Raw genomic sequence first — 57,223 nt, 5'->3', positions numbered from 1 at the left:
GACATTCTTGATTTCGTTCGCCGCCATTTCGCGCGGCGTTTCCATGAAGATGTGAGGTAGGTATGGTCCGGAACACAATCACCCCAGTGCAGAACGCCAGGGCATTGCGTGCAGCCAAGGAGTGGCACTGATGTCCAGTCTGGCAGATGCACTCGTCCAGAGTGATCTGGACATCGCCCCGTTGGTATTGCCAGCACAGGTGCTGCGCAACGATGCGCAAGCCATCAAGGCCGCTCGTGAACTCGCGCAGGTCGCGCGCCTGCAAGCAGCCAGGCGCGACCAGCAGCGCAAGCTGCCTTGGTCGGAAATCGAACAGTTCACCCGTAGCGGCCTGGGCAGTATTTCCATTCCCCGCGAATACGGCGGCCCGCAGGTCTCCTTCGTGACCCTGGCCGAGGTGTTCGCGATTATTTCCGCGGCCGACCCGGCATTGGGTCAAATCCCGCAGAACCAGTTCGGCATCCTTCACCTGCTGCTCGGCAGCGCCACCGATGCGCAAAAAAAGCAGCTGTTCACCAGCGTGCTTCAAGGCTGGCGGATCGGTAATGCCGGTCCAGAGCGCGGCACCAAAAACACTCTGGAACTCAAGGCGCGAATCACCCCGAGCGGCGACGATTTTGTAATCAACGGGCAGAAATTCTATTCAACGGGCGCGCTGTTCGCCCATTGGGTAGCCGTCAAGGCGCTCAACGACGATGGCAAGCAAGTCCTGGCCTTCGTTCGTCGCGGCACGCCGGGTTTGCGCATCGTTGATGACTGGTCGGGTTTTGGCCAGCGCACTACCGCCAGCGGCACCCTCCTGCTGAACAATGTGCAGGTCGAAGCCGAACTGGTGGTGGACAACTGGAAGATCAATGACACGCCCAATATCCAGGGCGCCGTCTCGCAGTTGATTCAGGCCGCGATTGACGCCGGTATCGCCCGGGGCGCCATCGACGACGCCATCGAGTTCGTGAAAACCCGTGCCCGGCCATGGATCGATGCCCAGGTCGAACGAGCCAGTGACGACCTCTATGTGATCGCCGACATCGGCAAGCTGAAAATCGAACTGCACGCAGCCGAAGCGCTGTTGCGCAAAGCCGGCAAAGTCCTCGATCAGGTCAGCGCCACGCCGCTGACTGCCGAGTCTGCGGCCCGAGCCTCGATAGCCGTGGCCGAAGCCAAAGTGCTGACCACCGAGATCTCGCTACAGGCCAGTGAAAAACTCTTCGAACTGGCTGGCAGTCGCGCCACCCTCGCTGAATTCAATCTCGACCGCCACTGGCGTAACGCCCGGGTGCACACGCTGCACGATCCGGTGCGCTGGAAATATCACGCGGTCGGCACTTACCACTTGAACGGCACCCTGCCGGCTCGTCATTCCTGGATTTGACCCCCGGAACACTTTTGACCAGATCTCTGGAGAAGCACATGCCTCTTTCTCACCACGTCGCGGTCATAACCAGCGATGAGCAAGCCTTGGTCGTCGCCAGTGACCTGGCCGATGATTTCAAACGCGACAGCGCCCTGCGCGACCGCGAACGCCGTTTGCCACACCCGGAACTTGAAGTGTTTTCGCGCTCGGGCCTCTGGGGCATCAGCGTGCCTAAAGAATATGGCGGCGCCGGCGTGTCCAACGTCACATTGGCCAAGGTCATCGCCCTGATCGCCCAGGCAGATGGTTCCCTGGGACAAATTCCGCAAAACCATTTCTACGCCCTCGAAGTGCTGCGGGTAAACGGCAGTGAAGAGCAGAAAAAACGCCTGTACGCCGAAGTATTGGCCGGCCAGCGCTTGGGCAATGCGCTCGCCGAACTGGGCACCAAAACCGCCCACGACCGCGTCACTCGCCTGACCAGGGAGGGCGACGGCTATCGCATTAACGGGCGCAAGTTCTACGCCACCGGCGCGATCTATGCCCAGCGCATCCCAACCTCGGTGGTGGATGAGCATGGAGTACAGCAACTGGCGTTCGTGCCGCGCAACAGCAAAGGCCTGACGGTGATCGACGACTGGAGCGGGTTCGGCCAGCGCACCACCGGCAGCGGCTCAGTAGTATTCGAAGATGTGTTCGTCGCGGCCGAGGACGTGATCCCGTTTCAAAGCGCTTTCGAGCGGCCAACGCCAGTCGGCCCCCTGGCGCAGATTCTCCACGCGGCCATCGACACCGGTATCGCCCGCGCCGCCTACGAAGATGCGCTGCACTTCGTGCGCACCAAGACCCGGCCATGGATTGACGCCACCCACGAAAAGGCCACTGAAGACCCTCTGACCATCAAAAGCTTCGGCCACTTGAGCATTCGCCTCCACGCAGCCGAAGCGCTGCTGGAACGCGCCGGTGAATACCTCGACAAGGCCCAGGCCGACACCCACGCCGCAACCGTCGCGGCAGCCTCGATTGCCGTCGCCGAAGCCCGCGCCATCAGCACCGAAATCTCTCTCGCGGCGGGCAGCACGCTGTTCGAATTGGCAGGTAGCCAGGCGACCCTGATCGAACATGGCCTGGATCGCCACTGGCGCAACGCCCGGGTACACACCCTGCATGACCCGGTGCGCTGGAAATACCACGCCGTGGGCAACTACTACCTCAACGATGAAAACCCGCCACTACGGGGGACCATCTGATGACCGTTGCCAAGAAGAAGATCCTGCTTAATGCGTTCAACATGAACTGCATCGGGCACATCAATCACGGGCTGTGGACCCATCCACGGGACAACTCCACCCAATATAAAACCATCGAATACTGGACCGAACTGGCGCAACTGCTCGAGCGCGGCCTGTTCGATGGCTTGTTCATCGCCGACATCGTCGGGGTGTATGACGTCTACCAGAATTCGGTGGACGTGCCGCTCAAAGAATCAATCCAGCTGCCCGTCAACGATCCCCTGCTGCTGGTTTCAGCCATGGCCGCCGTCACCCGCCACCTGGGTTTCGGCCTGACGGCAAACCTTACTTATGAGCCGCCGTACCTGTTCGCCCGGCGCATGTCCACGCTCGACCACCTGAGCCGCGGCCGGGTTGGCTGGAACATCGTCACCGGTTATCTCGACAGCGCGGCCAAGGCCATGGGCTTGCGCGAACAGGTCGAACACGACCGTCGCTACGACCAGGCTGATGAGTACCTGCAAGTGCTCTACAAGCTCTGGGAAGGCAGCTGGGAAGACGGCGCAGTGGTGAACGACCCCGTGCAACGCGTCTATGCGCAACCAGACAAAGTGCACAAGGTCGAGCACAAGGGCGAGTTCTATCAGGTCGAGGGTTATCACCTCTGCGAACCCTCACCGCAACGCACGCCGGTGCTGTTCCAGGCTGGCAGCTCGGATCGCGGATTGCTGTTTGCCGGGCGTCACGCCGAGTGCGTGTTCATCAGCGGCCAGAACAAACCGTCGACCAGAGCCCAGGTGGACAAGGTGCGCGCCAGTGCCGTCGAGGCCGGGCGCAAGCCCGAGGACATCAAGGTGTTCATGGGGTTGAACGTGATCGTCGGCGCCACCGAAGAACTGGCCTGGAACAAGCATGCCGAGTACCTGAGCTACGCCAGTGCGGAAGCCGGCGTGGCGCACTTCTCGGCGTCTACCGGGATCGATTTTGCCGAATACGAAATCGATGAGCCGATCCAGTACGTAAAGAGCAATGCCATCCAGTCAGCGACCAAAAACCTGCAGAACAACGACTGGACCCGACGCAAATTGCTCGAACAACACGCCCTCGGTGGCCGTTACATCACCGTGGTCGGTTCGCCGGCGCAAGTGGCCGATGAACTCGAATCGTGGATCGCTGAGACCGGTCTCGACGGCTTCAACCTGACGCGCATCGTCACACCGGAAAGCTATGTGGACTTCATCGAGCTGGTGATTCCGGAGTTGCAGCGGCGAGGGTCGTACAAGACCGCTTACGACGACGGCAGCCTGCGGGAGAAGCTGTTCCACGCGCAGGCGCATTTGCCAGCGCAACACATCGGCGCCGAGTTCCGCCGCTAAGAGCATCGCGGGCAAGCCTTGCTCGCGATGACATTCGACCAAACACCCCAATTTCATGCACTGACTGGAAAAACCATCATGACCAAAAAACTCATCTCTCACCCAGTCAAAGCACTGGCCCTGGCCCTCGGCCTCTTCAGCTCGGTGACCTTCGCCGCTGACGCCCCACTGAAAATCGGTACCACCGCCGCCTTTGCCATTCCCCTGGAAGCCGCTGTCGAAGAGGCCAACAAGCAGGGCCTGAAAGTCGAACTCGTCGAGTTCAGCGACTGGATCGCCCCCAACGTCAGCCTCGCCGCCGGCGACATTGACGTGAACTATTTCCAGCACATCCCGTTCCTGGAAAATGCCAAGGCCGCCGCAGGGTTTGACCTAGTGCCGTTCGCGCCAGGAATCATCAATAACGTCGGCCTCTACTCGAAAAAATACAAAAGCTTCGATGAATTGCCAGAAGGCGCCACCGTCGCGATCGCCAACGACCCGATCAACAGCGGCCGCGGCCTGCAACTGTTGGCCAAGGCCGGCCTGATCACCCTCAAGCAGGGTGTCGGCTACAAGGCCACCGAAGAAGACATCGTCGCCAATCCGAAGAAAATCAAGATTCTCCAGGTCGAAGCTGTGCAACTGGTACGCGCATACGATGACGCCGACCTGGTACAGGGCTACCCGGCCTACATCCGCCTGTCCAAGACTTTTGATGCTGGCTCTGCCCTGCTGTTCGACGGCCTTGATCACAAGGAATACGTGATCCAATTCGTGATCCAGCCCAAGAGCAAAACCGACCCGCGCCTGATCAAGTTCGTCGACATCTACCAGCATTCGCCAGCCGTTCGCGCCGCCCTGGACCAGGCCCACGGCAAGCTCTATCAAGCTGGCTGGGAAAGCTGAGAATGAGCGCTGCCACCCAGCTGCGACTGGATATTCCAGAGCAACGTAATGCGCAACAAGCCCAACTGCACCCGGAACTGAACCGCGCCCACGTGCGCTTCGTTGGCCTGGGCAAAACCTACAATGGCCAGCAGGGTCCGGTGGCGGCCCTGCACGGCATCGACCTGGCGATCCAGCGCGGCGAAGTGTTCGGCATCATCGGCCGCAGCGGCGCCGGCAAATCGTCGCTGATCCGCACCATCAACCGCCTCGAACAACCGAGTAGCGGGCGGGTGCTGATCGATCAGGTCGACATCGGCGAGTTCGATGAAGACCGCCTGGTGGCGCTGCGGCGACGCATCGGCATGATCTTCCAGCACTTCAACCTGATGTCCGCCAAAACGGTGTGGCAGAACGTCGAGTTGCCGCTGAAAGTGGCGGGTGTACCGAAGGAAAAACGCGAGCGAAAAGTGCGCGAACTGCTGGAGCTGGTCGGCCTGGAAGGCAAGCACAAGGCCTACCCGGCGCAGTTGTCCGGCGGGCAGAAACAGCGAGTCGGCATCGCCCGGGCCCTGGTGCACGACCCGCAGATTCTGCTGTGCGACGAAGCCACCTCGGCACTGGACCCGGAGACCACCCAATCGATCCTCGCCCTGCTGCGCGAGATCAATCAGCGCCTGGGCCTGACCATCGTGCTGATCACCCACGAGATGGCGGTGATCCGCGACATCTGCGACCGCGTCGTGGTGCTGGAACATGGACACATCGTCGAGCAGGGCCCGGTCTGGGAGGTGTTTGGCAACCCGCAGCACGAAGTCAGCAAGACCCTGCTTGCGCCGCTGCAACACGCCTTGCCGCAGGAATTGCAAAGCCGTTTGCAGCCGCAACCCCAGTCGCCAGATGCAGCGGTGGCGCTGCGCCTGCAGTTCACCGGCAGCGCCACCGACGAGCCCGACCTGGCTGCGCTGTTCAGCGCACTCGGCGGTCGCGTGCGCCTGCTGCAAGGTGGTGTTGAGCGGATTCAGGGACATGCCCTGGGGCAACTGCTGCTGGCGGTGTCAGGCTCGTCTCTGGGCACTGAGCAACTGCGCCAACGCGCCGGGCAATGGGCGCAACAGGTAGAGGTGCTTGGCTATGTGGTTTGATCGCTTGCTGCAAGGCTTTATCGACACCTTCCTGATGGTGGGTGTCTCGTCATTGATCGCGCTGCTGGCGGGCATTCCGCTGGCGGTCATTCTGGTCACCAGCGCCAAGGGCGGCATCTACGAAGCCCCGGCGCTCAACCGAGCATTGGGCGCGTTCGTGAACCTGTTTCGCTCGATCCCGTTCCTGATTCTGATGGTGGCCCTGATTCCATTCACCCGACTGATCGTCGGCACCACCTACGGCGTCTGGGCGGCCGTGGTGCCCCTGACGATTGCCGCCACACCATTCTTTGCGCGCATTGCCGAGGTCAGCCTGCGCGAGGTGGATCATGGGCTGATCGAAGCGGCGCAAGCGATGGGCTGCCGGCGCTGGCACATTGTCTGGCACGTGCTGTTGCCTGAAGCGCTGCCGGGGATTGTTGGCGGGTTCACCATCACCCTGGTCACCATGATCAACTCATCGGCCATGGCCGGCGCGATTGGTGCCGGTGGGCTGGGTGACATCGCGTATCGGTACGGCTATCAGCGCTTTGACAGCCAGATCATGTTGACGGTGATTGTGTTGCTGGTGGTCTTGGTGGCGATTATCCAGCTGGGCGGGGATCGCCTGGCGCGGGGCTTGAACAAGCGCTGAATCAAGATCAAAAGATCGTCCGATCGCGGCCCGAGCCTGCGGCAGCTCCTACAGTGATAAATGTTCACCGAGGATGTAGCGGATCACCACGCCCCTGTAGGAGCTGCCGAAGGCTGCGATCTTGGCGATCGGAAAAACGCTACAAACCGGGAACGCGCGGGGCTTGAACAAGCGTTGAATCAAGATCAAAAGATCGTCCGATCGCGGCCCGAGCCTGCGGCAGCTCCTACAGTGATAAATGTTCACCGAGGATGCCGTGCATCACCACGCCCCCTGTAGGAGCTGCCGAAGGCTGCGATCTTGGCGATCGGAAAAACGCTACAAACCGGGAAGTTTTCTGACAGAAAAATCAGCGTTCCTACACGCATGTTCCCTTCCCTTTGCAGGAAATTTCCTAGATTATTTCGCCCGCTTGCGCCTACAGATTTCCGCGTCTAATCTCGGCCCGTCACTGCTCATCAGTGACCGGGTTTAGTAGCCCGAACAATAGGTGCATAGCGTCCCATACTCATGCCCGGCAGTTTTTGCCGGGTAATGAATATGGCGGCTGTGCGTGGGGCACCTCCGGGTGCGCCGGGTTTCCTATTGACCGGTCTACTAACCTGCGCACAGCTGCCACCCTCGTTTTAGTAGGCGAGAAGTGTCGGCTCCCACGTATCAATAGGAGCAACACGGATGAAAAAGCCTGTCCCCGATCCACCCTCCAATGCAACCAGGAACGATGACCTCCAAAGAGACCGCTCCGCACTCTACCGTGCCATCGATTTCTACCTGACCGGCGAACAACCGTCGGCTCCCGATGAGCTCAGGTTCTACAACGTCAGCAACGATGTAAGCTTCGAAGACACCCAACTCTACATCGCCGATTTGTTGCGCTGCGCATCGGTCACGGCCTATCAGTGTGGCGACCACCTCAAGGGGGCCGACCGAGCCATGGTGTATTCGATTTGGCATTTGCTGGAGATCGCCAAGGCCATGGTTGACCGGTCGATTGATTGTCTGGGGATGAAGCAGGCGCAGGACTGACTTGACGGGTTTTCCTTGAGGCCGCCTTCGCGAGCAAGCTCGCTCCTACAGGGTTCTGCGGCGCACACCGAATTTCGGTCCGGCAGAAATTACTGTGGGCCGGGCGGGGAACGCCTGGCGCGTGGCTTGAACAAGCGCTGAATCAAGATCAAAAGATCGTCCGATCGCGGCCCGAGCCTGCGGCAGCTCCTACAGTGATAAATGTTCACCGAGGATGTGCGGATCACCACGCTCCTGTAGGAGCTGCCGAAGGCTGCGATCTTGGCGATCGGAAAAACGCTACAAACCGGGAAGTTTTCTGACAGAAAAATCAGCGTTCCTACACGCATGTTCCCTTCCCTTTACAGGAAATTTCCTAGATTATTTCGCCCGCTTGCGCCTACAGATTTCCGCGTCTAATCTCGGCCCGTCACTGCTCATCAGTGACCGGGTTTAGTCGCCCGGATATCACTTGGCGTACAGCGCTACCTCTTTCAGGTGTTTTTTATCGCCTGAACTTTATGGTGGCTGTGCGCAGGGCACCCTCGGGTGCGCCGGGGTTCCAGGTGACCGGTCGACTAACCTGCGTGCAGCCGCCACCCCTTCTCGTTTAGTCGCGAAATCGGTTGGCTCCTACCACCACCTGGAGTTTACCAATGAAAAAGCCTGTCCCCGATCCACCCTCCAATGCAACCAGGAACGATGACCTCCAAAGAGACCGCTCCGCACTCTACCGTGCCATCGATTTCTACCTGACCGGCGAACAACCGTCGGCTCCCGATGAGCTCAGGTTCTACAACGTCAGCAACGATGTAAGCTTCGAAGACACCCAACTCTACATCGCCGATTTGTTGCGCTGCGCATCGGTCACGGCCTATCAGTGTGGCGACCACCTCAAGGGGGCCGACCGAGCCATGGTGTATTCGATTTGGCATTTGCTGGAGATCGCCAAGGCGATGGTTGACCGGTCGATTGATTGCCTGGGGATGAAGCAGGCGCAGGACTGACTTGACGGGTGTTCCTTGAGGCCGCCTTCGCGAGCAAGCTCGCTCCTACAGGGTTCTGCGGCGCACACAGAATCACTGTAGGAGCGAGCTTGCTCGCGATGGACGTCAACGATTACGCGGGCTTACAGATTGCACGCGTCGTTCTTGAATTTTTCGCGAGCAAGCTCGCTCCTACAGGGAATGCGGCTTGCTCGCGAATGGCTGCGCGGCAGCCACCAGCCTGATGGCGTATATTCGGCGCATCCCCATTGCCGCGCAGCCCACCATGAAGCAGACCCCCGACGACCTGGAAAAAATCACCTCCACCACACTGGGCCATTACAACTCGGTGGCCGAGGAGTTTCGCGAAGGTACTCGCGATCATGATGTCAGCCAGAACATCGACGCTCTGCTGCGGCATATCCAGGGTAGCGCGCCTTTCGACATTCTCGATTTCGGCTGTGGCCCAGGGCGCGATCTGCAGACGTTTTCCCGCATGGGCCACACGGCTGTGGGCCTGGACGGCTCGGAGCAGTTCGCGCAGATGGCGCGTGCAGACAGTGGCTGTGAGGTCTGGCAGCAGGACTTTCTGAAGCTGGATTTGCCCGGTGAACGATTTGACGGGATTTTTGCCAATGCCGTGCTGTTTCACATCCCGCGCCAAGAGCTGCCGAGGGTGCTGAAGGCGTTGCGCGGGGCGTTGAAGCCAGGAGGCGTGTTGTTCAGCTCAAATCCTCGCGGGCAGAACGAGGAAGGTTGGAACGGGCCGCGGTATGGGGCCTATCATGACTGGAAGACGTGGCAGCAATTGCTGGCCGAGGCGGGGTTTGTGGAGTTGGAGCATTACTATCGCCCGGCAGGGCTGCCGCAGGAGCAGCAGCCGTGGTTGGCGAGTGTGTGGCGTAAGCCGGCGTAGTCTCACAGGCCGCCATCGCGGGCAAGCCCGCTCCCACAGTGATTAAGGTCGGACCACAAATTGTGATCCTCCCTGATACCTGTGTATTAAGGCAGGACCACAAATTTTGTGATCCTCCCTGATATCCGTGCATTAAGGCAGGACCACAAATTCTGTGATCCTCCCTGATACCTGTGGGAGCGGGCTTGCCCGCGATGAGCGCGGAGCGCTCGCTTTACTGCGCTTCTGGTTCCGGCTCGCGAATCTTGTACCAGGCCACATACAGTGCCGGCAAAAACAGCAGCGTCAGCAAGGTCGCAATGATGATCCCGCCGATCATCGCGTAGGCCATCGGCCCCCAGAATACTTCCCGGGCAATCGGGATCATCCCAAGGCTCGCTGCTGCTGCCGTGAGCAGAATCGGCCGGCGCCGATGCTCCGTGGCTTGCACTACCGAGTCCCACGGCGAGTAGCCGTCTTTCTCAAAAGCCTCGATCTGCGTCACCAGGATCACCGAGTTACGGATGATGATACCGATCAGCGCAAGAATCCCCAGGATCGCCACGAAACCCATCGGCGTGCCGGTGGGGATCAGCGCCAGTACCACGCCGATCAATCCGAGCGGCGCGACGCTGGCCACCAGGAACAGCTTCTGCACGCTGTGCAACTGGATCATCAGGAACGTCGCCATCAGGAACAGCATCAGCGGCACGACCTTGGCGATCGGGCCCTGGGCCTTGCCGCTTTCCTCGACCGTACCACCGGTGGCCACCTTGTAGCCGACCGGCAATGTCGAGGCGAACTGCTCGATGGCCGGCTTGAGTTGCTTGACCAGGTCGGTGGGCTGAATCTCGTCCCGCACCGCCGCCTTGATGGTGATGGTCGGCTTGCGATCGCGACGCCACACCAGCGGCTGCTCAAGTTCGTAGCGCACGGTGGCGAACGACAGCAGCGGAATCGACGTACCACTGGAAGTCACGATCTGCAGGTTCTGCAGGGTCTCCGGCGTGCCGCGTTCGGCGTCCACTGCGCGTCCCACCACGTTGATCAGATAAATATCGTCATCCACCTGGGTGACGGGGGCGCCCACTACGATGCTGTTCATCAGGTTGGCCACGTCTTCCGAGGACAGCCCCAGCTGCCGTGCCTTGTCCTGGGCGATGTCGATGCGCAGGACTTTACCCGGCTCGTTCCAGTCGTAAATGATCTCGCCAATGTGCGCATTCTTGTCCAGCTCGGTGGCCAGCGCGATCGCATGCTTGCGCACTTGATCGATGTCCTTGCCGCTGACCCGGTACTGGATGGGCCGCCCGACCGGCGGGCCCATTTCCAGGGCCTGGACGTAGCTGCCGATGCCGACGAAATCCTTGCGCAGGCGTTCACGCAAGCGCTGGCTCAGGGCCTCGCGCGACTCCAGGCCCTTGCTGACGATGACCAGTTGCGCGTAGTACGGGTTCTGCAATTGCTGGTCGAGGGGCAGGTAGAAACGGATCGCACCTTCGCCGATATAGGTGCTCCAGCGCACGATATCCGGGTCGCCCTTGAGCGTTTCTTCGAGCTTGTTCACCGCCTTGCGGGTTTCGGCGATGGAAGCGTTTTGCGGCAGGTTCAGGTCGACGAGAATTTCCGGACGGTCCGAGGACGGGAAGAACTGGTTCTGCACGAATTGCATGCAGAACACCGAGGCCGCGAATAGCGCAATGGTGATGCCGATCGCCCACCAGCGATTGCGCATGGCCCACAACATCCCGCCATTGAACGCCCGCCCGATACGGCCGGGTTCGGCGTTGTGCGGCTTCACATTGGCACTGAGAATATGCACGCCGATCACCGGGGCAAACAGCACCGCCACCACCCATGACACCAGCATCGCCACCGCGATCACCGCGAACAGCGTGAAGGTGTACTCGCCCGCCGAACTGGCGTTGAGGCCGATCGGCACGAAGCCGGCTACGGTTACCAGCGTACCGGTGAGCATCGGGAAGGCCGTGGAGGTATAGGCGAAGGTCGCCGCCTGCTCCTTGGTTTCGCCCATCTCCAGGCGCGTGACCATCATCTCCACCGTGATCATGGCGTCGTCCACCAGCAGGCCAAGGGCGATGATCAAGGCGCCGAGAGAGATCCGCTGCATGGTGATGCCGCTGTACTCCATGAAGACGAAGACCATCGCCAGCACCAGCGGAATCGAACACGCCACCACCAGCCCGGCACGCACGCCGAGGCTGATGAAGCTGACGATCAGTACGATCACCACCGCTTCGAACAATGCGCTGGTGAAGCCGCCGACGGCTTTTTCCACCACTTCAGCCTGGTCGGAGACGCTGTGCACGCCCACACCGACCGGCAGGTCAGCGGTCAGTTCTTCCATGCGTTGATGCAGGGCCTTGCCGAACTCCTGGATGTTGCCACCCTTCTTCATGGCGATGGCCAGGCCGATGGCGGTCTGGCCGTTGAAACGGAATTCGGGCGTCGCCGGGTCGACGTAGCCGCGGCTTATGTCCGCGATGTCAGCCAGGCGATAGAAACGATCGTTGAGCTTGAGATTGACGTCCGCCAGGTCTTTTTCCGAATCGAACTGGCCGGACGTGCGCACCGAAATCCGCTCAGGGCCTGCCTCGATCACACCGGCAGGGGTCACCGCGTTCTGCGATTGCAGGCTCCGCACCACCTGGCTCTGATCGATGCCCAGGGCCGCGAGTTTGCGCGTGGAGAAGTTCAGGTAAATCACTTCGTCCTGCTCGCCAACCATTTCGACCTTACCCAACCCTGGCACGTCGCGGATCTGCGCGCGAACCTGCTCAACGTAATCGCGCAGCTGGCGCAGCGACAAACCATCAGAGGTGAAGGCGTACACCGAACCGTACACATCACCGAACTCGTCGTTGAATCCCGGCCCTTGAATACCCTGAGGAAAATCACCGCGGATGTCGTTGATCTTCTTGCGCACCTGGTACCAGATTTCCGGGATGTCTTTGGCACTGGTGGTGTCGCGCAGGTAGACGAACACCGTGGATTCGCCGGGCCGGGTGTAGCTTTTGACGTAGTCGAGGGAATCAAGCTCTTCGAGTTTTTTCTCGATGCGGTCAGTGACCTGCTTGAGGGTTTCCTCCTGGGTCGCCCCCGGCCAGTTGGTCTGGATGACCATGGTCTTGATGGTGAACGAGGGGTCTTCCTCGCGACCCAGGTTCATGTAGGAGAACACGCCCATCAGCAGCGCGACGAACATCAGATACCAGACAAACGACTGATGCTTGAGGGCCCATTCGGATAAATTGAAACTCCCTTTCATTGTGGGCTTTCCTCGTCGATTTTCACTTTTTGCCCGGGTTTCAGGCTGTTCACGCCGGCACTGACCACGCGCTCACCAGATTTCACGCCATCGGCCAGCACCACCGAGTCGTCCGTACGGCTGATCACATTGACGTCTCGCGGGGAAACGGTTTGGCTTTGTGCATCGATCACCCAGATTCGCGTCTTGCCATCGACTTCCTGCAAGGCGGTGACCGGCAATTCGATACGCGGCTTGATCGCCGAACTGAGCGTCACGCTGATGGCCGTACCCAGGCGAAAGCCAGGGGGTGAATCGGCCAGGGTCAGGCGCGCGCGCCGGGTGCGGGTTGCGCTCTGCGCCTGCGGTTCGATTTCGCGAACGATGGCGGTGCTGGTGATGCTCGGGTCCAGCTGCGCGGCCACCTGGAATACCACGTCCGGGGGCAACTGGTCGACCAGGGTGTCCGGCAGGTCAATCACCGCCTCCTTGATATCCGGTTGGGCCAGTGTGACCACTTGCTGACCTGCGGTGACGACCTGGCCGGCTTCGGCATTCCACGCGGTGACGATGGCCTTGTGGTCGGTGCGCAGCTCGACGTAGCCGAGTTGGTCCTTGGCCTGATTGACGGCGGCCTTGGCTTGATCAAGGGACGCCTGAGTGGTTTTCAGGTCGGTCAGGGCAATGTCCAGCTGAGCCTGCGCGCCGACTCCGCGATTGAACAGCTCCTGCTGGCGCCGGGCATTGGCCTGGGCGTTGATGAGCTGGGCCTGGATCTTCGCCAGGTCACCCTGGGCAGCGCGCAACTGGTTCTGCTGATCCGTGGGGTCGAGCGTGGCGAGCAAAGCGCCTTTCTCGACTTCGGCGCCCACATCGACATTACGGCTGGCGATGCGCCCGGGCACGCGGAACCCGACGTTACTCTCGTAGCGCGCCTGGATACTGCCGGCGAAGCGACCAAGGGTTTCCTCGTTGAGCACCTGGACCTTGATCGACAGCACCGGGCGCACCGGCTCCGGCGGTGGTTCTTTCTTCGAGCAGGCTGCCAACATGACCCCGGCCAATACCAGCAACAGGCGCTTCATGGCTGGTTCCCCACTTCCAGATCCTTGTAGGTGTTCTCGGCGATTTCCACTTTTACCCCAGGGTGCAGCAATTGCCCGCCGGCGATGATGACTTTGTCGCCCGCATTCAAGCCGTCGCTGATGATGACTTTACCGGTCAGGTATCGGCCGACAGTGACCGTGTGCAGTTGCGCCTTGCCTTCACCGTCCACTCGCCACACCGCAGGCTCGCTGATGTTTTTGGTCAGCGCCGACCACGGCAGCACCACGGCAGACTTGCCCGGGGTCTTGGCCGTGGCGCTCACCACAGAACCCAGTTGCATGCCATCAGGCAAACCATGAAGGGTGACCTTGACCTGTACGGTGCCGGTTTGTGCAGAGACCGCAGGCGTGACTTCGCGAACGGTGCCGGTGGTCTTGATTGCCGGGTTGTCCAGCAGGCTGACGACCACCGTCTTGTCTTCCGGGGCTTCGGTCAGCAGCGACTCATAGACGTTGAACACCGCATCGCGCTCGCCATCCCGGGCCAGGCTGAAAATCGGCACCGTGGCCTGCACCACCTGGCCGACTTCGGCCTGGCGCGCAGTAATCACGCCCGGTGCGTCAGCGATCAACGAGGTGTAGCTCAGTTGTTCACGGGCATTGGCCAACTGGGCCTGGGCCGCCGTCAACGCGCTCTGGCTGCTGCGTAAGGCGGCCTGGGCGGAATCGTATTCGCTTTGGCTGGTGTAACCCTTGGGCAGGAGTTTTTGCTGGCGCACGAACGCCGCAGCAGTCTGTTTGACCCGCGCCTGTTCGGCGGTGACCTGGGCCTGCGCCGAGTCGACATTGGTCTGCAGGTCCTTGGGGTCCAGCTTGGCCAACACTTGCCTGGCCGTCACGCGGTCCCCGACATCGACCATGCGCTGGATGATCTTGCCGCCGACCCGAAACGAAAGTTCGGTCTGGACCCGTGCCTGGACATCCCCCGTCAGGGTCACCGAGGCCGCGTAATCCGCCGGTTTGACCTCCTGCACGAACACCCGCGGGCGGTCCTTCTCGACCGGTTTTTCGTCACCGCAGGCGGTCAACAAAGCCAACAGGCCCAGCCCAACCACCAGTTTTATTCCAGGACCAGCCATGCAGACTCCTTTGCGTAGTACGGGCGTGCGATTGTCGATACGACTGTGAGCTTAGAACAGGGTTCCAAGGGTGCCTCTGATGGGCGTCAAATAAACCCCTTACGCTACTACCCCCCGGGCTTTTGAACCGTATCATTACCGGGTTGGAGGTCCGATGACCATTGCCCGCACTCAAATCCAGTGGCTGACACCTGTCAGAGATGCTTTTCGGGGGCATAAAAAAACGCCGACGCTCTATCAGCCGTCGGCGTTTGCAACCGTGATGCGGTTAGCGAACAAATCAGAACGCAGGCAGTACCGCGCCGCTGTATTTCTTCGCGATGAAAGCCTTCACTTCAGGACTGGTCAACGCCTTGGCCAGCTTCTGAATGGCAACGCTGTCCTTGTTGTCCGGACGGGCCACCAGGAAGTTCACGTAAGGCGAATCGGCACCTTCGATGACCAGGGCGTCTTTAGCCGGGTTCAGGCCGGCTTCCAGCGCATAGTTGGTGTTGATCATGTCCAGATCGACCTGATCCAGAACCCGCGGCAGCATGGCCGATTCGAGTTCCTTGAACTTGAAGTTATGCGGGTTCTTGGCAATGTCCTTCGGAGTGGCCAGAGCGTTTTTCGGGTCTTTCAACTCGATCAGGCCAGCCTTCTGCAGCAGGATCAGGGCACGGCCGCTGTTGCTGCCTTCGTTCGGGATAGCGATGGTCGCGCCGTCTTTCAGTTCAGCCAGGCTTTTGACCTTCTTGGAGTAGCCACCGAACGGTTCGACGTGCACGCCGATCACGGTCACCAGGTTAGTGCCTTTGCCTTCGTTGAAGCTGTTCAGGTACGGCAGGGTCTGGAAGTAGTTGGCGTCCAGACGCTTCTGATCGACCTGTACGTTGGGTTGGACGTAGTCGGTGAAGACCTTGATTTCCAGGTCCACGCCTTCTTTGGCGAGGGTTGGCTTGATCAGTTCCAGAATCTCGGCGTGTGGAACCGGAGTCGCCGCCACTACCAGTTTTTCGCCGGCCTGGGCCAGGCCCGCGGTCAGGGCAGCCGCCAATGCGGTGAACAACAGAACCTTTTTCATGCAGTGTCCTTATCGAAAATCGCGATCGTCATCGACGACGGCTAAGAGTACGAGTGCCAGTGAAGTGCTATTGCTGGCGTGACGCGGACAATACCGGGATTTTTTATTCCTTAACAATATCTTTTATTTACTTTGATATTCCATTTTGTTCATACACATGTGTGAGCAAAGCTTGCTCTCGATCCGGGCGGCTCGGTCTGCACCAATGAGGCCAATCGCGAGCAAGCTTTACTACTACAGGACGGAGTGGTTCTGGAGCAGCAGTTTCAAGGCAGCCTTGTCGGCATTGGAACCCTTCGCGAGAACATGGCTGAGCTGCCGTTCGATTTGCTCAAGCGCACTCGGCACTGTTGGCAAATTCAAATGCTCCGGCAGAATCTCGTCGCCCGTACTGACCAGCAACGCAAAATGAATGACGTTCTCCAGCTCCCGGGTATTACCCGGCCAACTGTGCTGCTCCAGCACTTGCTGCGCCGCCTCGCTGATCAACGGCACCGGCAAGTCCAGGCGCTGGCTATAGATGCCGAGGAAGTATTCGGACAACGACAGAATATCGCCCACCCGCTCGCGCAGCGCCGGTAGCTCCAACTGGCCTTCGCTGAGGTAGTGATACAAACGTTCGTGGAATTTCCCGGCAGCTACGGCTTGCGCCAGGTCAATGCTGGTGGCGGCCACCAATCGCACGTCCACCGGGCTTGGCTGTTGAGCGCCCACGCGGGTGACTTCGTGATTTTCCAGGGCCGCCAGCAGTTTGATCTGAATCGGCAGCGGCAGGTCGCCGATCTCATCCAGGTACAAGGTGCCGCCGTTGGCCGACCCAAACCAGCCCGCGCGGCTGCTCGCTGCCCCGGTGTAGCTGCCGGCTGCGTAACCGAACAATTCGGCATCCGCATAGGTCGGGCTGATTGCACCGCAATTGACCGACACGAAAAGCCCGCTGCGATCGCTGGCGCGATGGATGTGCCGCGCCAGCAGCTCCTTGCCGCTACCGGTCTCGCCACGAATCAGCACGCAAATCGCACGCGGCGCCAATTGCTCGAGCTCTTGGCGCAACTGCCGCGAGCGTGGATCAACAAACACCAGCGCCTTGGCGCGGATACTTAGCGGGCTTTTTTCTGCGTCGGGGAAGGTCAGCAGCGGCTGACCAAAGGCTTCAAAACTCATGGCAGGCTCCCGCCCAAAACCGCCGGAGGGCGGGGGCGTTTAAAAAAGGAAAAATCAGGCGCGACGCAGGGCGTGATGTTCCATACGGTTTTGCAGGCGATACAGGTAGGCAAAACCCTGCTCCCAGCGCTGGTGGCCGGACTTCACATTGATGTGCCCTGCCCCCGCCAGGATCCCCGCCTCGGCGCCCCAGGTGCGCGCCAGTTCCAGCGCTCGCGGGGCACTGACGGCACTATCATTGTCGGAGCTGACGACCTGACTCGGAAACGGCAGCAGGTCGGTCGGAATCGGTGCGAAGTTGCGCAAGGCGGGCACGCAGGCCGGGCGCTCCACGTCTGCCGGAGCGACGAGCAACGCGCCGCGCACCTGTCGCAAAAACTGCACGGGCGCGGCAGTCGCCCAGTGGGCGACCGTGATGCAGCCCAGGCTGTGAGCAATCAGGATCACCGGCGTACTGTCCGCAGCAATCGCCTCGGCCAGCGCCGCGACCCAGTCCTCACGACGGGGCGTCAGCCAGTCGGCCTGCTCCACCCGTGCGCTGTTCGGCAAACTGTTCTGCCAGTGGCTCTGCCAATGATCATCTGGCGATCCTTGCCAGCCCGGCACAATCAGGTAGCGAATTGATTCGTTGCGCATGGGGGAACTCTCCTGCTGCGTGTCTGTTCCTGAACGAGTATAGGGAGTGGAGTTATATCCGTTAAGGAATAAGAAGCTATTTATTAAGATCACTATCGAATAACACCGTAGGAGCTGCCGCAGGCTGCGATCTTTTGATCTTGCTTTTAAAAGATCAAAAGATCGCAGCCTGCGGCAGCTCCTACGGGCTGGTTATTTCAGGCAAAAAAAAGGGGCCGCACCCTGCCAAGGAGACGGCCCCGGAAAACTTGAAACTGTTAGCGAGCGGTGATCACCGACAGCTTGGTAATCCCTGCACGTTCAATCGACGCCATGGCGCGTGCCACTTCGCCGTAGTTCACGCCGTCATCCGCCTGCAATTGCACGCGCACCTCGGGGTCCTTGGCCTTGGCCGACTTGAGGTTGAATTCCAGCAGGTCCGGCTGGATTTCATCCTTGTTGATAAACAGTTTCCCGGCACCGTCAATGCTCACCACCAGCGGGTCCTTCTGCTCTACCGGCGCCACGGCTTCGGTCTTGGGCAGGTTGATCGGAATGGCGTTGGTGAGCAGCGGGGCGGTGACAATAAACACCACCAGCAACACCAGCATGACGTCTACCAGCGGTGTGACGTTGATCTCGCTCAGCACCTCATCGCTGTCTTGCGTAGAGAAGGCCATATCAGGACGCCTCCTTCACTTTTTGCGCGTTGCCCGGCGCAGCAGCCTTGTGCGCCGTCGGGTGGACCAGCACACGGAACGAACTCTTCTGTGCCAGGCTGTAGAAGTCATGGGCGAAGTCGTCCAGGTCCGCCGCCGTCAGTTTCAGGCGCCGCAAAAAGTAGTTGTAAACCAGTACTGCCGGCACCGCGACGGCGATCCCCACACCGGTCGCAACCAGTGCCGAGCCAATCGGCCCTGCCACGGTTTCGAGGCTGGCCGAGCCTGCCGCGCTGATGCCTTTCAACGCTTCCATGATCCCCCACACCGTGCCGAACAAACCAATGAACGGCGACGTACTGCCAATACTTGCCACCACTGCCAGCCCGGTTTCCAGCGAGCGGCGCTCACGCACGATCTGCTGACGGAGGGCCCGCTCGAGGCGATCCTGATGGTTGATCGCCTGGCTCAGATCCGCCGCGTGTGGCGCTTCACCGACCTGGATCGCCGCGTAGCCAGCCTGGGCTACGCGCGCCGCAGCACCTGGCTGGGTCTCGGCCAACTCCGCCGCTGAATCAAGACTCGACGCGGCCCAGAACTGCTTGTGAAACTTGCGATCCTGAGCTTTCAGGCGGCCGAACTGCACGCCCTTGAGCAAGGCCAGACCCCAGGTGGCCACGGAAAAAACCACCAGCAGCCAGATCACCGCGCTTTCGATGGACTCAAGTGGAGATGCCAATAACGTCATGATGAATTCCTCGTGTAAACGTTTCGCGTGAAATAGGTTTCTGTTTAATGAATCTTGAAATCGATGGGCACGCTGACCCAGCCATCCTGGGCGATATCACCCTGCTTGGCCGGCACGAAACTCCAGCGTTTCACGGCGCTCAGGGCCGCTTCATCGAGGGCCTCGCGACCGCTGCTTTTCTGAATCTGGACCTCACCCGGCTTGCCGCTGGCGAGCACATGGACCCGTAACAACACCGTCCCTTCCCAACCACGCCGCTGGGCCAGCGACGGGTACTGCGGCGCCGGGTTTTTCAGGTACCCGGCGTTGGCCGAGGCCGGCGTCACGGGTGCTGGCGCAGGTGGAGCGGGTGGTGCTGGTGCCGCGACAGGCGCGGCCGGTTGTGGCGGTGCTGGCGGTTGTGGAACCGCTTTGGGCACCGGTTTCGGAATCGGTTTGGCGACCGGTTTCGGCTTGGGAATCGGTTTCGGTGGCGGCGGTTTCACTGCCAGTTCGTCTTCAACCGGCGGTGGTGGCTCGACCACCTCTTGAACAGGTGGCGGTGGTGGTGGCGGCTCGACCACGGGCGGTGCCGGTTGCGAAAACTCGATGGTCATCGGTGGAATTTCCGGCGGCACTACCGGCAACACGGCGGTCGGCTGCTGGTTGACCCAATAGATCACGGCACCGTGCACGAGCAGCGCCAGCACACCCAGCAAAATCGTTTCCCGGCGGCTGAGGATGCCCCTTGGGGCGCGCTGCAAACGCTGCTGCCCCAAAGGCACGCGATGTACCCGGCCGAGGTCGACCAACTCGCCACCTGGCCCCTGGCGCCACAGCACCTCTTGTGCACTGGCGGCGGTCTGGACATTACCCATTGCTTTACTCCTGCGGTCTCTTTGCGAATAACCCGATAGGCCGGACCTGCCATCCCCCGTACGACGTATCGATGGGTGAATCATTGGGCTAGACGCTTATCTCTGAAAGTAATCTTTAAAGTTATGGATAGACCGAAAACGAATATGTGAAATCTTCGATGGCCTGCAGGCCTTGTTCTGCAAGGATTCCCGTCGACAGGCAGGCTCGCCATGCTTTTCAGGCATTAAAAACATTCCCTGCAAGCATGGTTTTTGGCGCCTTTTCCCAGCATTGATCAGCGACTGGCGCTGGTCTGCCGGGTTATCAGAAGTCATAACGGCCGGTCACACCCAAGGTTCGAGGCGTGCCGAGCAGGCCTTCATAACCGCCGTTGCCGCCGGTCCAGAGGGTCGAGTAATAGGTTTTATCAAAGGCGTTTTTCAGCCACAGCGAGACATCCCACTGGCCTTGCTTGAAGTCGCCGCGCAGGCCGGTAGACAGGTTGACCACCGCGTAGCTTGGGATCTGGCCGTAGTCAGAGTCTTCCACCGTGCCCACCGCTTTGGAGCGGAAGGCATAGCTGGCGGTGACATACTCTTCAAAGCCGTTACTCAGGTTCCATTTGTATTCGCCGTTGGCGTTGCCGATCCATTTCGAAGCGCCGACAACCTGGTGTCCCGTGAGGTCGCAAGACGCAGGGGCGCCGGGTGCCAGGCTGACTTCAGGCGGGCACGGCGCATCTTTGTAGGAGAGGTAACTGACATCGTTGTAAGAGCCGTTGATGTTCAGGGTCAGGCCGCGCAAGGGGATCAACGTGCTTTCGACTTCCACGCCGCGCGAGCGCACGGAACCGGCGTTGGTCAGGTACTGAACGCGGTTATCAGCGTCGTAGGCGTTGGTCTGATAGGCGTTGACCTGGGTCCAGAACACGTTGGCATTGAGTTGCAGGCGTCGGTCCCACAGCGTGCTTTTGAAACCGAGTTCGGCGTTGTTGGCGCGCTCGGTACCGATCAGCAACGAGTCGGCACCCGCCGTTGGCGCGGAGCCTACTGCCAGGTTCACACCCCCGGATTTCTCGCCGTGGGACAACGTGGCGTAACCCAGCAGGTCGTCGTTGAAGCGATAGCTGAGGTTCAACAATCCCGAGGGGCTGGAGCTGTACTGATTCAAATCGCCCGAGTCATAGGCCCCGGTGCGGCCGCGCCTTGCCGTTGCCGCGGCTCCCGTCACTGCCGCACCGCCCTCTGGCGCATCGCGGGTCACCCAGGCATTTTTCTGCTCATAGGTACCACGCACGCCGGCGGTGAAGTCCAGGCGTTCGCTCAGGTGCCAGGTACCTTGGGCGAACAGCGCGAAACTGTCGGTCTTGATGTGGCCATTACCGACGCTGTTGACGTTGGCCAGTGCACCGGCTGGCGTGCCGTTCCAGATGTCAGCTTGCGGTCCGTAATTGGCGAAGGATTTATTGTCCAGGTCGTTGCCGAAGTAATACGCACCGAGTACGTAATCGAAGAATTCGCCTTTGGGCGAGGCCAGGCGAAATTCCTGGGAGTACTGTTTGTCTTCCACGGAAACCCCGGCGTTATAAGTCGCCGCGACGTTCAAGCCGTCGTCGTTGCGCGGGGTGAAATTCCACCAGCGATAGGAGCTGATGGACGTCAACGTGAAGTCACTCGGCAGGGTCCAGTTGGCCTCCACTGACGTGCCGCCCTGATGCACTGTGACGTGCTGATCGTTGTCGAGGTTGACCTTGCGGTGGGAGCCGTCGACCAGTGTGGCGCCGGCCGCGTTGGCCCGCGCCTGGTAGACGTTGACGCCGTTGATGGTCGGCCCGGTGTTGTAGAGCACGCGCGTGCCGGCGCTGGAATCCTCTTCGTTGTAGTCACCGATCCAGCGCAGGTTGAACGATTCGTTGGGCTTGAACAGCAGCTGGCCACGGAAGCCTTCGCGCGAACCGCCGTTCAGGTCATGACCATCGAATTCGTTTTTGATGTCGCCATCGCTGCGGGTGCGATAAGCGGAAAAGCGCCCGGCGAGCTGGTCGTTCAATGGGCCGGAAACCGTGCCCTTGGTCTGGAAATATCCGTCCTCGCCCACCGACGTTTCGATGCTGCGCTCCGGCGTGAACGTCGGTGCGCGGGTGCTGATGTTGATGACGCCGGCCGTGGTGTTCTTGCCGAACAGCGTGCCCTGGGGACCGCGCAGCACTTCGAGCTGCTCGATGTCCATCAGGTCGAAGACCGCCATGCCCGGCCGCCCCAGGTAAACGTTGTCGATGTACAGGCCGACGCTGCCTTCCAGGCCATCGCTGGCCGGGTTGTTGCCCAGGCCACGAATCGACACGCTGGACTGGCGCGCATGCATGTAGGCGACGTTGACGCTGGGTACCAATTGCTGCAAATCCTGGATCCGGTAAACCCTTTGCGTCTCCAGCGCCTGGCCGCTGACCACACTCATTGGAGTCGGCACGTCCTGCGAACTTTCCTCGCGACGCCGGGTAGTGACGGTCACGGTTTCCAGCTGTGAACCGTCAGCCGCGACTTTGCTGGCAGGTGCCGATGCAGGTTCCGCTGTTTCGGCGGCGTAACCCTGGGTCCAACTGGCGCTCCCGGCCAGCAACAAGGCCAGGGGCAGGCGTTTGAGCCGTCGGGGGGCAAGGGGTAGAGCGAGGTTCAACGGACTCATGAAGCGGCTCCTGGTCAAAAAATGCGCAATGACATTTCAACGACGCATATTCTTTAAAGTTATTTATTTATGTTTTTACAAACTTTTACTGCATAAGAGATAGCCTTTATAAGGAGTCGACCTAATGCATATCCAATGCATTTACCCGATATTTTTTATGTGAAAAATGCATATCGATTTGCGTCAACTACGTCACTTCATCGCCTTGGCGGATCAGCGCAGTTTTGTCGCCGGCGCGCTGGCCGTGAACCTCTCGCAATCTGCGTTCAGCCGCAGCATCCAGGCCCTGGAACACAGCGTCGGGTGTCAGCTGGTAGATCGCGGACGCAAGGACCTGGCGCCGACCAAGCAGGGGCAGGTGCTGCTTGAGCACGCACGGCGCCTAGTCAGCGGGGCGCAGCAGATGGCTAACGAGATCAACCAGTTCAATGGGCTGGAAGCGGGCGAACTGCGTTTCGGTTGCGGCCCGGCGCCGGCGGCGGGGCTGATACCGAGGGCGATCGGCAGCTTTATTGGCCGCTATCCGAAAGCGCGCGTGCAGTTTCAGGTGGATGACTGGCAGAGCCTGAGCAAACTTCTGTTGAGCGAGGAATTCGAATTTTTTGTGGCTGACACCCGGCAATTCGAGGCCGACCCGGTTTACCTGACCCATCGCCTGCGCCCGCGTAAATGGCATTTCTGCTGCCGCGTTGGACATCCACTGGCGGGCCGCGACAGCGTCAGTGCAACCGAGTTGATGAGTTATCCGATGGCAGTGACTATCCGCCCGCCGAACCTGCGCAAGGTGATCGTCGGCCTCAGCGGCCGCCCTGATTTCACGCCGAATGTGGAGTGCGAAAACAGCTACAGCCTCCTGAGTGTGGTGATGCGTTCGGACGCCATCGGCATTGTCGGCGCCTACGCCGATGCGCTGCATCACGCCAAGCGTGAGCTGGTGTGTTTGAAGGTCGAAGGGCTTGCTGATGACCTGGAGGAGATGTACACGCGCTATGGGATTGTCAGCCGCGCAGGGTATCGGTTATCGCCGCTGGCAGAGGCGATGATTGCGCAGATCAAAGAGGTTGATGAGCAGGATGAAGATGTTTATTCGCTGGAGAATCTTGCCGTTTGAAACATCGAACGGCACGGCCAGCGATGCACCCACTGCATACACCCCATTCCCCAAATGCACTTGCCTCGACCCCACTCGAGCAGCGAAAAACCCCACCTGTCTTCTGATCGGTGAACCCATGTCCAACCCCCAAACTACCGTAAACAACGTGCTGTACATCATGTGCGACCAACTGCGCCGTGATTACCTCTCATGCTACGGCCATCCGCATTTGCACACCCCCAACATCGACCGCCTGGCTGCTGCGGGCGTGCGGTTCAGCCGGGCTTACACCCAAGGGACGATCTGCGGGCCATCGCGAATGTCGGCCTACACCGGGCGTTACGTCAGCAGCCATCAAGTGGCCTGGAACGCCGTGCCACTACCGCTGGAAGAGCTGACTATCGGCGACTACCTGCGCCCCCACGGCATTCGCACCGCGCTGGTCGGCAAAACCCACGCCACGCCTAACGTCGACGCCTTGCAACGGCTGGCCATCGACCCGTCCGGCGAGCAAGCTGCAACGCTGAATGAAGTCGGCTTCGAGCCGTACTTTCGTCACGACGGGATCTTCCCTGATGATCCGTTGTTTGACGACAAGCGCGACTCGGCGCCTTACACCCATTACTTGCGCGGCCTTGGCTACGAAGGCCGTAACCCCTGGCACGACTGGGCCAACGCTGGCGAAGGTGCACACGGCGAAATCCTCAGTGGCTGGAAAATGCGCAACGCCCACCTGCCAGCACGTGTCCCCGAACTGCATTCGGAAACCGTCTACACCACCGACCGCGCCATCGACTTCATCGCCGAGCAGGGCGCGCAGCCGTGGTGCCTGCACCTGTCGTATATCAAACCGCACTGGCCGTACATCGCACCGGCGCCGTACCACGCGCTGTATGGCGCTGACGAGGTGATCGAGCCCGTGCGCGCAGCCACTGGGGAGGCGAGCGATCATCCGGTTTACAACGCGTTTCGCCAGCACGAAGAGAGCCAGAATTTCTCTCGTGACGAGGTGCGCCTGAATGTCATTCCGACGTACATGGGGCTGATTAAGCAGGTCGATGACCAGCTCGGCAGACTGTTCGATTTTCTACAAAGCAACGGGCGCTGGGATGACACGTTGATTGTATTCACCAGTGACCATGGTGACTTTCTCGGTGACCATTACCTGGGCGAAAAAGAGTTTTTACTGGAGCCTGCCGTGGGCATTCCACTGATCGTTCGCGACCCACGAGCCGCGGCCGATGCAACGCGAGGTTCGGTCGATGATCGCTTGGTGGAAACCATTGATGCGTTGCCGACGTTTCTCGATGCACTGGGCTTGCCGAGCGCAGAGCATCGGCTTGAAGGCCGCTCTTTGATTCCCTTGTTGCAGGGCATTGAGATTGAATGGCGCCGCTTTGCGATCAGCGAATACGACTATGCATTCCAGGCCCCGGCGCGAGAACGACTTGAGCAACCGATCGACCGTTGCCGCATGACCATGGTCCGCAGCGAGCGCTGGAAATACCTGGCGTATGACGGCTTTCGGCCGCAGTTGTTTGACCTGCTCAATGACCCGCAGGAGTTGCGGGACCTGGGCGCAGACCCGGCGCTTGCCTCGGTTCGCGAGGAGCATGCGGGGTATTTGTTCGAATGGGTGCGAGGGTTGAAACGCAGGACAACCATCAGTCATCAGGAGATTGATCTGCGCGGGCAGCGGTTTCGCTACGGCGAGCCGGAGACCGAGAAAATGGTGCAGATCGGGGTTTGGTAAAAAGCATCGCGGGCAGGCTCACTACCACAGGGTCTTGCGGACGCTAGAGATCCCCTGTGGGAGTGGGCTTGCCCACGATGGCGTCAGATCAGACCCCGCCGATCTCCGGCCCCTTGGTCGTTTGGCTGCGCTGGCCCTGCACGCCAACCGGCACCTCTCCTTTCAATGTCACGCGACGTACCACACGCTCCTGTGTGCCGTAGTCATCCAACGCGTAATGCTGGGTGGAGCGGTTGTCCCAAATGGCCACGTCACCGGCCGTCCAGCGCCAGCGCACAGTGTTTTCCTGGCGGATCACGTGGCTTTGCAACAACCCGAATAGGTGCGCCGAGTCCGCTTGCGAATAGCCTTTGATGCGCTTGACGAAATGCCCCAGCAGCAGGCTCTTCTCGCCGCTGATCGGGTGCACACGAACCACCGGGTGTTCGGTCTCATAGACGGTCGAGGTGAAGATCTTGCGGTAGCGCTCCAGCTTCTCCTCCGACACGTCGGGCTTGGCGCCGGCGTAGTCATATTCGTTGCTGTGCACAGCCACAAGCTTGTCGGCCAGTTCTTGCAGCTGCGGCGTGAGTTCGTTGTAGGCCGTTGCTGTGTTGGCCCACACCGTATCGCCACCGAATGCCGGGGCAACCACAGAACGCAGGATCGACGCTTTCGGGTAGGCCTCGACAAAGGTCACGTCGGTGTGCCACGAGTTGGCGCGCTGGCCTTGCGCGCCGTCCAGTTCCAGCAAGAAACGGGTGCCGTCGCGCACTGGAACGGTCGGGTGCGCCACCGGCTCGCCGAGCAGGTGTGCAAAGGCTTCCTGAGTCTGGTCGTCCAGATGCGACTGCTCGCGAAAGAAGATCACCTTGTATTGCACCAACGCCTGTTGGATGGCGTCGACGGTGCTGGCGTCAAGTGCGCCGGAGAGTTGCACGCCACGGATCTCGGCACCGATCCGGCCGGCCACCGGATGAATTTCAAGCGCGTGAACATCGGGTTTCACAGCTAAAGCGGCATTGCTCATGGGTAGACCCTCATCGGACTGCTTACGGTTGAGCGGCAGCGAAGCAACGCTCTATCTATATTCAATTTAGATCTAATAGATATGCAAATGCTTCGTTGACGGAATAAGAGCTTGCATTTAAAACCTCAACAACCCTCGTCGCAAATGCCTTCGAGCTATTTTTAGGATGCCGCAAAAGCATATGGATCTCCGCCAGCTACGCTACTTCATCGCCCTCAACGAACACCGCAGTTTCGTCCGCGCGGCCGACGCCATGGGCATCACTCAACCGGCGTTCAGCCGCAGTATTCAAGGGTTGGAGCAGGAATTCGGTTGTGTCCTGGTAGACCGAGGCAACAAGGACTTGCGCCCGACGCCCGAGGGCCAGGTGGTGCTGCAACATGCCCTGACACTGGTGCAGGGCGCCGCGCTACTGAGCGCTGAAGTGACGCAGATGACCAAGCTCGACGCCGGCGAACTGCGCTTCGGCTGCGGCCCGGCCCCGGCGGTGAAACTGGTGCCGGATGCAGTGGCGCAATTCATCAATGCCCACCCGAAAGTGCGCACCTGTTTTCAGGTGGATAACTGGGAAAAACTCAGCCGCGCCCTGAGCCGCGAAGAGATCGAATTCTTCATCGCCGATATTCGCCATTTCGAGGCCGATCCGAACTTCCAGACCCAGGCGCTGACGCCCAAGCGCGGGGTGTTTTTCTGCCGTCCGGGGCATCCATTACTGGCCAAGGAAAGCCTGTCGACCAACGACATGTTCGACTACCCGCTGGCGACCACGCTGATACCGCCGGGCATTCGTAAACTGCTGGCAAACCTCAGTGGAAGGACGGATTTTTCCCCAAGCATCGAAACCGAGCATTTCCCGGCACTGGTAAAGATCGTGCTGCAATCGAACGCCATTGGCGTGGGTACGCAGGAGGCTTTTATCGAGGACGTTGCCAAGGGTTCTCTGGTGCTACTGCATTGGCGAAATCTGCCGCAGAACATCGAGACCCTCAATGCAAGGTGCGGGATTGTGAGTCGTACGGGGTTTCGGTTGTCGCCAGCGGCGCGGGCAATGATCGAGACGTTGGTGGCGGTGGACAAGCAAGAGATGAGTGTCGCGGTTTAGGGCCTCATCGCGGGCGAGCCCGGCTCCCACAGTTGTCCGAGTTCCATCATAAGGAATACGGCCAACTGTGGAGCCGGGCTTGCCCGCGATGAGGCCAGCATGAACACCGTGGATTTAGAGCTGGGCAGCGGCCAGTTGCGGCGCCACCCAGTCACTCACCTTGAACGGCTTACGAATCAGCCTCTGCTGCGAAGCCAGATCCACTGAGTCCTGCAGTTTGCCCAGGAACACCGGGTCCAGCGTCGAGGGGAACACCTCGCTCAACTTCTGATCTTGCAAATCCTGCGTGAGAATAATCGAGGGGTAACTCGCCAGCCGCGACACCAACTGAATGTACGCATCCTTGTTGCTGTCCTGAGTCAGCCACTCCACCGCTTGCTGCTGGGCTTTCAACAGTTTGGCGACCACCTCGGGGTTCTCGTCGACAAATTTACCAGTGCCAACCAAGACACTCTGAATGCTGCCTGCGCCACCCAGGTCCTTGGTATTGAGCGGCAACTCGGCCAAGCCTTTCGCTTGCAACGAGGTCAATCCGGAACTGCCCCAAGAGGCATCGATCTGTTTGGCCGCCAACGCTGCCACGGCGCCGTTGAAGTCCAGGTTGATGACTTTCAGGTCCTTCTCGCTCAAACCCTGGCTGGCCAGCGCCGCGTCGAAAGACAATTGGGTGGCGGTGCCGCGGAAGATCGCCACGCGCTTGCCCTTGAGGTCTTGCAGCGACTTGATCCCCGAGCCGGGGACTACGCCCAGGTACTGTTTCACGCCGCGAGCAGACGCGCTGAGCAGGCGTGTGTCCAGGCCATTTGACTTGCCGATGATTGCCGCCAGGTCCCCGAGGTAAGCAAGGTCCACCTGACCATTTGCAACCGCTTCGTTGATCACGGGCCCAGCGCCCTTGAAGAAATTCCACTGAATCCTGATGCCCTGGTCGGCGAAGGCTTTTTCGAAGATCTGCTGGTCGCGCAGCACGTCCACCACCCCGCCAGCACTGTGTTGCGTACCCGCACTAAGGTCCGGCACTGCAATGCGGATTTCCTTGAGCTCGGCGGCGTTGACGGTGAAGGCCATCAGCCCCGCCAAAGCCGGTGCGGCGAACAGGCTGATGACTCGTTTGAAAGGAATGGTCATGGGTGCGGCTCCTGATGACGACAGCATTGAGGAGCTGAAAGTAGGCTGAATCCAGACCAGCACTTAAATACTATAAATTCACATTTTTAGATCATTTAGACCTAAGCGAGCAATTACGGGCGCCCTGGATCGATATGCATAGAGAGCATCAAAAATATTCTTCGAATGCATTGGATGCGTGGGGGCTGCGAGCCTTAAATGATCTCGCTTATCTCTTAATAGTATTGATTTTATTATTTATATAACAATTTGTACTGGTGTTGCATCGCCAAGATCGCAGCCTTCGGCAGCTCCTACGGATGCATGTCGAGCCCCCCTACGGACGCACGTCGATCCCCTGTAGGAGCTGCCGAAGGCTGCGAGCTTTTGATCTAAATCCACGACTTGATAAAACCGACAACGGAGGTCATCCATGGCCCGTGTTTCCCTGCTGAGCCTGCCGCTGGCCGCTGCGCCACTTAACGGCCGTCTTTGGCCAACACTGGGCAAGCGCGTGTTGCCCTGGATAGTGCCCTTAAGCCTGTTCGCCCTGTGGTGGCTCGCCAGCCGCAATCACTGGATGAGCGAGCAGATTCTGCCGGCGCCTTCGCTGGTCTGGAGCAGTGCCATCGAACTTGCGCAGGGCGAACTGTGGAGCCACTTGTGGATCAGCCTGCAGCGCCTGTTCTGGGGCCTGCTCACCGGCATCACTGCCGGCGCTGCATTGGGTGCGGCGCTGGGATTCAGTCAACGTCTGGAGCGCCTGGTGTTCCCGACTTTCGCAGGTCTGGCACAAGTCCCGACCCTGGCGTGGATCCCGCTGTTCATGGTGTTTTTCGGGATTGGCGAGGTACTGAAACTGGTGGTGCTGATCAAGGCCATCGTGGTGCCGGTGACGCTGCACACGCTGGTGGGTGTGCGTGATGCCCAACCCAAATTACGTGAAGCCGCTGCCGTACTGCGATTACCCCCCCGGCTACTGATCCGTCGTCTGGTGCTGCCTGCCGCACTGCCGGCATTCATGGCGGGCGTACGCCTGGCGCTGGCCGCCGGGTGGACGTCATTGCTGGCGGTTGAATTGCTCGCCTCCAGTGAAGGCATTGGTTACCTGGTGGTGTGGGCGCGGCAGTTGTTCATGCTCGACATCGTGTTTGTCTGCATCGTGGTGATTGGCCTGATTGGCGTGATCATGGATCGCGGGATCGGTCTGTTGGACAAGAAGCTGGTCCACTGGCCGCACCCGGCCACGGCGGAGATCCTCAGGGGTCCGAGGTATCAGGGCTGGCAACGTCTACAACCCTGGTTGCTGCCTTTTGCGCTAGTGGCCTTGTGGCAATTGACCACGGAACAACAGTGGGTCGACGCCAACATCCTGGTCAGTCCGCTGGCAGTTCTAGCCACAACCGTTAAAGGTTTGCTCGACGGTACGCTGATCAGCGGCATGGCCCTGAGCCTGGGTCGAACACTTGGCGGCCTGGTGCTGGGCGGCGGGCTGGGATTTGCGCTCGGTTTGCTGCTGGGCCTGTCGCGCAACAGCGAACGCGTGCTCGGCCCGACCCTCGCCGCGATCCGCCAGATTGCGATTTTCGCCTGGGTGCCGTTGCTCACCGCGTGGTTCGGTCTCGGGGAATTGGCCAAGTGGGTGTTTGTCGCCCTCGCCGCGTTTTTCCCGCTGTTTATCGCCACTCAACGCAGCGTCGCCAATCTCTCGCCGCAACTCAATGAAGCCGCTCAAGTGCTGCGCCTGAACCTGCGCCAACGCTTGCGTCGACTGATATTGCCGGGGGCTGCGCCGGGGATTTTCGCCGGGCTCAGACTGAGCCTGATTTACGCCTGGCTCGGCACCATCGGCGCTGAATACTTCATGCCGTCCAACGGCGGTATCGGCAGCCAGATGATCGGCGCACAGCAACTGCTGCGCATGGACCTGATCATGGCGGGCATGCTGCTGGTCGGCCTGACCGGTGCGCTGCTCAATCTCATTGGCCAACGCCTCGAAATACGCGCTACTCGCTGGAGACACGCATGAACGCACCGATTGTCAGCTTCAACAACGTGGGCAAAACCTTCGATGTCGACGGCGTCGAACTGGAGGCCATTGGCGAATTCAACCTGGACATTGCCGAGGGCGAATTTGTTGCCATCGTCGGCTCCAGCGGCTGCGGCAAATCCACGTTGCTAAGGCTCCTGGTGGGCCTCGATACGCAGTTCCGTGGGCAGATCAGCGTGGACGGAAGAGCCGTGACCGGCATCGGTGGCGAGCGCGGCATTGTCTTCCAGGAACATCGCCTGTTTCCGTGGTTAACGGTGGCAGACAACATCGGCCTCGGCCTGGTCAACGAACCACTGAGCACCGAACAGAAGCAAAAACGCATCAATGACTTTATCGAGCTGGTGGGCCTGACCAATTTCACCCGCGCTTATCCGCATCAGCTGTCAGGCGGCATGGCACAGCGTGTGGCCATCGCCCGCGGACTGGTGGCCAGCCCGCGAATCCTGCTGCTGGACGAACCCTTCGGCGCCCTCGACGCGCTGACCCGCCAGCAGATGCAGGACGAGCTGTTGGCGATCCGCGCACGGGCCAAAATCACCACCATTCTGGTCACCCACGATGTCGAGGAAGCGATCTTCCTCGCTGACCGCGTAGTGGTGATGGAGCCTCGTCCCGGGCGGATCAAGCAAGTGGTCGACATCGCCCTGCCCCATCCGCGTCAGCGCAGCAGTTTCGACTTTCATCAACTGCGCGAAGAACTGCTTCACGAACTGACCAGCGACAGCCATTACCAACCGCCCGTGCCGGTGCAGGTACGTGACCTGCCGCTGTCCTTCATTGCCTGCTGAACAGGAGATTTTCGATGCCGCAACGTCCCAATTTTCTAGTGATCCTGGCCGATGACCTGGGCTTCTCTGACATCGGTGCCTTCGGCGGCGAGATCGCGACGCCGAACCTCGACGCCCTGGCCAACAACGGCCTGCGCCTGACCGACTTTCATACCGCCCCCACCTGTTCGCCGACCCGTTCGATGTTGCTGACCGGCACCGACCATCACATCGCTGGCATTGGCACCATGGCCGAGGCGCTGACCCCGGACCTGATCGGCAAACCGGGCTACGAAGGCTATCTGAATGATCGAGTCGTGGCGCTGCCCGAGCTGCTGCGCGAGGCGGGTTACCAGACCTTGATGAGCGGCAAATGGCACTTGGGCCTGACCGCAGAGCTGGCGCCGCACGCACGGGGTTTCGAGCGCTCGTTTTCGCTGCTGCCCGGCGCCGCCAACCATTATGGCTTTGAACCGACCTACGACGAGCAAACCCCTGGCCTGCTGAAATCCACCCCGGCGTTGTACATCGAGGACGACACGTTCATCGACCAATTGCCGAAGGATTTCTATTCCTCCGATGCCTTCGGCGACAAGCTTCTGCAGTACCTCAAGGAACGTGACCAGACCCGGCCATTCTTTGCTTACCTGCCTTTTTCCGCGCCGCACTGGCCGCTGCAGGCACCGGTCGATGTGGTCGAGAAGTACCGCGGCCGCTATGACGCAGGTCCTGAAGTACTGCGCCTGGAACGTCTGGAAAAACTCAAGGCCCTGGGGTTGATTGAGCCGGATGTCGAGCCCCATCCGTTGATTGAGCTGAGCGCGCAATGGGATGCATTGAGCGATGAGCAACGACAGATCTCCGCACGGGCCATGGAGGTCTACGCGGCGATGGTCGAGCGCATGGACTGGAACATCGGACGCGTCGTCGACTACCTGCGCCAGCAAGGGCAGCTGGACAATACGTTCATCCTGTTCATGTCCGATAACGGTGCCGAAGGCGCGTTGCTGGAAGCGTTTCCAAAATTCGGTCCGGAGTTGCTGACTTATTTGAATCAGCATTACGACAACAGCCTGGACAATATCGGCCGTGCCAACTCCTACGTCTGGTACGGGCCGAATTGGGCGCAGACAGCCACTGCACCCTCGCGGCTGTTCAAGGCCTTCACCACTGAAGGGGGAATTCGAGTGCCGGCGCTGGTGCACTATCCGCAACTGCCACTCAAGGGCCAGATCAGTCATGGGTTTGGCACGGTGATGGACATCACGCCGACCATTCTCGACCTGGCTGGCGTTCGCCATCCCGGCAAGCGCTGGCGTGGCAAGTCAGTGGCAGAGGTTCGCGGCAAATCGTGGCTGGGATTTCTGTCGGGCGAGACCGCGCAGGTGCACGACGAGCACACGGTGACGGGATGGGAGTTGTTCGGGCGCCGGGCTATTCGGCAGGGGCAGTGGAAAGCGGTTTACATTCCGGGGCCAGTCGGGCCGGCGACCTGGCAGCTGTATGATTTGGGCAGTGATCCGGGGGAAATTCATGATTTGGCGTTGCTTCAGCCAGAGAAACTGAACGCCCTGATCGAGCATTGGCAGAAATATGTCGATGAGACCGGGGTGATATTGAGTGAGTCGCCTTTCCAGCCGGACTGATTTGTTGCCTGACGCACCGCTATCGCTGGCAAGCCAGCTCCCACAGTGGATCTCGATCGTTCACCGATTGTGTGTTGACCACCGATTCACTGTGGGAGCTGGCTTGCCAGCGATGAGGGCTTCAGACCCGTAGACCCTCCACGGTTTGCCCCTGAACTTCTTCCTTGCGCACAAACCGGTTAGCCCGTTTGAACGTCCCGAAATCATTGAACCGCACCCCCATTTCGCGCATGACCTTATGCGCCACCGGCACCGTCATCTGGCGAATGTAGAAAGGCTCCTTCACCACAAAATGATGAACCCCGTGACTGCTGCCGAAGTTGAAGCAGAACGCCTGCATCGGCCACATCCACCAGGGATTCAGTACCTGGGTCTGCTGCATCACATTGCCCGGGTCCACATCGCCGTAGTAGTGCATGTTAGAGCTGACGAAGTGCAGGCAAAAAGTACGCAGCACATTCGGGCCGATGATCACCACCACGGCAATATCGATCACCTGCATCACTGACAACGTGGTGGCCGACCATTCAATGGGTGCGCCCATCAGATGGGCGACGCCGTTGGCTGCATGAAACCCGAGAAACACGTACCAGGCGCCCCAGTGCACCAACGCCAGCGGCGCATACACTTTCAGCGTGCGCTTGATGATGCTGAATTTATGCGCCCAGGTTTTGGCCCGCAGCATGCGAATGAACGCCGACATGATGTTGTCGCCGATCATCAGGAATCGCGCGAAACCCCAAGGCTCGCCGTTGGTGATGGCACGCTCTTCCATATCGGTTTCCGTGCCGGACACCTTGTGGTGATTGAGGTGCAGGTGGCGACGGATCCATGGGTTGATCGTGCTCGGCCGCGCCAGCCACACCAGAGCCATCATCAGGTTGTGCGGGATGCGCTTCTTGCGAAAATACATGCTGTGGATCAGATCGTGTTCCAGTTCGTGGGTCAGTGAAGCGAAAAATGCGTTGAGCAGCAGGCACACCCACCAGGCCATATGACCGTTGATGTACAGCGCTGCAGAACCGATCATCCCAGCCAGCGCAAAGGCCAGAATCCCCGCGCCCAAGGCGTCTTGATGATTGAGAAGGGGGTAGCGCTGACGCAATTCAACGCCCTTGGCCAACACCACTTCGCGAATATGCGCTGATCGTTGGGATGCATTCAGTCGTTGGGGACTTGCAGAAGTACGGTCCATGCTTCCATCCTCTGGTTATTGATGTTCGCATCCTGCCTTGCGAACCCTCGCAAGGCGGTAGCCGTGAACGCCAACCTGTTGACCGGAAGCGCCAATCAGCATGACTGAACCGACCTCCCTCGCCAGTTGGACCCGTGCCCTGCGCAAGCAACTGGACGCATTGGGCCTCGACAGCACCGCCCTGTGTCACCAGGCGGGGCTCGACCCGCTGTGGATGGACGACCCTAACGCCCGTTATCCGTTGTCCGGCACCACGCGGCTGTGGGAGCTTGCCGTGCAGGTCAGTGGGGACCCGGCGATCGGCCTGCGGGTTTCACGCTTTGTCAGCCCGACCACCTTTCACGCACTCGGGTACGCGCTGGTGGCCAGCGGTAGCTTGCGCGAAGTCTTCGAACGCATCGTGCGCTATCACCAAGTGGTCAGCGATGCCCTTGAACTCGAATTGACCCGTTGCGAGGATCGTTATCGCTTCCGCCTGAAAGTCCCGCCGGGCAGCCCGGCGCCGGCCTATGAAGCCATTGATGCCTTCACTGCGATTTATGTGCGTACCTGCCGTAACCGGCTGGGCCGCGAATACGCGCCGATGGCGGTGTACCTGCGGCGTCCGGAACCGGCTGATGCGCACCAATGGCACAAGGTTTTCCGCTCACCGGTGCACTTCGCCGCCGACGAGGACCGCCTGGAGTTTTCCCTGGTGGACTTTGAAAGTCATCTGGACGACGCCAACCCGGAGCTGGCCGAGCACAACGAAACCGTGCTCAAGCGCACCCTGGCGCAACTCAAGCCGCTGACCTGGGAACGCAAGGTCCGCGACGCCATAGAAGAACAACTGCCCGAAGGCGAGCCCAGCGCAGAACACATCGCCCACACGCTGCACTTGAGTTTGCGCAGCCTGCAGCGGCACCTGGCAGATGAAGGTTGCCGGTTTGACACGTTGCTCAACGAAAGCCGCGAGAACCTGGCGTTGTTGCACCTGCGGGACCCGCAATGCTCATTGAGCGAGATCAGCTACCTGCTGGGGTTTGCCGACACCAGCAGCTTCAGCCGCGCCTTCAAGCGCTGGACCGGGATGACACCGGGGCAGTTTCGCGATGGATTGCGGTGATGTTAACGCCCACGATCCCGGCGCAACAATTTGCGCACCCGCGCCACCAGGTCACTCACCTTGAAAGGCTTGAGCAAGTAGTCTTCTTCGTGCAGTTCCAGCCCTCGCAGGCGGTCTTCGATGCCGTCCCTGGTGGTGAGGAATAACACCGGCGTGTCGCCGAGTTTGCGGATCTGTTGCTGCAGCTGCCAGCCGTTGAGGCCCGGCAGCATGACGTCGAGGATGATCATCTCGTACGCGCCGGACTCGATGAAACGTCGGCCATCCATCCCGTTCAGCGCTACATCGACCGTATAGCCCGCTTCACCCAGGCCGTTGGCCAGGAGTTTGGCGGTCTCCGGCTCGTCTTCTACTAACAACACACGCATGGCACACCTCATTTGTCGTCGCTACAGGCTATGCGCGTTCGGGGACAAAACCCACTAAAAGATGACCGCCAATGCCCGCAGCCGCTCGGCATCGGTAATTTCTATCTCGCCGTACCTCAAGCTGACGACGCCCTGTCCTTCCAGCTCCTTGAGCAACTGGTTGGTCGTCTGGCGCGAGAGTGACAGCATCGACGCCAATTGCTCCTGTGGCAGGTGCAGCACACGACGTGGCGGATCGATTTCGCCATAGCTGTCGGCGATCATCAGCAAGCGGTGCGCCAGGCGTGCCGGGGCTGGCAGCAGGCTCAGCTGTTCGAGATTGATAAAAGTCAGGCGCAGTTTCTGGCTCATCAGCAATGCCAGTTGCCGCCAATGCAGTGGCTGCTCATCGAGCATCGCCAACAGCGCTGTCTGCGGGATATGCAGCAGGGTGCACTGGCCCAGGCCAAAAGCGTCATGGGTGCGCGCCTGCCCATCGAACAGGCAGATTTCACCGAACCAGTGCGGCGGCTCTACCAGACTCAACAGCGCTTCCTTGCCCTGCTCGTTAACTGCGCCGATGCGCACGGCACCCTCGAGCACCGCGTACAGCCCGCATGGCGGGTCACCACGTTTGAACAATCGCTGCCCCGCAGACAAGCGTCGCAGCCGGGCCGCTGCCAGCAGACTATCCTGTAGAGGAGCAGGCAGATGACTGAACCACTGACCGTTCATCAAGCGCGCACGCCAGACCTGCATGTCCATGAAAACTCCTCAAGATTGTCGCCTGGCTGACAGAGCAAAACATCCAACCGGTGGATGATCACTCACCCTACAGGAGGAATAACAATGAAAAAAAGCCTGGTTGACCACCTCAGTCAATATGCCGCTTATCACCGCGACCCGAGAAACATCGCCAGTCATTTCATCGGAATTCCGCTGATTGTGGTCGCGGTAGCGGTGTTGCTGTCCCGCCCGCAATGGGCTGGAGGCTGGCTTTCGCCGGCGGTGCTGGTGTCGCTGGCGTCGGCTTGGTTTTACCTGCGCCTGGAACTGCGTCTCGGGCTACTGATGACGGTACTCCTGGGTTTGTGCGTCTGGGCCGGTCATGTGTTGGCCCAGCAAAGCACCCCGGTATGGCTGGCCAGCGGCATCGGCATGTTTGTGGTGGGTTGGGCGATCCAGTTCGTGGGGCATCACTATGAAGGACGCAAACCGGCCTTTGTCGATGACGTGACGGGGTTGATTGTCGGGCCGCTGTTTGTGGTGGCGGAGTTGGCATTTTTGCTGGGGCTGCGACATGACCTGAAAGAGCAGATCGAGACGCGTGCGGGGGGTGTGCGTCTGCGTCAGAAAAACGCGGCGGCGTAGATCGCTTTCGCGAGCAAGCCCGCTCCCACAGTGGATGGGTGTTGAACACAAAACTTGTGACCAGCCTCAAACCCTGTGGGAGCGGGCTTGCCCGCGATGCTTTTAGATGTTGGCGAGTTTCTGCCAGACCTTCGGCTTGAAGAACAGCGTCTCCCCCTTCGCCAACCCGGTCAGGCTGTCGTGGTCCTTGACCACTTCCGCTTCGATCAGCTCGCTCTGGCCTTCGACTTTCAGCGTCACCCGGGTCGTCGCACCTAGTGGGCGGATATCGCGCACTTCGGCCGCATGGTGATCCTCCAGCTCATGACGCGACAGCGACACTTCGTGAGGACGGAACAGCACGTGATTGTCTTCGCCCAGGTGCAACCGGTTCGAATCCCCCAGGAAGTGGTAGACGAAATCGCTGGCCGGGTTCTCGTAGACGTCACCCGGTGAGCCGATCTGTTCGATCACGCCCTTGTTCATCACCACGATGCGGTCGGCGACTTCCATGGCCTCTTCCTGGTCGTGGGTCACGAACACCGATGTCAGGTTGATATCTTCGTGCAGGCGCGCCAACCACCGCCGCAGTTCCTTGCGGACCTTGGCATCGAGGGCGCCGAACGGTTCGTCGAGCAGCAGGACTTTAGGCTCTACCGCCAGGGCGCGGGCCAGGGCAATACGCTGGCGCTGACCACCGGAAAGCTGTTCCGGATAACGATCCGAGAGCCAGTCCAGCTGCACCATGTTGAGCAATTCGTGAACCTTGACCGCGATCTGGCTTTCGCTCGGGCGCTGGTTTTTCGGCTTCATACGCAGGCCGAACGCGACGTTGTCGAACACCGTCATGTGGCGGAACAGCGCGTAATGCTGGAACACGAAGCCGACGTTACGATCACGCACGTCGTGGCCGGAAACGTCTTCACCGTGGAACACGATATTGCCCTGATCCGGCGTCTCCAGGCCGGCGATGATCCGCAGCAACGTAGTCTTGCCGCAACCCGAGGGGCCGAGTAGCGCCACGAGCTCACCGCTCTGAATGTCCAGGCTGATGTTGTCCAGCGCCTTGAACGCGTTGAAATTCTTGCTGACGTTACGCACTTCGATCGACATGAATTATTCCTCCGCGGCGCTGGCGCGCAGGCGGTTAATACGATTTTCGCTCCACTGCTTCAGCAGCAGGATGAAGAGCGCCATGATCAGCAACAGGCTCGCTACCGCGAACGCGGCCACGTGGTTGTATTCGTTGTAGAGGATCTCGACGTGCAACGGCAAGGTGTTGGTCACCCCGCGAATGTGCCCGGAGACCACCGACACCGCACCGAACTCACCCATGGCCCGTGCGGTACACAGCACCACGCCGTAGATCAGGCCCCACTTGATGTTGGGCACGGTGACGTGCCAGAACATCTGCCAACCATTGGCCCCCAGCAGCCTGGCGGCTTCTTCTTCCTGGGTGCCCTGTTCCTGCATCAGCGGGATCAGTTCCCGCGCCACGAATGGCACGGTGACGAAGATCGTCGCCAGCACGATGCCCGGCAAGGCGAAGACGATCTGGATGTCATGATCCTGCAGCCACGGCCCGAACAGGCCTTGGGCGCCGAACATCAGCACGTAGACCAGGCCGGCGATCACTGGCGAAACCGAGAAAGGCAGGTCGATCAGGGTCACCAGCATGCTCTTGCCACGGAATGAGTACTTGCTCACGCACCACGCGGCGCTGACACCAAACACGACATTCAGGGGCACGGAGATCAATACGGCAATCAGGGTGAGCTTCAGCGCGGAGAGCGCATCAGGCTCGAAGATCGCGGTGAAGAATGCACCGATACCCATTTTCAAACCCTGGGAGACCACGATGATCAGCGGCAGCAACAGGAACAGGGCGAACACCAGCCAGCCGAGGCCGATCAGCACCCGACGGGAACTGGCACTGCCACGACGGGCAGCGTTCGAGGAAGCAGCAGCAATAGACGATTGGGACATGTGTGCGCCTCCTTATGGGGTTTCGATACGGCGTTGCAGCAGGTTGATCAGCAGCAACAGGACGAAGGAAACCACCAGCATCAACACACCGATGGACGTGGCGCCGGTGTAATCGTACTGGTCTAGCTTGACCATGATCAGCAGCGGCAGGATTTCAGTTTTCATCGGCATGTTGCCGGCGATGAAAATCACCGAGCCGTATTCGCCAACTCCACGGGCAAAGGCCAGGGCAAAGCCGGTCAGCCAGGCTGGCAACAGCGCTGGCACCAGGATATGGCGAAACACCTGCAGGGGTTTGGCACCCAGGCACGCCGCCGCTTCTTCGACTTCACGAGGGATATCGGCCAATACCGGCTGTACCGTACGTACCACGAATGGAAGCGTAACGAATGTCAGCGCGAGGGTGATACCCAGGGGGGTGTAGGCGATCTTGAAGCCCAAATCCGCCGCCAGCTGGCCAACCCAGCCATTAGGCGCGTAGAGGGCAGTCAGCGCGATGCCGGCTACGGCGGTCGGCAAGGCGAAGGGCAAGTCGATCATCGCATCGATGATCTTGCGCCCCGGGAAGGTATAGCGCACCAGCACCCAGGCGAGCAGCGTGCCGATGATGCCGTTGATGATCGCGGCATAGAGCGCAGTGCCGAAGCTCAGCTTCAACGCCGCCAGCACTCGAGGCGCGGAGATGATTGCCCAGAACTGATCCCAGGTGAGTTGAGAGGCGTGCACGAACATCGCTGCCAGTGGAATGAGCACAATCAGGCTGAGGTACACCAAGGTGTAGCCCAGCGTCAGCCCGAAGCCGGGTATGACGGGGGAGATACGACGCGACATAAAAGTCCTTGGTTAAAAACGCATCAATGTGGGAGCGGGCTTGCTCGCGAAGAGGAAGAATCAGTCGACATCCCTGTCACTGAAATACCGCCTTCGCGAGCCAGCTCGCTCCCACATGTTGGGGCTCGTTTCGAGTGAGATTACTGCGCCTGATAGATCTGGTCGAACACCCCGCCATCATTAAAGAATTTCGGTTGGGCAGTTTTCCAGCCGCCGAAGTCTTTGTCGATGGTCACCAGCTCCAGTTTCGGGAACTGCTGGGCATACTTGGCGGCGACTTCCTTGTCACGTGGGCGGTAGAAATTCTTCGCTGCAATTTCCTGGCCGGCCGGGCTGTAAAGGTGCTTGAGATAGGCTTCGGCGATCTGCTGGTTGCCCTTTTTCTCGGCGTTCTTGTCGACTACAGCCACTGGAGGTTCGGCCAGGATCGACAGCGAAGGCACGACGATCTCGAATTTGTCCGCGCCGCCATCTTCCTTCAGAGCCAGGAACGCTTCGTTTTCCCAAGCCAGCAACACGTCGCCCTGACCGTTGTTGACGAAAGTGATGGTCGAACCGCGAGCGCCGGTGTCCAGCACAGGAACGTGCTTGAACAGCGTCTGCACATATTCCTTGGCCTTGGTTTCGTCACCGCCGTTGGCTTTGAGGCCATAAGCCCAGGCCGCGAGGAAGTTCCAGCGTGCGCCGCCGGAGGTCTTCGGGTTCGGGGTGATCACCGACACATCATTTTTAACCAGGTCGCCCCAGTCCTTGATGCCTTTCGGGTTGCCCTTGCGCACCAGGAACACGATGGTCGAAGTGTAAGGGGTGCTCGCCTCCGGCAGACGCTTCTGCCAGTCGGCTGGCAGGGTCTTGCCGAGCTTGGCAATTTCATCGATGTCGCCGGCCAGTGCCAGGGTCACCACGTCGGCACGCAGGCCGTCGATGACCGCACGGCCCTGCTTGCCCGAGCCACCGTGGGACTGCTGGATTTTCACCGAATCGCCGGCGTGGTCTTTCTGCCAGAATTCGACGAATTCTGCGTTGTATTCCTGATACAGCTCGCGAGTCGGGTCGTACGACACGTTAAGAAGCTCGTAGTCCTTGGCAACCGCGGAACCAGCAAAAAGGGCACTGGCCAGGGCGGCCAAAGCGAAATGACGAATCGACGACATGGTGAAAGCTCCTGGAATTCTGATTGTGTTGGCTTTTTTTTGATTTTATGGAATCGCGGTACGGCTCAAAGATCGTTCGGCCAAGTGCGTGATCGTTGATCAGCCCGGCTTGTTGCCCGGCTGCTGCAGACGGAATTTTTCCTTGCGTTCGATCTGGACGACCTGAGCGTTGTGCACAGTGATTTCCACTGCCCCGAACCGCAGGTCGCGCAGTGCGCTCTGGATCTCGCGCAGGATGGTTGCTTCGTCCTGGCCGTCAACGCTACGTAGGGATGCGCTCATGGTGCTGCTCCTTCGACTGAGAGGTTGCCTGGCAGTGGCGGCACTGCTTGCGGCGTGAGACCAATAGTAGATAGGTGCAGATATTCTTAAAAAGACTATTTAAGAATGTTTATATAACCAGAAGTGCTCATGGCGAACACCGCCCATCCTCCGCCCCGTAGGAGCTGTCGAGTGAAACGAGGCTGCGATTGATGCTGCGCAATCTTTCAAGGGGACCACATGAAGGTCTAACCGATAAGCGGCGCCCGCGCCCAATCGAGCTGCGCAGCAGGCATCGGTCGCGCGAACCAGTAGCCCTGGCCAAGATCGCAGTCGTGCTCGAGCAGGAAACTGGCCTGCTCGACCTGCTCGATCCCTTCGGCGTGCACCTGCATGCCCATGCTCTTGGCCAACGCGATAATGACCCGCACGATCGCCACGTCGTCGTCGTCCCACGGCAGCCCGGCAACGAAACCCTGGTCGATCTTGAGTTTCTGTACTGGCAAGCGCTTGAGCCGCAGCAAGGATGAATAGCCGGTGCCAAAATCATCGATCGCCAGGCGCACGCCCAGCTCACGCAAGCGATGCATCTGCTCCAGCGCCACTTCCGGGTCATCCATTACCGCGCTCTCGGTCACCTCCAGCTCCAGAAACGCCGGGTTGAGCCCTGTGTCGCGTAGCACCTGCGCCACCTGCTGGTACAGCTCACGACGGGCAAACAGCCGCGCAGACACATTCACAGCAACAAACGACAACACAACGCCGGACTGCTGCCATTGGCACATTTGCTGACACGCCTGCTGCATGACCCAGGCATCGATTTCGGCGATCAGGCCGGTACGCTCGGCGATGGGAATGAACTCGGCAGGCGAGACCAAACCCCGCAGAGGGTGCTCCCAGCGCACCAGCGCCTCGACGCCGATCAGGCGACTGGTCTTCAGGTCGTGGACCGGCTGGTAATACACCCGCAGCTCATCCTGCTCCAGCGCCCTGCGTAATTCGAACGCGGTCTCGACCCGCTGCTGGGCCTGGGCCGTCAGTTCTTCGGTATAAAGCGCATAGCTGTCGCGGCCTGCATTTTTCGCCTTGAACAAGGCCGCGTCCGCATTACGCAGCAACTGCGCGGCACTCAGGGCGTCGCTGGGAAACAGGCTGATGCCCACGCTGGCGTTGATGAACAGCTGATTGCCGTCGATCACGAAGGCTTCCTTGAAGCCGTCAATGATCCGCTGGGCCAGCGCCGCCGCATGGACCAGTTGCGGGCAACCTTCCGCCAGGACTGCAAATTCATCGCCCCCGAGGCGGGCCAGGGTAATGCCTGGCCCGAACATCGCCAGCAGCCGCTCGGCCACGGCCTTGAGCATCTGATCGCCCACGGTGTGACCGAGGCTGTCGTTGATCATCTTGAAGTGATCCAGGTCTATCACCAGCAGGGCGCAGCCACGCTTGTGCACCTGTGCCGATGCCACGGCCTGTTCGGCGCGGTCGGTGAACAGCAGGCGATTGGGCAAGTCGGTCAATGGGTCGTGATGGGCGAGATGGGTCAGCTCATTCTCGGAGTTCTTGATTGCACTGATGTCGGAAAATACCGCCACGTATTGGCTGACCCGTCCATCATCGTCGCGAACGATACGGATCGTCTGCCACTGCGGGTAGATTTCCCCGCTTTTGCGCCGATTCCAGATTTCACCGCTCCACTCGCCAACACTGTTGAGCGTCTTGAACATGGCCTGGTAGAAGCTCGCCGGATGGCGACCGGATTTGAACAGGCTCGGTTGCTGGCCCATCACTTCTTCGCGCTGATAGCCGGTGATCTGCATAAACGCCCGGTTGACGTGAACGATCAATCCTTTGTCATTTGTGACCAGCACGCCTTCGCGGGTGCAATCGAACACGGCCGCCGCCTGACGCAGCCGCTCTCTATCCGCAGAACGCTCACGCAACTGCGCACCGATCCCAAGGCAGCGGAACAAACGCGTGCGGGCAATGAAAATAATGCCCGCGCTTAGAATCAGCCAGATGTAGCCGTTGATCGTTTGCCAATGCAACGCTTCGGCCGAATCATCGAAGAAACTGTTTAATGCAAAACCGCTGAGCGAAACCCAGAGGACGGAAAGCAGCAGATACAGCAGCGCTGCACGCAGGGCGTCGCGATAGGTGGCAGACATTCGGTCGTCCATGTCCCTCAAATGATTGGAATTATAGGGTAAAGAAACATCCAGCCACTCTTATCTGAAAGGGTGACTGGTTTTATCTGTGCGCTTGGTGATAATGCGAGGGCTGTTTTTTTCTTTATCGAGGGCCCTACAGCCTATGTGGTACGAAGGTTTTCTTGGCTTGTCGCCTTGGTCACTGGTGGCAGTCACCCTGCTGATGACCCACATCACAATCATCGGCGTCACTGTCTATCTGCATCGCTATTCAGCCCATCGCTCCCTTGAGCTCAATGCCGGCCTGAAACATTTCTTCCGCTTCTGGCTGTGGTTGACCACGGCGCAGAACACCCGTGAGTGGACCGCTATCCACCGCAAGCATCACGCCAAATGCGAAACCGTCGATGACCCGCACAGCCCCGTCGTCAAGGGCCTGTCCACCGTTTTGCGCAAAGGTGCGGAGCTGTATCGCGCCGAAGCGGAAAATCCGGAGACCCTGCGCATCTATGGCAAGAACTGCCCGGAAGACTGGATCGAACGTAACCTGTATAGCCGCTTTCCGCTACTGGGCGTGGCAATCATGGGTGTCATCGACGTGTTGCTGTTCGGCACCATCGGCATCACCATCTGGGCCATCCAGATGATGTGGATCCCTGTGTGGGCGGCCGGCGTGGTCAACGGCCTGGGCCATGCCATCGGTTATCGCAACTTCGAATGCCGCGATGCGGCCACCAACCTGGTGCCGTGGGGCATCCTGATTGGCGGCGAAGAACTGCACAACAACCACCACACCTACCCCAACTCGGCAAAACTGTCGGTGAAGAAATGGGAGTTCGACCTCGGCTGGGCCTGGATCCAGGTTTTCAGCTTCCTGCGCCTGGCCAAGGTTCAGCGCGTCGCGCCAATTGCCCATCGGGTTGAAGGCAAAGGCAACCTGGACATGGATACCGCCATGGCGATCCTCAACAATCGTTTCCAGATCATGGCCCAGTACCGCAAATTGGTCATCGCGCCCCTGGTCAAGCAAGAGCTGGAAAAGGTCGATCACTCCGTTCGCCACCAGTTTCACCGGGCCAAGCGTCTGTTGTCGCGTGAAACCAGCCTGCTGGATGACAAGCACCATGTGCGGATCCAGACCATGCTCGAGCACAGTCAGGCCCTGAAAGTCATTTACGAGAAGCGCCTGGCTTTGCAGCAGATCTGGGTCAAGACCAGTTCCAATGGTCACGACATGCTGGCAGCCATCAAGGAATGGATTCACGAGGCCGAAGCCAGCGGGATTCAGTCCCTGCGTGACTTCGCCGACCAGCTGAAAACCTACTCCTTGCGCCCCGCCAACGCCTGACCCCACGCAGAGCACCTCGCCCGAGGTGCTCCGCGACAGCAAGGCGCGCTCCTGTGGCGAGTATGCTTGCTCCCGCTCGCTTTTTGCGCAGCAAACGCCCCCTGAACAACCGCTGCACGCGATAAAACCCTTAGCTTACCGCCCGGCGGGTGCATCCCCCTGCTCTCCCTGCCCCGGGAACTTAGTTTCAAATCCCCTATCTCAAAAGCACTTCGCCACCCTGGCGGTCTTCGTTGCAGCCGCTGCCGAACTCGCGGCACGCTCTTTGAGATTAGTGTCGATGGTCGATAAAAACCCGCAGGATTCTTCCCCGCCGCAATGGCCAGAGACCGCCCAGACCCTGATGGCGCTGATGCAGGCCCGAGGCGAGGTCGCGCGCTTGAGTGAACGCGAACAGCTGTTGAGCTCGCTGCTGGTGAGCGTCAATGCGGTGCTGTGGGCATTCAACTGGGAAACCCGCGAGGTGCTCTATGTCAGCCCGGCCTACGAACGAATTTTTGGGCGCCCCACCGACCCGTTGCTGGCCGACTACAACCAGTGGCGCGACAGCGTTTACCCGGATGACCTGGAAGAAGCCGAGCGCAGCCTGGCCTCCGTGCTGGACAAAGGCTCGGTCGAAGACCGTGAGTATCGAATCGTTACCGCCGACGGCCAGGTACGCTGGCTGAGCGACAAGTGCTTTATCAACCGCCAGGGCGAGCCGGGCCAGCCTTTGATCATCGTCGGCATTGCTGAAGACATCACCGAAAAAAAGCACCTCGAAACCGAACTGCAACGCCTGGCCACTACCGACGAATTGACCGAAAGCAGCAACCGCCGGCATTTTTTTGAATGCGCCAACCACGAGTTCGAGCGGGCGCGAACCCAGGGCACCCCGCTGTCGTTCCTGATGCTGGATATCGATGATTTCAAGACCGTGAACGACACCTATGGCCACCAGGAAGGCGATAACGTGTTGCAACGCATCGCTGAGTGCGGTCGCGCCGCATTGCGTCGTGGTGACGTGTTCGGGCGCATCGGCGGAGAGGAGTTTGCGGCAGTGTTTCCAGGCTGTGAGCCCGGGGTGGCCATGCAGGTGGCCGAGCGCCTGCAACGGGAAATTCAACAACTGAGTTTCAGCCACGACAGCCGGACTTTCACCATCACCATCAGCCAGGGCCTGACCAGCCTCTTGCCTGAGGATGAAAGTGTCGACAGCCTGTTCTCCCGGGCGGATGCCGCGATGTATGAAGCCAAGCGACAGGGCAAGAACCGGATCATCCCCGGCTGATTCGCCCCCCTGTAGGAGCTGCCGAGAGAAACGAGGCTGCGATCTTTTGATTTGGGGCTAACCAAAGATCAGAAGATCAGAAGATCGCAGCCTTCGGCAGCTCCTGCGGGGCGGGGGTGGCTATTTTTTGCGCAACCGCACCAACTCCGGCAGGCCGATCTGCAGCAACCTCGCCGTGCGCCCCTTGGCCAGCGCCTCAAGCCCCTCATCCTCGCCCAGGCCCGCCAGTTGAGCCGCCATGTTCATCACCAGCGCTTCGCGGGAATAAACCCCGCCACCGAGCTGATAGACCGCCGCGATCAGCTCTCGCAGCTCCAGCGGCAGGCGCCAGCGGGTGCGCAGCGCCGAACCGTAAGCGGCCGCAAATCCACTCAGCGCTTCGTCGACCTCAGCCAACTCGTCCAGCTCGCCGCCGGCCTGCTTCCATTCCTGCAAACAACGCAGCAAGGCCAGGTCACCCAGCCGATGCAGCATGCCCGCGCAATAACAGCGCTCCTGGTCCAGGTCGAGAAGACGGGCCAGGGTCCGCGCGTATTCGGCGGTATGCAGCGACAGGTCCCAATAACGCTCGGCGTAGTCAGCCAGGTACGGGTCGCTGAGCCGCGCGGTGCGCTTGAGGGTCAGCCCCAGAATCAGGTTCATGCTCTGCCCGCAGCCCAGGCGATGCAGGGCCTGGGCCAGGGTTTGCACGGCAGCGCCGCGGTGTTGGGCGGCGCTGTTGGCGGCAGCGATCAGCACGGCGGTAATCTGCGGATCGGTACGCGTTCCCTCTTCGAGGACGGTCAGGTCAAGCCCGCCGGGGTTGAGGCTGCGTTTGACCGCTACCTCCGCATCGGTCATCAGTGGTGCACCGTCAGCCAGAGTCCGCCGGCGCTCCAGATACACCGCCAAGGTCATGCCCGCCGCCAGGGCCGGCACTTCACAAAAAACTTCCTGCCCGGCATCAAGCAGCAGATCCTGCAATCGCTGGGTCAGGTTTTCCATGTTCAACGGCTTGGTCAGGTAAGCCGTAGGTGCCAACGGTAAGGCTTCGCGCACGCTGGCGCTGTCATTGCGGCGGCTCATCAGAATGAACGGCAACGGCGGATTGCGCTTGCGCTGGCGAACGCTGCGCAACACATTCAAGCCATCCACACCAGGCAACTCCCAGTCGACGATCACCAGGTCGTAGGCGTTTTCCGCGAGTCGCGACAACGCGTCCTGGCCATCGGCACAGAGATCGATGCGAGCATCGCAGCGCACGTTCAGCAGTACTTGCTGGAGCAAATCCCGCGACCACGGATCCGCCTCGGCAATCAGCACTCGAGGTACAGCGGGTAACTCAACAGCTCTCATGCAAACAGGCTCCCCTCTCAATGCATGCACCATATTCAATGCAGGCCACAGGAAACAGCGCTGCGGGTTTCACGTACAAAAAAAACCCGCCTAGGCGGGTTTTTTTGTCGATCAGCTCACACTTTCATACGAGCACTGTAGATCAAAGCTCCGAGAAGCACTCTTCGATGATTGCCAGACCTTGGTCCAGTTGTTCATCCGGCGAAGTCAGGGGTACCAGTACGCGCAGAACGTTGCCGTAGGTGCCGCACGACAGCAGGATCAGGCCTTTGTCGCGAGCCTTGGCCACAACGGCGGCGACTGCCGGTGCGTTTGGCTTGTGGCTGTCACCGTCTACGAACAGCTCGACCGCGATCATCGCGCCAAGGGCACGTACTTCACCAATCACTGGATACTTGGACTGAATGGCTTTCAGGCCAGTGACCAGACGCTCGCCGACTGCCTTGCAGCGATCCAGCAGGTGCTCTTCTTCGAACACTTCCATCACTGCCAGCGCAGCAGCGCACGCGATCGGGCTACCGGCGTAGGTACCGCCCAGGCCGCCTGGAGCAATGGCGTCCATGTATTCAGCCTTACCGCACACACCCGCCAGCGGGAAGCCGCCAGCGATGGACTTGGCGAAGGTGGTCAGGTCGGCAGACACGCCCATCTGTTCCATGGCGAAGAACGTGCCGGTCCGGCCAGCGCCAGTCTGCACTTCGTCAGCGATCAGCAGGATGCCGTGCTGGTCGCACAGGGCGCGCAGACGCTTCATGAACTCTTTAGGCGCGACGTAGAAACCGCCCTCACCCTGAACCGGCTCGATGATGATCGCAGCGATGTCACGCGGCTCGGCGTCGTTCTTGAAAATGCGTTCGATGCTGGCGATCGAGTCGTCGACGCTCACGCCGTGCAGTTCATTAGGGTACAGCGCGCGGAAGATGCCGCCTGGCATCAGGCCCATGCCGGCCGAGTAAGGCACGACTTTACCGGTCAGGCCCAGGGTCATCATGGTGCGACCGTGGTAAGCGCCAGTGAACGCGATCACGCCGGCACGGCCAGTGGCGGCGCGGGCGATTTTCACGGCGTTCTCTACGGCTTCGGAACCGGTGGTCACCAGCAGGGTTTTCTTGGCGAAATCACCAGGCACCTTGGCGTTGATTTTTTCGCACAGCTCTACGTACGGTTCGTAGGCCAGGACCTGGAAGCAGGTGTGGGTCAGCTTGTTCAGCTGCGCGGTCACGGCGGCGATGATTTTCGGGTGCACGTGACCGGTGTTCAGTACTGCGATACCGCCGGCGAAGTCGATGAACTCGCGACCTTCAACGTCGGTAACGGTAGCGTTCTTCGCGGACTCGGCGAAGATCGGGTGAATCTGGCCAACACCGCGTGGTACAGCGGCTTCGCGGCGTTTCATCAAAGAAGCGTTAGTCTTGCTCATAAAGTCCTCATTCGCCGCTCATCGGGCGGCGTGGTTCAAGGAAAATGCGGCGGGGAGGCAACTACGGCAGCATGCGATGATCGACTGCCATAGCTTTCCCGGCCACAGAGAAAATTCCGGTTGAAACGCAGAAAGGGTCAGCGCTCTCGTGCCCTTTCCGCTTATTGCATTCCCGTCTGCCGCGCTTAGATGCCCAGGCAGAGGTATTTGATTTCCAGGTAATCTTCGATGCCGTACTTGGAGCCTTCACGGCCCAGGCCCGACGCCTTGATGCCACCAAACGGCGCGACTTCGTTGGAGATCAACCCGGTGTTGACGCCGACCATACCGTATTCCAGGGCTTCAGCCACACGGAATACACGGCCCAGGTCACGGGCATAGAAGTACGACGCCAGGCCGAACTCGGTGTCGTTGGACATCGCGATCACTTCGGCTTCGTCTTTGAAGCGGAACAGCGGCGCCAACGGGCCGAAGGTTTCTTCCTTGGCCACGGCTGCGTTGTTCGGCACGTTGGTCAGGATGGTCGGCTCGAAGAAGTTGCCTTCGATGGATTTGCCACCCGACAGCACGGTGGCGCCTTTGGCCACCGCGTCGGCAATGTGTTCCTTGACCTTGGCCACGGCTTTTTCATCGATCAGCGGGCCAGTGGTGGTGCCGTCTTCCAGACCGTTGCCGATCTTGAGTTTGGCCACAGCCACTTTCAGTTTTTCAGCGAACGCATCGTAGACCGAATCCTGAATGTACAGGCGGTTGGCGCAGACGCAGGTCTGGCCGTTGTTGCGGTACTTGGAAATGATCGCGCCTTCGACGGCCTTATCCAGGTCCGCGTCGTCGAACACGATGAACGGCGCGTTGCCACCCAGCTCAAGGGACACTTTCTTGATGTCCTTGGCGCATTCAGCCATCAACTGGCGACCGATTTCAGTCGAGCCGGTGAAGGACAACTTACGCACGATCGGGTTGCTGGTCAGCTCGCTGCCGATGTCGCCGGCGCTGCCGGAAACAACGCTGAACACGCCAGCAGGAATGCCGGCACGCTGGGCCAGCTCAGCCAGGGCGAACGCCGAGAACGGAGTCTGCGAAGCAGGCTTGAGCACCATGGTGCAACCGGCGGCCAGGGCCGGGCCGGCTTTACGGGTGATCATCGCGGCCGGGAAGTTCCACGGGGTAATTGCCGCGGTCACGCCGATGGGCTGCTTGATCACGATCAGGCGCTTATCTGGCTGGTGGCCCGGAATCACGTCACCGTAGACGCGCTTGGCTTCTTCGGCGAACCACTCGATGAAGGAAGCGGCGTAGACGATTTCGCCCTTGGCTTCGGCCAATGGCTTGCCCTGTTCCAGGGTCATCAGGCGAGCCAGGTCGTCCTGGTTTTCGATGATCAGTTCGAACCAGCGACGCAGCTTGTTCGCACGGTCCTTGGCGGTCAGTGCACGCCAAGCCGGCAGCGCCTTGTCTGCGGCTTCGATTGCCCGGCGGGTTTCGGCAGCGCCCATTTTCGGCACGGTGCCCAGAATTTCGCCCGTTGCCGGGTTGTTGACCTTGATCGTCTGACCATTGTCCGCATCGACCCAAGCGCCATCGATGAAGGCTTGCTGGCGGAACAACTGGGTGTCTTTAAGCTGCATGTCGGCTTTCCTTAACAGCACCGCGCCGGGCGCGGAGCAAATTATGATTGTAGAAAGGCGCCTTATAGGCTGCCGTCAGGGAAATCATTCACCGGGCTGAAGCACATAAATAGCGCACGGATTGGACTCGCGCGGTTCAGCACCCAGACAAGAGCGTTTGAAATCTCAAACGAATCCTAGGATCAAAGGGGGTAAAGGACAATAGCCTGTTCGAAAAAAAGAACGAAAACCGCTCTTTTGCCCATTTTTTCTGATCAACGTGACAACCGCCCGCTCGGCGGCCAAAAAACACAGGCGATTCAGCAGCATGGACGCCCGCAGCGCTTATGAGTATCATGGCGCCCGCTTGCACCAGTAGCTCAGCTGGATAGAGTACTGCCCTCCGAAGGCAGTGGTCGTGGGTTCGAATCCCGCCTGGTGCACCATAGTAGAAACGAAAAAGCCCCAGGCCTTAAGGTGTGGGGCTTTTTTTGTGGGTGGTGTCTCGACCTGAATCAGGTTTACTCCGCAGCTCCCTCACTCCGTAGTCCAATCAAACTCATCATATTCATCATCCCCCTCCTCATCCTCGAACACCCCATCATCAAGGTCATCCTCCTCCAAGGCCTGCTCCTTCTCCTGAGCCAACAGGAATTCCTTGCGGCTCTCGGTCACTGCCCGCCTTAGTTCCTCTCCCTTCACCGGGCAGTTAAGCATTTGGGCGATGCGGTCGATTTTTTTCGCCATGGCTTCCTCCAACGCATCGGCTATGGCCCGATAGTGCGCGCTTTCGGGGCTGGTTGCCAAATGGCGGACGGTTATCGGTGCTGGTTTTTCTGCAGTTCCTTGAGCCGGTCGTCGAGGTTTTCGTTGGGGAAACGTTGTTTCAGCGACTCTAACAACTTGTCCGCCGCTGATTTCTGACCGGTTTCCTGCAGGCGTACCACCTCAAGCAACTGCTCATCCAGGCTCTTTGCCGGCGCCGCCATGCGTTTGCTGACTTTGGCTTCGTCGGCCATTTGCGCACGCATGGATTCACGCTGCGCAGGCGCGGCGAGTTCGGCCATCGGCGCTGCAGGTGCCGGGGCGGAGGCTTTGGGGGTTGGCGCGAAGTCGTAGACGGGCTCCTGCTCGGGACCGGGTTGTACCAGCGCCAGCATCAGCGCTACGCCGACCAGGCTGGCGAATGCGACTTGCCAGCGCGGCTTTTGGCAGGCTTGCGACCACCGCTGCCAGAGGCTTGCCTTGGGTGCCGGGGTTTCTCGATGCGCTGCGGCGAGGATGAACGCATCCAGGTGTGCCGGTGGCTCGTCGGTAGACTGTTCACGAAAGTGGTTCACCACTTCCTCTTCAGGTGCTTTACGGGCGTCAGTCATGTCAGTACCTCCTCGGCCAGCAGCCGACGCAATTTTTGCTGGGCGTAACGCAAGCGACTCTTGACGGTTTCCAGCGGTGTTTCAGTGAGGGTGGCGATCTGTGGCAAGTCGAGATCGCCGTGGGCACGCAGCAGGAACACTTCGCGCTGGTCCGCCGGCAGGGTTTGCAGGGCGGTTTCCAGGCGCTGGGTGTCGCGGCTCAAGCTCAGTAATTGCGCGGGGTCGGCGGCGTCATCAGGCAAGGCGTGGACCTGTTCGTCATAGCTGTCGTGCAAAGGGTTACGAATTCCGTGTTTGCGCCAGTGGTCGATCAGTCGATTGCGGGCAATCTGGTACAACCATGTACGAAAATTCGCCCGGCCTTGTGGCTGGATGGTGCTGCGGATCAGGCTCAGCCAGGTGTCCTGGTACACCTCTTCGGCCAGCTCGGCTTTACCGCTGAGGCCAAGAAGGAATCGGTACAGTCCCTGGCGGTGGCGGGCGTACAGGATCTCGAACGCCACGCTGTCGCCTGAGCGGTAGCGGGCCAGCAGAGATTCGTCGCTGCTGGTGGCCGAGCTTGGGGGCGGGGCAGTCATGTCAGTGGGTCTCTTGGATCATTGCCTGATGTTCGGTGGTTTGCAGGCTTTGCGCCAGCTCGACCAACTGCACGAACTCCGCTCGCAGGCCAAACCGGTCTTCGCCCCGGGCGCCACGGGCCAGTGCCTCAGTGTCTTTCAGACTGAAGCTGGCGGTATAGCGCCCGTCCTTCAGCTGCTGGGAAAAAGCTGCCACGGCTGCGGCGAAGCGCAGATCTTCAGAGGCGGCTGCGGCTTGGCCTGCAACGATCGGGCGTTCAATCAAGCGACTATTCCCACCTTCCGGCAGCTGATAACGCACGCGCAGCATGGCCATTTCCGTTGTCATGGTGGCATCAATGCTGGCGGCCTGGCTGTAGCGCAGCGGCTCCAGCCAACCCTTCTCCCCCTTTGGAACAATTTCGTACAGGGCGGTTACCGTATGGCCTGCGCCGATTTCGCCAGCGTCGACCTTGTCGTTGCTGAAATCTTCGCGTTTCAAGGCGCGATTTTCATAGCCCAACAGGCGGTACTCGCTGACCTGGGCCGGATTAAATTCCACTTGCAGCTTTACGTTTTTCGCGACGACCGCGAGGGTTGAACCGAGCTGGTCCACCAGGACCTTGCGCGCCTCGCGCAGGTTGTCGATATAGGCGTAGTTGCCATCGCCCGCGTCGGCCAGTTGCTCCATCAGGTGTTCATTGTAGTTATCCACTCCGAAACCCATTGTGGTCAGGGAAATACCGGTCTTGCGCTTGTCCGCCGCCATTTGCTTGAGGCTGTCGAAGTCGCTGATGCCGACGTTGAAGTCGCCGTCCGTGGCCAGCAGGATGCGGTTGATACCTTTTGCAATGAACGCCTGCCCTGCCAACTGGTAGGCCAGTTCGATGCCTGATGCGCCAGCGGTCGAGCCGCCCGCCGATAACTGATCGATGGCTGTTCGAATTTTCGCTTTTTCCCGTCCGGAAGTTGGCTCCAGCACCACACGAGATTCACCGGCGTATATCACCAGTGACACGCGATCCTGATCGCGCAGTTGATCGACCAGCAGTTTCAGCGTGCTCTTGACCAGCGGCAGGCCTTCGCGGCGGTCCATCGACCCGGAGACGTCGACCAGGAAGACCAGGTTCGCCGGGGCCAGGTCAGCCACTGCGTGGTCCGAGGCCCTAATGCCGATGCGCAGCAACCGGGTGTGCGCATTCCAGGGAGTTGGCGCCAGCTCCGTGGTCACGCCAAAGGGCGAGCCGTCGGTGGGTAAGGCGTAGTCGTAGGGAAAGTAGTTGACCATTTCTTCCAGGCGCACCGCTCCTTCGGGCGGCAGGCGCCCCTGGTTGAGCAAGCGCCGGACATTGGCGTAGGCGCCCGTATCGACGTCGGCACTGAAGGTTGAGACCGGCGTTTGAGCCACGCTGTGGATCGGGTTATCGGCCAGCGCCTGATACTGCTCGCGCTGCTGGTCCTGGTAGCCCGCTGGGGATGCTTCTGGCATTGGCGCAAAAGTCGCCAGCGGCGCTGCTCGCACAGTGCGCTTGGCCGCGGAAGCATCGCCAATGACCAAGGCTTCGGTCTTCAACTCAGCCTGCGCGGGTGCTGAGGCAATCGAAGCGGAGTCTGGCGTGGACGAGACACCGCAACCGGCCATCGCCAGCAGCAGGCCCGCGGCGAAACCATGGGCCGCCGGGCGGAGGAAATGCAGAGGGAGGGACATGGGGGCTGACCTCAAGGAAGATGATCCATTCATCCTTTGAGACGGGCAGCCCGGCAGGTTCGGGTTAACTCACCGGAAAAAATATTCAGCGGTGATAACGGCGCACCACGCTGCTGTTCTTCAGCACATGCCCTTTGATCTTTTCCAGCAACTGAGTACGCGTCAGGCCGGCGGGCAAGGCGTCGGGAGCGAGGTCCAGGGCGTAAAGCTGGATGATGTAGTGGTGGGCGCTGTCGCCGACAGGCGGACAAGGACCGACGTAGGCCTTGGTGCCCTTGCTGTTCAGGCCACCGACTCCGTCGAGCGTGGGCTTGGTGCCCGCACCTTCGGCAATCTGATGGGTAGAGGCCTTGATGCCGTAATGCAGCCAATGATCGACGCCCTGGCCTTTTTGCCCGTCGGGGTCATGCATCACGATCGCGTAGCTCAAGGTACCGGCCGGGCCGGCATTCCAGCTCAGTGCCGGAGAAACGTTGTGGCCGCCGCAGCCTTCGGCGTCGCTGGCGGCCGCGGCAGTGAACAGTCGGTCATCGGAGACGCCCGGAATGTTAACAGTGAAACGCTCATGGGCCTGGGCCGGCAGTTGTACGCAGAAGGCAACTGCAAGGGCCGCCAGCCAAGGGGTCAAAGAGGTCAATCGGGTCATTGCGGAGCACCTGGTGCGGGTGGGGCCAACGTCGGCTTGCGAACTATAGCCGCACCGTTCGCGCCGTGGCAGAGGGATTTGGCTGAACCTCGCGATCGGCCGCCCCGTCTTAATGGAAATGCCTGCCTTGAGAGCGATCATGGCCTTGCAACGCGTCTGGACCTGGCATTTCGGCAAGAACTACGACTACCTCGGGCACGCTGAAACGTGGGACGAGGTGGAGTTCAAGGGCGACCCCTACCCTCCGCCGTTTATTGGGCTGTTTGGTAAAAACGGAGTGGTTTCCGCTGCAGTTGCGCGCGATGAAGAGTGGGCGATGGCGATGCTGGCAGAACGTATGAAACAGCCGTTGTCCGTGGATGAGGCCTGGCGACTGATTCGCGATGCCCGATGAATTCTTGGCTGCAAAATTTCCCGTAGGAGCTGCCGAAGGCTGCGATCTTTTGACTTTAAGGATCAAAAGATCGCAGCCTTCGGCAGCTCCTACAGGGTCAGCGGTTTATCCGCCAGCGCGGGCATTCAAGGGGAGCTTACTCGACGGGCACCGGAGCACTGATTTTGCTCATGATGAAGCCGACAAACTCTTCAACGGTCATCTTCTGGCCATTGAACTCCACCAAGTTGTTGGCGTAGTGCAGCTTGGTGACGATGTTGTTGCCATCGAGTCTGGCAAACTCGCTGCCCACCGCCATGCTGCCGAACATGTCCGCAGTAGCCATGGCCTGATCGGCGATCAGCTTGGCATCGGTCTGGCCATCGATTTGTGACTGCACGCTGAACAGGTCAACCAGCATCGGCTTGGACACTTGCACGTTGAGGTCCAGCAGGGCGATCAGTTGCTGAGTCAACTGATCCGGCGGCAGGTCCATCGATTTCGGCTTGGTCAGGTCGAGCACCAGGTTGGCCTTGCTTTCGCCGTTGGCGGTTTTCAGCGAGAGGTTTTCCAGCGCAACCTGCGGCCCGGCGGCCAGCAGTTTTTCCAGGCCGGTTTTTACCTGGGCCTCTTCGGCAGGGGTCAGCACCAGCTCCGGCGCCGGCAGACCTGCTGCTGCCGCTTCAGCCGCGGCCTTCTCGTAAGGTTGCAGTTTGGTCTGGTAAACCTGCATCAACGACATGGTCGCCGGAATGTCCAGGTTCTTCAGGCTCATGGCCATCTGCGCGGAGCCGATGGTCTTGCCGTTCAGCGACACCTCGCCCACCTTGTAATCGGCACGGCCTGAAGCGCTGGTGCCCGATTCTTCGGTCTGGTTCTTCATTTCAAACTTCTTCAGGCCTAATACTGACTGGCCGGCGCCGAAGGTGGTCTTGTTGTCGGTCAGCTCGACGGTGTTTTCGCCGACGTAATACCCGTAGGTACCCTTGGTCAGGTTGCTGGCGAAGGTCAGGCCGCCGAGTTCGACTTTAACCGGCGTCAGGTCCTCAGCCACGGTCGTGAGGGTCAGGCTGTCCATGTAACCGTTGGCCTTGACCTTTTGCGCCTGGGCGCTGGCATCGACGTCGACATTCAATCCGGAAAACTTCAGCTGGGACTTGTCGTCAAGGGCGACGTCCAGCGGCAGCAACTGGAGGTTACCGTTGGTGGATTTGTCGTAGCCGATGTTGACCACGCCGGTGAGCGGGGACTTGTCCTTGGCAGCGGCGAACCATTTGGCGGTGAGTGGGGTTTTTTCCAGTTCGTAGTGACTGGTGGCCATGACTGGCAGCCACTTCAGCGATACGAGGCGGGAGAATGGCAGAGGGCCGTGCTCGATGTGGTCGACGAACAGTAACTCCACCGGGGCTTCACCGAACATCTCGCCTTCACCCTTGAGGCGGTAATGCGCGGTGCTGCTGAATATGTTGCGCTCCAGCGATACCAGCTCCAGCGACGCGGTGCCGTTGGAACCTACCAGCGCGGCTTGCAGCTCCTTGTTGGCATCGGCGATCGAGGTATTGAGCACGCCTTCAAGCTTGGTGCCGGTGTACCAGGCACCCCCTGCGCTGATTGCACCGATTGCCACGACAATTCCCAGAAGCACGCCTGCTGATTTATTCATGAATTACCCGATCAATGTCCGTTGTTTGAAGGTGTGTCGTCTTCCCTGAACCCGTGACGGGTTACGGACACGACTAAGCTGAAAGTGCGATGGAGATTAGCACCGGGCGCACTGGGTGGCCCAATGATTAAAGGTTTAGGAGCAAAGCTTGCTCGCGATGACTCCGGCTCATCCACCTGCAGCGTGGCTGACGGACCGTTATCGCGAGCAAGCTTTGCTCCTTGTATGTTGACCCAGCACCCAGCGAGAGAGGTCTAAGCTCGTTGGTGCTGACATACAAAGATGTGTTTCTG

At 60.0% G+C, this 57,223-nt stretch carries 49 protein-coding genes, 1 tRNA gene and 1 pseudogene; 21 read left to right on the top strand and 30 right to left on the bottom strand.

Features of this window, described 5'->3' with window-relative positions; all coding sequences use genetic code 11:
- Window positions 1–130: 130 nt before the first annotated feature.
- From AAEZ09_RS01895 to AAEZ09_RS01855, 9 genes are all read left to right on the top strand, one after another.
- A complete protein-coding gene (locus tag AAEZ09_RS01895; RefSeq protein ID WP_205893598.1) occupies window positions 131–1,372 on the top strand; it encodes an SfnB family sulfur acquisition oxidoreductase in 1,242 nt (413 codons plus the stop codon).
- A gap of 38 nt (window positions 1,373–1,410) precedes the next feature.
- Window positions 1,411–2,604, top strand: a complete 1,194-nt coding sequence (locus AAEZ09_RS01890; RefSeq protein ID WP_205893599.1) for an SfnB family sulfur acquisition oxidoreductase — start codon at window positions 1,411–1,413, stop codon at window positions 2,602–2,604.
- Window positions 2,604–3,962: an LLM class flavin-dependent oxidoreductase gene (locus AAEZ09_RS01885; protein WP_350597881.1), complete on the top strand. Its 1,359-nt coding sequence runs from the start codon at window positions 2,604–2,606 to the stop codon at window positions 3,960–3,962. Before AAEZ09_RS01890 ends, AAEZ09_RS01885 begins: the two co-directional genes overlap by 1 nt.
- A gap of 78 nt (window positions 3,963–4,040) precedes the next feature.
- Entirely contained in the window at window positions 4,041–4,850 is an 810-nt protein-coding gene (locus AAEZ09_RS01880; RefSeq protein ID WP_045061297.1) for a MetQ/NlpA family ABC transporter substrate-binding protein, read from the top strand.
- A 2-nt stretch (window positions 4,851–4,852) separates the two neighbouring features.
- Window positions 4,853–5,974, top strand: coding sequence for a methionine ABC transporter ATP-binding protein (locus AAEZ09_RS01875; RefSeq protein ID WP_350597879.1), 1,122 nt, complete (start codon window positions 4,853–4,855; stop codon window positions 5,972–5,974).
- Window positions 5,964–6,608 carry a methionine ABC transporter permease gene (locus tag AAEZ09_RS01870; protein WP_045061295.1) on the top strand — a complete coding sequence of 215 codons (645 nt, stop codon included), beginning with the start codon at window positions 5,964–5,966 and terminating at the stop codon, window positions 6,606–6,608. The genes AAEZ09_RS01875 and AAEZ09_RS01870 overlap by 11 nt, the downstream gene beginning before the upstream one ends.
- A 675-nt stretch (window positions 6,609–7,283) precedes the next feature.
- Window positions 7,284–7,634, top strand: coding sequence for a DUF6124 family protein (locus AAEZ09_RS01865; protein WP_045061294.1), 351 nt, complete (start codon window positions 7,284–7,286; stop codon window positions 7,632–7,634).
- 635 nt (window positions 7,635–8,269) lie between these two features.
- Entirely contained in the window at window positions 8,270–8,620 is a 351-nt protein-coding gene (locus tag AAEZ09_RS01860) for a DUF6124 family protein (protein ID WP_045061294.1), read from the top strand.
- Between the two features lie 265 nt (window positions 8,621–8,885).
- The gene (locus tag AAEZ09_RS01855; protein ID WP_350598113.1) at window positions 8,886–9,515 is read left to right on the top strand and encodes a class I SAM-dependent methyltransferase; all 630 of its coding nucleotides are present in this window, start codon (window positions 8,886–8,888) and stop codon (window positions 9,513–9,515) included.
- Window positions 9,516–9,729: 214 nt separating this feature from the next.
- Here the strand turns inward: AAEZ09_RS01855 and AAEZ09_RS01850 are convergent, their stop codons facing one another.
- The 10 genes from AAEZ09_RS01850 to AAEZ09_RS01805 form a co-directional block, all read right to left on the bottom strand.
- On the bottom strand, window positions 9,730–12,783 hold the full coding sequence (locus AAEZ09_RS01850; RefSeq protein ID WP_350597877.1) for an efflux RND transporter permease subunit: 3,054 nt from the start codon (window positions 12,781–12,783) through the stop codon (window positions 9,730–9,732).
- Window positions 12,780–13,847 (bottom strand): efflux RND transporter periplasmic adaptor subunit, encoded by a 1,068-nt coding sequence (locus tag AAEZ09_RS01845; RefSeq protein WP_045061292.1) that lies wholly within the window; start codon window positions 13,845–13,847, stop codon window positions 12,780–12,782. Before AAEZ09_RS01845 ends, AAEZ09_RS01850 begins: the two co-directional genes overlap by 4 nt.
- Window positions 13,844–14,947: an efflux RND transporter periplasmic adaptor subunit gene (locus tag AAEZ09_RS01840; protein WP_350597875.1), complete on the bottom strand. Its 1,104-nt coding sequence runs from the start codon at window positions 14,945–14,947 to the stop codon at window positions 13,844–13,846. The genes AAEZ09_RS01845 and AAEZ09_RS01840 overlap by 4 nt, the downstream gene beginning before the upstream one ends.
- A gap of 280 nt (window positions 14,948–15,227) precedes the next feature.
- Entirely contained in the window at window positions 15,228–16,010 is a 783-nt protein-coding gene (locus AAEZ09_RS01835; protein WP_045061290.1) for a MetQ/NlpA family ABC transporter substrate-binding protein, read from the bottom strand.
- Window positions 16,011–16,244: 234 nt separating this feature from the next.
- Window positions 16,245–17,174 carry a sigma 54-interacting transcriptional regulator gene (locus AAEZ09_RS01830; protein WP_205893929.1) on the bottom strand — a complete coding sequence of 310 codons (930 nt, stop codon included), beginning with the start codon at window positions 17,172–17,174 and terminating at the stop codon, window positions 16,245–16,247.
- A gap of 54 nt (window positions 17,175–17,228) precedes the next feature.
- Window positions 17,229–17,810, bottom strand: coding sequence for an alpha/beta hydrolase (locus AAEZ09_RS01825; RefSeq protein WP_350597872.1), 582 nt, complete (start codon window positions 17,808–17,810; stop codon window positions 17,229–17,231).
- Window positions 17,811–18,067: 257 nt separating this feature from the next.
- Complete coding sequence (locus AAEZ09_RS01820) at window positions 18,068–18,469, bottom strand: ExbD/TolR family protein (protein WP_003220570.1); 402 nt, start codon at window positions 18,467–18,469, stop codon at window positions 18,068–18,070.
- 1 nt (window position 18,470) lies between these two features.
- Window positions 18,471–19,196, bottom strand: a complete 726-nt coding sequence (locus AAEZ09_RS01815; protein ID WP_350597870.1) for a MotA/TolQ/ExbB proton channel family protein — start codon at window positions 19,194–19,196, stop codon at window positions 18,471–18,473.
- 44 nt (window positions 19,197–19,240) lie between these two features.
- On the bottom strand, window positions 19,241–20,053 hold the full coding sequence (locus AAEZ09_RS01810) for an energy transducer TonB (RefSeq protein ID WP_350597867.1): 813 nt from the start codon (window positions 20,051–20,053) through the stop codon (window positions 19,241–19,243).
- Window positions 20,054–20,357: 304 nt separating this feature from the next.
- Window positions 20,358–22,718 carry a TonB-dependent receptor gene (locus AAEZ09_RS01805; protein WP_350597865.1) on the bottom strand — a complete coding sequence of 787 codons (2,361 nt, stop codon included), beginning with the start codon at window positions 22,716–22,718 and terminating at the stop codon, window positions 20,358–20,360.
- A 166-nt stretch (window positions 22,719–22,884) separates the two neighbouring features.
- Here AAEZ09_RS01805 and AAEZ09_RS01800 point away from each other — a divergent pair, with 166 nt between their 5' ends.
- Window positions 22,885–23,829, top strand: a complete 945-nt coding sequence (locus AAEZ09_RS01800) for a LysR family transcriptional regulator (RefSeq protein ID WP_045061283.1) — start codon at window positions 22,885–22,887, stop codon at window positions 23,827–23,829.
- A 118-nt stretch (window positions 23,830–23,947) separates the two neighbouring features.
- Window positions 23,948–25,564 (top strand): alkaline phosphatase family protein, encoded by a 1,617-nt coding sequence (locus AAEZ09_RS01795; RefSeq protein ID WP_350597863.1) that lies wholly within the window; start codon window positions 23,948–23,950, stop codon window positions 25,562–25,564.
- 88 nt (window positions 25,565–25,652) lie between these two features.
- Here AAEZ09_RS01795 and AAEZ09_RS01790 read toward each other — a convergent pair whose 3' ends face one another.
- On the bottom strand, window positions 25,653–26,573 hold the full coding sequence (locus AAEZ09_RS01790; RefSeq protein WP_350597861.1) for a TauD/TfdA dioxygenase family protein: 921 nt from the start codon (window positions 26,571–26,573) through the stop codon (window positions 25,653–25,655).
- Window positions 26,574–26,754: 181 nt separating this feature from the next.
- Here AAEZ09_RS01790 and AAEZ09_RS01785 point away from each other — a divergent pair, with 181 nt between their 5' ends.
- Entirely contained in the window at window positions 26,755–27,675 is a 921-nt protein-coding gene (locus tag AAEZ09_RS01785) for a LysR family transcriptional regulator (protein WP_045061280.1), read from the top strand.
- Window positions 27,676–27,789: 114 nt separating this feature from the next.
- On the opposite strand, the gene AAEZ09_RS01780 is transcribed toward AAEZ09_RS01785, so the two are convergent.
- Window positions 27,790–28,803 carry an ABC transporter substrate-binding protein gene (locus tag AAEZ09_RS01780; RefSeq protein WP_350597858.1) on the bottom strand — a complete coding sequence of 338 codons (1,014 nt, stop codon included), beginning with the start codon at window positions 28,801–28,803 and terminating at the stop codon, window positions 27,790–27,792.
- A 412-nt stretch (window positions 28,804–29,215) separates the two neighbouring features.
- Here AAEZ09_RS01780 and AAEZ09_RS01775 point away from each other — a divergent pair, with 412 nt between their 5' ends.
- The 3 genes from AAEZ09_RS01775 to AAEZ09_RS01765 are packed head-to-tail and all read left to right on the top strand — an operon-like array spanning window position 29,216 to window position 33,248.
- Entirely contained in the window at window positions 29,216–30,811 is a 1,596-nt protein-coding gene (locus AAEZ09_RS01775) for an ABC transporter permease (protein ID WP_350597856.1), read from the top strand.
- Window positions 30,808–31,623 (top strand): ABC transporter ATP-binding protein, encoded by an 816-nt coding sequence (locus tag AAEZ09_RS01770; RefSeq protein ID WP_350597854.1) that lies wholly within the window; start codon window positions 30,808–30,810, stop codon window positions 31,621–31,623. The genes AAEZ09_RS01775 and AAEZ09_RS01770 overlap by 4 nt, the downstream gene beginning before the upstream one ends.
- Window positions 31,624–31,637: 14 nt before the next feature.
- Entirely contained in the window at window positions 31,638–33,248 is a 1,611-nt protein-coding gene (locus AAEZ09_RS01765) for an arylsulfatase (RefSeq protein WP_350597852.1), read from the top strand.
- A gap of 121 nt (window positions 33,249–33,369) precedes the next feature.
- On the opposite strand, the gene AAEZ09_RS01760 is transcribed toward AAEZ09_RS01765, so the two are convergent.
- Entirely contained in the window at window positions 33,370–34,443 is a 1,074-nt protein-coding gene (locus AAEZ09_RS01760; protein WP_045059464.1) for a fatty acid desaturase, read from the bottom strand.
- Between the two features lie 100 nt (window positions 34,444–34,543).
- Between AAEZ09_RS01760 and AAEZ09_RS01755 the strand changes: the two genes are divergently transcribed.
- Window positions 34,544–35,548, top strand: coding sequence for an AraC family transcriptional regulator (locus AAEZ09_RS01755; protein ID WP_045059465.1), 1,005 nt, complete (start codon window positions 34,544–34,546; stop codon window positions 35,546–35,548).
- Window positions 35,549–35,550: 2 nt separating this feature from the next.
- Here the strand turns inward: AAEZ09_RS01755 and AAEZ09_RS01750 are convergent, their stop codons facing one another.
- Window positions 35,551–35,916 carry a response regulator gene (locus tag AAEZ09_RS01750; protein ID WP_045059466.1) on the bottom strand — a complete coding sequence of 122 codons (366 nt, stop codon included), beginning with the start codon at window positions 35,914–35,916 and terminating at the stop codon, window positions 35,551–35,553.
- 54 nt (window positions 35,917–35,970) lie between these two features.
- Entirely contained in the window at window positions 35,971–36,660 is a 690-nt protein-coding gene (locus AAEZ09_RS01745) for a Crp/Fnr family transcriptional regulator (RefSeq protein ID WP_045059467.1), read from the bottom strand.
- 84 nt (window positions 36,661–36,744) lie between these two features.
- On the opposite strand from AAEZ09_RS01745, the gene AAEZ09_RS01740 reads away from it, so the two are divergent.
- Window positions 36,745–37,266 (top strand): Mpo1 family 2-hydroxy fatty acid dioxygenase, encoded by a 522-nt coding sequence (locus tag AAEZ09_RS01740; protein WP_350597848.1) that lies wholly within the window; start codon window positions 36,745–36,747, stop codon window positions 37,264–37,266.
- Window positions 37,267–37,368: 102 nt separating this feature from the next.
- On the opposite strand, the gene AAEZ09_RS01735 is transcribed toward AAEZ09_RS01740, so the two are convergent.
- The 6 genes from AAEZ09_RS01735 to dibA form a co-directional block, all read right to left on the bottom strand.
- Window positions 37,369–38,358: a sulfate/molybdate ABC transporter ATP-binding protein gene (locus AAEZ09_RS01735; protein ID WP_045059469.1), complete on the bottom strand. Its 990-nt coding sequence runs from the start codon at window positions 38,356–38,358 to the stop codon at window positions 37,369–37,371.
- 3 nt (window positions 38,359–38,361) lie between these two features.
- The gene (gene cysW, locus AAEZ09_RS01730; protein WP_045059470.1) at window positions 38,362–39,231 is read right to left on the bottom strand and encodes a sulfate ABC transporter permease subunit CysW; all 870 of its coding nucleotides are present in this window, start codon (window positions 39,229–39,231) and stop codon (window positions 38,362–38,364) included.
- Between the two features lie 12 nt (window positions 39,232–39,243).
- Window positions 39,244–40,062, bottom strand: a complete 819-nt coding sequence (gene cysT, locus AAEZ09_RS01725) for a sulfate ABC transporter permease subunit CysT (RefSeq protein WP_045059471.1) — start codon at window positions 40,060–40,062, stop codon at window positions 39,244–39,246.
- Window positions 40,063–40,202: 140 nt separating this feature from the next.
- A complete protein-coding gene (locus AAEZ09_RS01720) occupies window positions 40,203–41,216 on the bottom strand; it encodes a sulfate ABC transporter substrate-binding protein (protein WP_350597846.1) in 1,014 nt (337 codons plus the stop codon).
- A 99-nt stretch (window positions 41,217–41,315) separates the two neighbouring features.
- Window positions 41,316–41,498: a sulfur starvation response protein OscA gene (gene oscA / locus AAEZ09_RS01715; protein ID WP_007975618.1), complete on the bottom strand. Its 183-nt coding sequence runs from the start codon at window positions 41,496–41,498 to the stop codon at window positions 41,316–41,318.
- 227 nt (window positions 41,499–41,725) lie between these two features.
- On the bottom strand, window positions 41,726–43,645 hold the full coding sequence (gene dibA, locus AAEZ09_RS01710; RefSeq protein ID WP_045059473.1) for a phosphodiesterase DibA: 1,920 nt from the start codon (window positions 43,643–43,645) through the stop codon (window positions 41,726–41,728).
- Window positions 43,646–43,790: 145 nt separating this feature from the next.
- On the opposite strand from dibA, the gene desA reads away from it, so the two are divergent.
- Window positions 43,791–44,975, top strand: a complete 1,185-nt coding sequence (gene desA, locus AAEZ09_RS01705; protein ID WP_205893922.1) for a delta-9 fatty acid desaturase DesA — start codon at window positions 43,791–43,793, stop codon at window positions 44,973–44,975.
- Window positions 44,976–45,255: 280 nt separating this feature from the next.
- The gene (locus AAEZ09_RS01700) at window positions 45,256–46,245 is read left to right on the top strand and encodes a GGDEF domain-containing protein (RefSeq protein WP_350597842.1); all 990 of its coding nucleotides are present in this window, start codon (window positions 45,256–45,258) and stop codon (window positions 46,243–46,245) included.
- A gap of 120 nt (window positions 46,246–46,365) precedes the next feature.
- On the opposite strand, the gene AAEZ09_RS01695 is transcribed toward AAEZ09_RS01700, so the two are convergent.
- The 3 genes from AAEZ09_RS01695 to gabD form a co-directional block, all read right to left on the bottom strand.
- The gene (locus tag AAEZ09_RS01695; RefSeq protein ID WP_350597841.1) at window positions 46,366–47,580 is read right to left on the bottom strand and encodes an HDOD domain-containing protein; all 1,215 of its coding nucleotides are present in this window, start codon (window positions 47,578–47,580) and stop codon (window positions 46,366–46,368) included.
- A 142-nt stretch (window positions 47,581–47,722) separates the two neighbouring features.
- The gene (gabT, locus tag AAEZ09_RS01690; RefSeq protein ID WP_045059477.1) at window positions 47,723–49,000 is read right to left on the bottom strand and encodes a 4-aminobutyrate--2-oxoglutarate transaminase; all 1,278 of its coding nucleotides are present in this window, start codon (window positions 48,998–49,000) and stop codon (window positions 47,723–47,725) included.
- Window positions 49,001–49,185: 185 nt separating this feature from the next.
- A complete protein-coding gene (gabD, locus tag AAEZ09_RS01685) occupies window positions 49,186–50,628 on the bottom strand; it encodes an NADP-dependent succinate-semialdehyde dehydrogenase (protein WP_045059478.1) in 1,443 nt (480 codons plus the stop codon).
- A 348-nt stretch (window positions 50,629–50,976) separates the two neighbouring features.
- Between gabD and AAEZ09_RS01680 the strand changes: the two genes are divergently transcribed.
- A tRNA-Arg gene (locus AAEZ09_RS01680) sits at window positions 50,977–51,053 on the top strand.
- Between the two features lie 91 nt (window positions 51,054–51,144).
- On the opposite strand, the gene AAEZ09_RS01675 is transcribed toward AAEZ09_RS01680, so the two are convergent.
- The 5 genes from AAEZ09_RS01675 to AAEZ09_RS01655 form a co-directional block, all read right to left on the bottom strand.
- Window positions 51,145–51,414 carry a hypothetical protein gene (locus AAEZ09_RS01675; protein WP_350597838.1) on the bottom strand — a complete coding sequence of 90 codons (270 nt, stop codon included), beginning with the start codon at window positions 51,412–51,414 and terminating at the stop codon, window positions 51,145–51,147.
- An 11-nt stretch (window positions 51,415–51,425) separates the two neighbouring features.
- Window positions 51,426–51,983 (bottom strand): hypothetical protein, encoded by a 558-nt coding sequence (locus tag AAEZ09_RS01670; protein ID WP_350597837.1) that lies wholly within the window; start codon window positions 51,981–51,983, stop codon window positions 51,426–51,428.
- Window positions 51,980–52,561 (bottom strand): RNA polymerase sigma factor, encoded by a 582-nt coding sequence (locus tag AAEZ09_RS01665; protein ID WP_350597835.1) that lies wholly within the window; start codon window positions 52,559–52,561, stop codon window positions 51,980–51,982. Before AAEZ09_RS01665 ends, AAEZ09_RS01670 begins: the two co-directional genes overlap by 4 nt.
- A gap of 1 nt (window position 52,562) precedes the next feature.
- Entirely contained in the window at window positions 52,563–54,248 is a 1,686-nt protein-coding gene (locus AAEZ09_RS01660) for a vWA domain-containing protein (protein WP_350597832.1), read from the bottom strand.
- Window positions 54,249–54,333: 85 nt separating this feature from the next.
- The gene (locus AAEZ09_RS01655; protein WP_045059483.1) at window positions 54,334–54,894 is read right to left on the bottom strand and encodes a YbhB/YbcL family Raf kinase inhibitor-like protein; all 561 of its coding nucleotides are present in this window, start codon (window positions 54,892–54,894) and stop codon (window positions 54,334–54,336) included.
- Between the two features lie 157 nt (window positions 54,895–55,051).
- Between AAEZ09_RS01655 and AAEZ09_RS01650 the strand changes: the two are divergent.
- Window positions 55,052–55,288, top strand: a pseudogene (locus AAEZ09_RS01650) (pyridine nucleotide-disulfide oxidoreductase); the annotation flags it as partial.
- Window positions 55,289–55,424: 136 nt separating this feature from the next.
- Here AAEZ09_RS01650 and AAEZ09_RS01645 read toward each other — a convergent pair.
- Window positions 55,425–56,930, bottom strand: coding sequence for a YdgA family protein (locus AAEZ09_RS01645; protein WP_205894000.1), 1,506 nt, complete (start codon window positions 56,928–56,930; stop codon window positions 55,425–55,427).
- Between the last annotated feature and the right edge of the window lie 293 nt (window positions 56,931–57,223).

This window comes from Pseudomonas sp. 65/3-MNA-CIBAN-0223 (assembly GCF_040310425.1).
Taxonomy (GTDB): domain Bacteria; phylum Pseudomonadota; class Gammaproteobacteria; order Pseudomonadales; family Pseudomonadaceae; genus Aquipseudomonas; species Aquipseudomonas gregormendelii.
Note: the sequence above shows the minus strand (reverse complement) of the source record. Positions and strands in the feature narration are given on the sequence as shown.

Coding starts and splice junctions, on each gene's coding strand:
- AAEZ09_RS01895 (WP_205893598.1), top strand. CDS start 131: ATGTCCAGTCTGGCAGATGCACTCGTCCAGAGTGATCTGGACATCGCC.
- AAEZ09_RS01890 (WP_205893599.1), top strand. CDS start 1,411: ATGCCTCTTTCTCACCACGTCGCGGTCATAACCAGCGATGAGCAAGCC.
- AAEZ09_RS01885 (WP_350597881.1), top strand. CDS start 2,604: ATGACCGTTGCCAAGAAGAAGATCCTGCTTAATGCGTTCAACATGAAC.
- AAEZ09_RS01880 (WP_045061297.1), top strand. CDS start 4,041: ATGACCAAAAAACTCATCTCTCACCCAGTCAAAGCACTGGCCCTGGCC.
- AAEZ09_RS01875 (WP_350597879.1), top strand. CDS start 4,853: ATGAGCGCTGCCACCCAGCTGCGACTGGATATTCCAGAGCAACGTAAT.
- AAEZ09_RS01870 (WP_045061295.1), top strand. CDS start 5,964: ATGTGGTTTGATCGCTTGCTGCAAGGCTTTATCGACACCTTCCTGATG.
- AAEZ09_RS01865 (WP_045061294.1), top strand. CDS start 7,284: ATGAAAAAGCCTGTCCCCGATCCACCCTCCAATGCAACCAGGAACGAT.
- AAEZ09_RS01860 (WP_045061294.1), top strand. CDS start 8,270: ATGAAAAAGCCTGTCCCCGATCCACCCTCCAATGCAACCAGGAACGAT.
- AAEZ09_RS01855 (WP_350598113.1), top strand. CDS start 8,886: ATGAAGCAGACCCCCGACGACCTGGAAAAAATCACCTCCACCACACTG.
- AAEZ09_RS01850 (WP_350597877.1), bottom strand. CDS start 12,783: ATGAAAGGGAGTTTCAATTTATCCGAATGGGCCCTCAAGCATCAGTCG.
- AAEZ09_RS01845 (WP_045061292.1), bottom strand. CDS start 13,847: ATGAAGCGCCTGTTGCTGGTATTGGCCGGGGTCATGTTGGCAGCCTGC.
- AAEZ09_RS01840 (WP_350597875.1), bottom strand. CDS start 14,947: ATGGCTGGTCCTGGAATAAAACTGGTGGTTGGGCTGGGCCTGTTGGCT.
- AAEZ09_RS01835 (WP_045061290.1), bottom strand. CDS start 16,010: ATGAAAAAGGTTCTGTTGTTCACCGCATTGGCGGCTGCCCTGACCGCG.
- AAEZ09_RS01830 (WP_205893929.1), bottom strand. CDS start 17,174: ATGAGTTTTGAAGCCTTTGGTCAGCCGCTGCTGACCTTCCCCGACGCA.
- AAEZ09_RS01825 (WP_350597872.1), bottom strand. CDS start 17,810: ATGCGCAACGAATCAATTCGCTACCTGATTGTGCCGGGCTGGCAAGGA.
- AAEZ09_RS01820 (WP_003220570.1), bottom strand. CDS start 18,469: ATGGCCTTCTCTACGCAAGACAGCGATGAGGTGCTGAGCGAGATCAAC.
- AAEZ09_RS01815 (WP_350597870.1), bottom strand. CDS start 19,196: ATGACGTTATTGGCATCTCCACTTGAGTCCATCGAAAGCGCGGTGATC.
- AAEZ09_RS01810 (WP_350597867.1), bottom strand. CDS start 20,053: ATGGGTAATGTCCAGACCGCCGCCAGTGCACAAGAGGTGCTGTGGCGC.
- AAEZ09_RS01805 (WP_350597865.1), bottom strand. CDS start 22,718: ATGAGTCCGTTGAACCTCGCTCTACCCCTTGCCCCCCGACGGCTCAAA.
- AAEZ09_RS01800 (WP_045061283.1), top strand. CDS start 22,885: ATGCATATCGATTTGCGTCAACTACGTCACTTCATCGCCTTGGCGGAT.
- AAEZ09_RS01795 (WP_350597863.1), top strand. CDS start 23,948: ATGTCCAACCCCCAAACTACCGTAAACAACGTGCTGTACATCATGTGC.
- AAEZ09_RS01790 (WP_350597861.1), bottom strand. CDS start 26,573: ATGAGCAATGCCGCTTTAGCTGTGAAACCCGATGTTCACGCGCTTGAA.
- AAEZ09_RS01785 (WP_045061280.1), top strand. CDS start 26,755: ATGGATCTCCGCCAGCTACGCTACTTCATCGCCCTCAACGAACACCGC.
- AAEZ09_RS01780 (WP_350597858.1), bottom strand. CDS start 28,803: ATGACCATTCCTTTCAAACGAGTCATCAGCCTGTTCGCCGCACCGGCT.
- AAEZ09_RS01775 (WP_350597856.1), top strand. CDS start 29,216: ATGGCCCGTGTTTCCCTGCTGAGCCTGCCGCTGGCCGCTGCGCCACTT.
- AAEZ09_RS01770 (WP_350597854.1), top strand. CDS start 30,808: ATGAACGCACCGATTGTCAGCTTCAACAACGTGGGCAAAACCTTCGAT.
- AAEZ09_RS01765 (WP_350597852.1), top strand. CDS start 31,638: ATGCCGCAACGTCCCAATTTTCTAGTGATCCTGGCCGATGACCTGGGC.
- AAEZ09_RS01760 (WP_045059464.1), bottom strand. CDS start 34,443: ATGGACCGTACTTCTGCAAGTCCCCAACGACTGAATGCATCCCAACGA.
- AAEZ09_RS01755 (WP_045059465.1), top strand. CDS start 34,544: ATGACTGAACCGACCTCCCTCGCCAGTTGGACCCGTGCCCTGCGCAAG.
- AAEZ09_RS01750 (WP_045059466.1), bottom strand. CDS start 35,916: ATGCGTGTGTTGTTAGTAGAAGACGAGCCGGAGACCGCCAAACTCCTG.
- AAEZ09_RS01745 (WP_045059467.1), bottom strand. CDS start 36,660: ATGGACATGCAGGTCTGGCGTGCGCGCTTGATGAACGGTCAGTGGTTC.
- AAEZ09_RS01740 (WP_350597848.1), top strand. CDS start 36,745: ATGAAAAAAAGCCTGGTTGACCACCTCAGTCAATATGCCGCTTATCAC.
- AAEZ09_RS01735 (WP_045059469.1), bottom strand. CDS start 38,358: ATGTCGATCGAAGTGCGTAACGTCAGCAAGAATTTCAACGCGTTCAAG.
- cysW (WP_045059470.1), bottom strand. CDS start 39,231: ATGTCCCAATCGTCTATTGCTGCTGCTTCCTCGAACGCTGCCCGTCGT.
- cysT (WP_045059471.1), bottom strand. CDS start 40,062: ATGTCGCGTCGTATCTCCCCCGTCATACCCGGCTTCGGGCTGACGCTG.
- AAEZ09_RS01720 (WP_350597846.1), bottom strand. CDS start 41,216: ATGTCGTCGATTCGTCATTTCGCTTTGGCCGCCCTGGCCAGTGCCCTT.
- oscA (WP_007975618.1), bottom strand. CDS start 41,498: ATGAGCGCATCCCTACGTAGCGTTGACGGCCAGGACGAAGCAACCATC.
- dibA (WP_045059473.1), bottom strand. CDS start 43,645: ATGTCTGCCACCTATCGCGACGCCCTGCGTGCAGCGCTGCTGTATCTG.
- desA (WP_205893922.1), top strand. CDS start 43,791: ATGTGGTACGAAGGTTTTCTTGGCTTGTCGCCTTGGTCACTGGTGGCA.
- AAEZ09_RS01700 (WP_350597842.1), top strand. CDS start 45,256: ATGGTCGATAAAAACCCGCAGGATTCTTCCCCGCCGCAATGGCCAGAG.
- AAEZ09_RS01695 (WP_350597841.1), bottom strand. CDS start 47,580: ATGAGAGCTGTTGAGTTACCCGCTGTACCTCGAGTGCTGATTGCCGAG.
- gabT (WP_045059477.1), bottom strand. CDS start 49,000: ATGAGCAAGACTAACGCTTCTTTGATGAAACGCCGCGAAGCCGCTGTA.
- gabD (WP_045059478.1), bottom strand. CDS start 50,628: ATGCAGCTTAAAGACACCCAGTTGTTCCGCCAGCAAGCCTTCATCGAT.
- AAEZ09_RS01670 (WP_350597837.1), bottom strand. CDS start 51,983: ATGACTGACGCCCGTAAAGCACCTGAAGAGGAAGTGGTGAACCACTTT.
- AAEZ09_RS01665 (WP_350597835.1), bottom strand. CDS start 52,561: ATGACTGCCCCGCCCCCAAGCTCGGCCACCAGCAGCGACGAATCTCTG.
- AAEZ09_RS01660 (WP_350597832.1), bottom strand. CDS start 54,248: ATGTCCCTCCCTCTGCATTTCCTCCGCCCGGCGGCCCATGGTTTCGCC.
- AAEZ09_RS01655 (WP_045059483.1), bottom strand. CDS start 54,894: ATGACCCGATTGACCTCTTTGACCCCTTGGCTGGCGGCCCTTGCAGTT.
- AAEZ09_RS01645 (WP_205894000.1), bottom strand. CDS start 56,930: ATGAATAAATCAGCAGGCGTGCTTCTGGGAATTGTCGTGGCAATCGGT.